Origin of the sequence: Pseudomonas sp. RAC1 (assembly GCF_030658255.1) — a bacterium.
Classification (GTDB): Bacteria; Pseudomonadota; Gammaproteobacteria; order Pseudomonadales; family Pseudomonadaceae; genus Aquipseudomonas; species Aquipseudomonas boreofloridensis.
Genome location: NZ_JAUTXS020000009.1, coordinates 1 through 54,465, shown reverse-complemented (window position 1 = coordinate 54,465; position 54,465 = coordinate 1). Strand labels below are relative to the sequence as shown.

48 protein-coding genes and 1 pseudogene are annotated in these 54,465 nt (G+C 62.5%); 24 read left to right on the top strand and 25 right to left on the bottom strand.

Annotated elements, in window-relative coordinates; genetic code table 11:
• Window positions 1-483 precede the first annotated feature (483 nt).
• From Q7C30_RS01365 to Q7C30_RS01355, 3 genes are all read left to right on the top strand, one after another.
• Window positions 484-1,794, top strand: coding sequence for a C4-dicarboxylate transporter DctA (locus Q7C30_RS01365; protein ID WP_029614702.1), 1,311 nt, complete (start codon window positions 484-486; stop codon window positions 1,792-1,794).
• Window positions 1,795-1,864: 70 nt separating this feature from the next.
• Window positions 1,865-2,572 (top strand): FCD domain-containing protein, encoded by a 708-nt coding sequence (locus Q7C30_RS01360; protein ID WP_039576530.1) that lies wholly within the window; start codon window positions 1,865-1,867, stop codon window positions 2,570-2,572.
• Between the two features lie 15 nt (window positions 2,573-2,587).
• A complete protein-coding gene (locus tag Q7C30_RS01355) occupies window positions 2,588-3,274 on the top strand; it encodes a GntR family transcriptional regulator (protein WP_295488059.1) in 687 nt (228 codons plus the stop codon).
• A 7-nt stretch (window positions 3,275-3,281) separates the two neighbouring features.
• Here Q7C30_RS01355 and Q7C30_RS01350 read toward each other — a convergent pair whose 3' ends face one another.
• Window positions 3,282-3,710 carry a PACE efflux transporter gene (locus Q7C30_RS01350; protein WP_317870367.1) on the bottom strand — a complete coding sequence of 143 codons (429 nt, stop codon included), beginning with the start codon at window positions 3,708-3,710 and terminating at the stop codon, window positions 3,282-3,284.
• Between the two features lie 101 nt (window positions 3,711-3,811).
• Between Q7C30_RS01350 and Q7C30_RS01345 the strand changes: the two genes are divergently transcribed.
• From Q7C30_RS01345 to Q7C30_RS01335, 3 genes are all read left to right on the top strand, one after another.
• Window positions 3,812-4,690 (top strand): LysR family transcriptional regulator, encoded by an 879-nt coding sequence (locus Q7C30_RS01345; RefSeq protein ID WP_039576527.1) that lies wholly within the window; start codon window positions 3,812-3,814, stop codon window positions 4,688-4,690.
• Window positions 4,691-4,827: 137 nt separating this feature from the next.
• Entirely contained in the window at window positions 4,828-6,714 is a 1,887-nt protein-coding gene (locus Q7C30_RS01340; RefSeq protein WP_317870365.1) for a methyl-accepting chemotaxis protein, read from the top strand.
• Between the two features lie 154 nt (window positions 6,715-6,868).
• The gene (locus Q7C30_RS01335) at window positions 6,869-7,654 is read left to right on the top strand and encodes a sulfite exporter TauE/SafE family protein (protein WP_317870363.1); all 786 of its coding nucleotides are present in this window, start codon (window positions 6,869-6,871) and stop codon (window positions 7,652-7,654) included.
• Window positions 7,655-7,662: 8 nt separating this feature from the next.
• Here the strand turns inward: Q7C30_RS01335 and Q7C30_RS01330 are convergent, their stop codons facing one another.
• Complete coding sequence (locus tag Q7C30_RS01330; RefSeq protein WP_317870362.1) at window positions 7,663-8,208, bottom strand: histidine phosphatase family protein; 546 nt, start codon at window positions 8,206-8,208, stop codon at window positions 7,663-7,665.
• 94 nt (window positions 8,209-8,302) lie between these two features.
• Between Q7C30_RS01330 and Q7C30_RS01325 the strand changes: the two genes are divergently transcribed.
• Window positions 8,303-8,923, top strand: a complete 621-nt coding sequence (locus Q7C30_RS01325; RefSeq protein ID WP_317870361.1) for a biliverdin-producing heme oxygenase — start codon at window positions 8,303-8,305, stop codon at window positions 8,921-8,923.
• A 70-nt stretch (window positions 8,924-8,993) separates the two neighbouring features.
• Window positions 8,994-10,073 (top strand): pyridoxal phosphate-dependent aminotransferase, encoded by a 1,080-nt coding sequence (locus tag Q7C30_RS01320; RefSeq protein WP_317870360.1) that lies wholly within the window; start codon window positions 8,994-8,996, stop codon window positions 10,071-10,073.
• A 9-nt stretch (window positions 10,074-10,082) separates the two neighbouring features.
• On the opposite strand, the gene pdxB is transcribed toward Q7C30_RS01320, so the two are convergent.
• Genes pdxB through rlmM form a run of 3 tightly spaced genes read right to left on the bottom strand, consistent with a single transcriptional unit; the run spans window position 10,083 to window position 12,634 of the window.
• Window positions 10,083-11,225 carry a 4-phosphoerythronate dehydrogenase PdxB gene (pdxB, locus tag Q7C30_RS01315; protein WP_317870359.1) on the bottom strand — a complete coding sequence of 381 codons (1,143 nt, stop codon included), beginning with the start codon at window positions 11,223-11,225 and terminating at the stop codon, window positions 10,083-10,085.
• A gap of 60 nt (window positions 11,226-11,285) precedes the next feature.
• Window positions 11,286-11,528, bottom strand: coding sequence for a sulfurtransferase TusA (gene tusA / locus Q7C30_RS01310; RefSeq protein WP_029613893.1), 243 nt, complete (start codon window positions 11,526-11,528; stop codon window positions 11,286-11,288).
• A 41-nt stretch (window positions 11,529-11,569) separates the two neighbouring features.
• The gene (gene rlmM / locus Q7C30_RS01305) at window positions 11,570-12,634 is read right to left on the bottom strand and encodes a 23S rRNA (cytidine(2498)-2'-O)-methyltransferase RlmM (protein ID WP_317870357.1); all 1,065 of its coding nucleotides are present in this window, start codon (window positions 12,632-12,634) and stop codon (window positions 11,570-11,572) included.
• Window positions 12,635-12,848: 214 nt separating this feature from the next.
• Here rlmM and acnA point away from each other — a divergent pair, with 214 nt between their 5' ends.
• Together acnA and Q7C30_RS01295 are read left to right on the top strand one after the other, a co-directional pair.
• On the top strand, window positions 12,849-15,590 hold the full coding sequence (gene acnA, locus Q7C30_RS01300; RefSeq protein WP_317870356.1) for an aconitate hydratase AcnA: 2,742 nt from the start codon (window positions 12,849-12,851) through the stop codon (window positions 15,588-15,590).
• 274 nt (window positions 15,591-15,864) lie between these two features.
• Window positions 15,865-17,430 carry a PAS domain-containing methyl-accepting chemotaxis protein gene (locus Q7C30_RS01295; RefSeq protein WP_295488080.1) on the top strand — a complete coding sequence of 522 codons (1,566 nt, stop codon included), beginning with the start codon at window positions 15,865-15,867 and terminating at the stop codon, window positions 17,428-17,430.
• Window positions 17,431-17,476: 46 nt separating this feature from the next.
• On the opposite strand, the gene Q7C30_RS01290 is transcribed toward Q7C30_RS01295, so the two are convergent.
• The 3 genes from Q7C30_RS01290 to Q7C30_RS01280 all read right to left on the bottom strand — a co-directional run bounded on the left by Q7C30_RS01290 (window position 17,477) and on the right by Q7C30_RS01280 (window position 19,077).
• Window positions 17,477-18,361 (bottom strand): pseudouridine synthase, encoded by an 885-nt coding sequence (locus Q7C30_RS01290; protein WP_317870354.1) that lies wholly within the window; start codon window positions 18,359-18,361, stop codon window positions 17,477-17,479.
• Between the two features lie 49 nt (window positions 18,362-18,410).
• Window positions 18,411-18,719: a hypothetical protein gene (locus Q7C30_RS01285; RefSeq protein WP_029613890.1), complete on the bottom strand. Its 309-nt coding sequence runs from the start codon at window positions 18,717-18,719 to the stop codon at window positions 18,411-18,413.
• Between the two features lie 121 nt (window positions 18,720-18,840).
• The gene (locus tag Q7C30_RS01280) at window positions 18,841-19,077 is read right to left on the bottom strand and encodes a glutaredoxin family protein (protein ID WP_295483922.1); all 237 of its coding nucleotides are present in this window, start codon (window positions 19,075-19,077) and stop codon (window positions 18,841-18,843) included.
• A gap of 197 nt (window positions 19,078-19,274) precedes the next feature.
• On the opposite strand from Q7C30_RS01280, the gene Q7C30_RS01275 reads away from it, so the two are divergent.
• From Q7C30_RS01275 to Q7C30_RS01250, 6 genes are all read left to right on the top strand, one after another.
• Window positions 19,275-19,589, top strand: a complete 315-nt coding sequence (locus tag Q7C30_RS01275; RefSeq protein WP_029613888.1) for a YqjD family protein — start codon at window positions 19,275-19,277, stop codon at window positions 19,587-19,589.
• A 9-nt stretch (window positions 19,590-19,598) separates the two neighbouring features.
• Window positions 19,599-19,973, top strand: a complete 375-nt coding sequence (locus tag Q7C30_RS01270; RefSeq protein ID WP_029613887.1) for a phage holin family protein — start codon at window positions 19,599-19,601, stop codon at window positions 19,971-19,973.
• Window positions 19,970-20,299, top strand: coding sequence for a hypothetical protein (locus Q7C30_RS01265; RefSeq protein ID WP_029613886.1), 330 nt, complete (start codon window positions 19,970-19,972; stop codon window positions 20,297-20,299). Before Q7C30_RS01270 ends, Q7C30_RS01265 begins: the two co-directional genes overlap by 4 nt.
• Window positions 20,300-20,373: 74 nt before the next feature.
• Entirely contained in the window at window positions 20,374-21,705 is a 1,332-nt protein-coding gene (locus Q7C30_RS01260; RefSeq protein ID WP_029613885.1) for a deoxyguanosinetriphosphate triphosphohydrolase, read from the top strand.
• A gap of 270 nt (window positions 21,706-21,975) precedes the next feature.
• The gene (locus Q7C30_RS01255) at window positions 21,976-22,596 is read left to right on the top strand and encodes a response regulator transcription factor (RefSeq protein WP_039576511.1); all 621 of its coding nucleotides are present in this window, start codon (window positions 21,976-21,978) and stop codon (window positions 22,594-22,596) included.
• A gap of 13 nt (window positions 22,597-22,609) precedes the next feature.
• Window positions 22,610-26,206 carry a transporter substrate-binding domain-containing protein gene (locus Q7C30_RS01250; protein WP_317870352.1) on the top strand — a complete coding sequence of 1,199 codons (3,597 nt, stop codon included), beginning with the start codon at window positions 22,610-22,612 and terminating at the stop codon, window positions 26,204-26,206.
• 12 nt (window positions 26,207-26,218) lie between these two features.
• Here the strand turns inward: Q7C30_RS01250 and Q7C30_RS01245 are convergent, their stop codons facing one another.
• Window positions 26,219-26,563 (bottom strand): YggL family protein, encoded by a 345-nt coding sequence (locus tag Q7C30_RS01245; protein WP_029613883.1) that lies wholly within the window; start codon window positions 26,561-26,563, stop codon window positions 26,219-26,221.
• A 180-nt stretch (window positions 26,564-26,743) separates the two neighbouring features.
• Here Q7C30_RS01245 and dacB point away from each other — a divergent pair, with 180 nt between their 5' ends.
• Complete coding sequence (dacB, locus tag Q7C30_RS01240) at window positions 26,744-28,174, top strand: D-alanyl-D-alanine carboxypeptidase/D-alanyl-D-alanine-endopeptidase (protein WP_037028091.1); 1,431 nt, start codon at window positions 26,744-26,746, stop codon at window positions 28,172-28,174.
• Between the two features lie 75 nt (window positions 28,175-28,249).
• On the opposite strand, the gene rlmKL is transcribed toward dacB, so the two are convergent.
• Window positions 28,250-30,442: a bifunctional 23S rRNA (guanine(2069)-N(7))-methyltransferase RlmK/23S rRNA (guanine(2445)-N(2))-methyltransferase RlmL gene (gene rlmKL, locus Q7C30_RS01235; RefSeq protein WP_317870351.1), complete on the bottom strand. Its 2,193-nt coding sequence runs from the start codon at window positions 30,440-30,442 to the stop codon at window positions 28,250-28,252.
• 546 nt (window positions 30,443-30,988) lie between these two features.
• Between rlmKL and Q7C30_RS01230 the strand changes: the two genes are divergently transcribed.
• Window positions 30,989-31,204 (top strand): ribosome modulation factor, encoded by a 216-nt coding sequence (locus Q7C30_RS01230; RefSeq protein ID WP_080754714.1) that lies wholly within the window; start codon window positions 30,989-30,991, stop codon window positions 31,202-31,204.
• Between the two features lie 99 nt (window positions 31,205-31,303).
• Here the strand turns inward: Q7C30_RS01230 and Q7C30_RS01225 are convergent, their stop codons facing one another.
• From Q7C30_RS01225 to ppsA, 9 genes are all read right to left on the bottom strand, one after another.
• On the bottom strand, window positions 31,304-32,326 hold the full coding sequence (locus Q7C30_RS01225) for a quinone-dependent dihydroorotate dehydrogenase (RefSeq protein WP_116887895.1): 1,023 nt from the start codon (window positions 32,324-32,326) through the stop codon (window positions 31,304-31,306).
• 148 nt (window positions 32,327-32,474) lie between these two features.
• Window positions 32,475-33,512, bottom strand: a complete 1,038-nt coding sequence (locus Q7C30_RS01220; RefSeq protein WP_039576502.1) for an OmpA family protein — start codon at window positions 33,510-33,512, stop codon at window positions 32,475-32,477.
• Window positions 33,513-33,622: 110 nt separating this feature from the next.
• Window positions 33,623-34,189 (bottom strand): RNA polymerase sigma factor SigX, encoded by a 567-nt coding sequence (gene sigX, locus Q7C30_RS01215; protein ID WP_037028127.1) that lies wholly within the window; start codon window positions 34,187-34,189, stop codon window positions 33,623-33,625.
• 112 nt (window positions 34,190-34,301) lie between these two features.
• Window positions 34,302-35,126: a mechanosensitive ion channel domain-containing protein gene (locus Q7C30_RS01210; protein WP_029613988.1), complete on the bottom strand. Its 825-nt coding sequence runs from the start codon at window positions 35,124-35,126 to the stop codon at window positions 34,302-34,304.
• Window positions 35,127-35,128: 2 nt separating this feature from the next.
• Window positions 35,129-35,383 (bottom strand): hypothetical protein, encoded by a 255-nt coding sequence (locus tag Q7C30_RS01205; protein ID WP_039576500.1) that lies wholly within the window; start codon window positions 35,381-35,383, stop codon window positions 35,129-35,131.
• A gap of 105 nt (window positions 35,384-35,488) precedes the next feature.
• Window positions 35,489-36,484, bottom strand: coding sequence for a zinc transporter ZntB (locus Q7C30_RS01200; RefSeq protein ID WP_317870350.1), 996 nt, complete (start codon window positions 36,482-36,484; stop codon window positions 35,489-35,491).
• A 27-nt stretch (window positions 36,485-36,511) separates the two neighbouring features.
• Window positions 36,512-37,003: a ribonuclease E activity regulator RraA gene (gene rraA, locus Q7C30_RS01195; RefSeq protein ID WP_317870349.1), complete on the bottom strand. Its 492-nt coding sequence runs from the start codon at window positions 37,001-37,003 to the stop codon at window positions 36,512-36,514.
• A 12-nt stretch (window positions 37,004-37,015) separates the two neighbouring features.
• Entirely contained in the window at window positions 37,016-38,056 is a 1,041-nt protein-coding gene (locus Q7C30_RS01190; protein WP_317870348.1) for an alpha/beta fold hydrolase, read from the bottom strand.
• A gap of 197 nt (window positions 38,057-38,253) precedes the next feature.
• Complete coding sequence (gene ppsA / locus Q7C30_RS01185; protein WP_039583090.1) at window positions 38,254-40,629, bottom strand: phosphoenolpyruvate synthase; 2,376 nt, start codon at window positions 40,627-40,629, stop codon at window positions 38,254-38,256.
• 181 nt (window positions 40,630-40,810) lie between these two features.
• On the opposite strand from ppsA, the gene Q7C30_RS01180 reads away from it, so the two are divergent.
• Window positions 40,811-41,629 carry a pyruvate, water dikinase regulatory protein gene (locus Q7C30_RS01180; protein WP_029613993.1) on the top strand — a complete coding sequence of 273 codons (819 nt, stop codon included), beginning with the start codon at window positions 40,811-40,813 and terminating at the stop codon, window positions 41,627-41,629.
• Between the two features lie 86 nt (window positions 41,630-41,715).
• On the opposite strand, the gene Q7C30_RS01175 is transcribed toward Q7C30_RS01180, so the two are convergent.
• Window positions 41,716-46,581 carry an NAD-glutamate dehydrogenase gene (locus Q7C30_RS01175; protein ID WP_317870347.1) on the bottom strand — a complete coding sequence of 1,622 codons (4,866 nt, stop codon included), beginning with the start codon at window positions 46,579-46,581 and terminating at the stop codon, window positions 41,716-41,718.
• 346 nt (window positions 46,582-46,927) lie between these two features.
• Here Q7C30_RS01175 and Q7C30_RS01170 point away from each other — a divergent pair, with 346 nt between their 5' ends.
• From Q7C30_RS01170 to Q7C30_RS01150, 5 genes are all read left to right on the top strand, one after another.
• A complete protein-coding gene (locus Q7C30_RS01170) occupies window positions 46,928-47,281 on the top strand; it encodes a hypothetical protein (RefSeq protein ID WP_317870345.1) in 354 nt (117 codons plus the stop codon).
• A 74-nt stretch (window positions 47,282-47,355) separates the two neighbouring features.
• Window positions 47,356-48,066 (top strand): FadR/GntR family transcriptional regulator, encoded by a 711-nt coding sequence (locus Q7C30_RS01165; RefSeq protein ID WP_029613995.1) that lies wholly within the window; start codon window positions 47,356-47,358, stop codon window positions 48,064-48,066.
• Between the two features lie 102 nt (window positions 48,067-48,168).
• Window positions 48,169-49,362 carry an L-2-hydroxyglutarate oxidase gene (lhgO, locus tag Q7C30_RS01160; RefSeq protein WP_317870343.1) on the top strand — a complete coding sequence of 398 codons (1,194 nt, stop codon included), beginning with the start codon at window positions 48,169-48,171 and terminating at the stop codon, window positions 49,360-49,362.
• A 43-nt stretch (window positions 49,363-49,405) separates the two neighbouring features.
• Window positions 49,406-50,734, top strand: coding sequence for an MFS transporter (locus Q7C30_RS01155; protein WP_039576495.1), 1,329 nt, complete (start codon window positions 49,406-49,408; stop codon window positions 50,732-50,734).
• 218 nt (window positions 50,735-50,952) lie between these two features.
• Entirely contained in the window at window positions 50,953-51,090 is a 138-nt protein-coding gene (locus tag Q7C30_RS01150; RefSeq protein WP_240326970.1) for a hypothetical protein, read from the top strand.
• Between the two features lie 156 nt (window positions 51,091-51,246).
• Here the strand turns inward: Q7C30_RS01150 and Q7C30_RS01145 are convergent.
• The 5 genes and pseudogenes from Q7C30_RS01145 to Q7C30_RS01125 form a co-directional block, all read right to left on the bottom strand.
• A pseudogene (locus tag Q7C30_RS01145) lies at window positions 51,247-52,229 on the bottom strand (IS5 family transposase).
• A gap of 231 nt (window positions 52,230-52,460) precedes the next feature.
• Window positions 52,461-52,793 carry a hypothetical protein gene (locus Q7C30_RS01140; RefSeq protein WP_317870342.1) on the bottom strand — a complete coding sequence of 111 codons (333 nt, stop codon included), beginning with the start codon at window positions 52,791-52,793 and terminating at the stop codon, window positions 52,461-52,463.
• Between the two features lie 354 nt (window positions 52,794-53,147).
• Window positions 53,148-53,702 carry a hypothetical protein gene (locus Q7C30_RS01135; protein WP_317870341.1) on the bottom strand — a complete coding sequence of 185 codons (555 nt, stop codon included), beginning with the start codon at window positions 53,700-53,702 and terminating at the stop codon, window positions 53,148-53,150.
• A 2-nt stretch (window positions 53,703-53,704) separates the two neighbouring features.
• On the bottom strand, window positions 53,705-54,337 hold the full coding sequence (locus Q7C30_RS01130; RefSeq protein WP_317870340.1) for a hypothetical protein: 633 nt from the start codon (window positions 54,335-54,337) through the stop codon (window positions 53,705-53,707).
• A 32-nt stretch (window positions 54,338-54,369) separates the two neighbouring features.
• On the bottom strand, window positions 54,370-54,465 hold a 96-nt coding region (locus tag Q7C30_RS01125), incomplete at its 5' end, for a transposase domain-containing protein (protein ID WP_317870368.1).

Genomic DNA, 54,465 nt, shown 5'->3' with positions numbered 1-54,465 from the left:
GGAGGGGGTTGACGGGCATGGATGCCCGTCAAGCGCTTGGGGCCATGGATGGCCCCTAAGCGCGGTACCCCCGGAGTGCCACCGGCGCGAGGGAACCCCGCAGCGCAGCGAAGGGGCCGGATGCGGGAGCAAGCGGTTTTGCCCCCCTTTTTCCAAGAAAAAAGGGGGTCGCCGTAAAGGCGAAAAGGTGAATCAGCCTCACCAAAAAATCCGGATATTCCCCCCAAAAGAACTAGCCCCCCCAAAAAGCCCCATCAAAAAATTCATCAGCCAACACCCCCGCACTAGAGCCCTACCCAAGAAACATCCCGCAACTGGTCAGACCGGTCAAACCAAAACCTCTTGCCACCCCCACCCACCAGCGCTTACATTCGACCCCGCACTGGACAAACCGGTAAGACCACAATAATTAAGTCCCGCGCTCTTTCGCCCGCACTCCCCTGGGGGCATCGAAGCAGGGACACCGAATCAGAGATCCCTCCCATGCTCAAATGGTGCTCGCGTTCGATCTTCCTCCAAGTTGTCCTGGGCCTGGCCCTCGGCATTGTCTGCGGTCTGAGCTTCCCTGACCTCTCCCTGCAACTCAAACCCCTCGGTGACGGCTTCATCAAGCTGATCAAGATGCTCATCGGCATCATCGTGTTCTGCGTGGTGGTGACGGGCATCTCAGGCGCAGGCGACCTGAAGAAGGTCGGCCGCATCGGCCTGAAGTCGGTGATCTATTTCGAGATCCTCACCACCATCGCCTTGGTCATCGGGCTGGTGCTGGCCTTCTCCACCGGCATCGGCCAAGGCGCCAACATCCACCTCGACCAGCTCTCCAGCGCCGATGCCGGAGCCCTCGCTGACCGCGGCGCACACCTGCATGGGGCCACAGCGTTCTTCATGGACCTGATTCCCACCTCAGTGATCGGCGCCTTCGCCGACAACAACATCCTCCAAGTCCTGCTGTTCGCCGTGCTGTTCGGCAGCGCCCTGAACCTGGTCGGTGAATCCGCCTCGGGCATTTCCCGACTGATCAACGAACTCAGCCACGTGATCTTCCGCATCATGGGCATGATCGTGCGCCTGGCGCCGATCGGCGTGTTCGGCGCCATCGCCTTCACCACCAGCAAATACGGCCTGGAATCGCTGCAGCATTTGGGCGGACTGGTCGCGCTGTTCTACATCACCTGCGCAGGCTTCGTCCTGCTGGTGCTGGGCACCGTGATGCGCGTGTCGGGCCTGAAGATGATTCCCTTCCTCAAGTACCTGCGCGAAGAGCTGACCATCGTGCTGGGAACCGCGTCCTCCGATGCCGTGCTGCCCCAGGTCATGCGCAAACTCGAGCACCTGGGTATCGGCAGCTCCACCGTCGGACTGGTGATCCCCACCGGCTACTCGTTCAACCTCGACGGCTTCTCGATCTACCTGACCCTGGCCATCGTCTTCATTGCCAACGCCACCGGTACGCCACTGGCCATGACCGACTTGCTGACCATCCTGCTGGTGTCACTGGTGACCTCCAAAGGCGCCCACGGCATTCCCGGCTCCGCGCTGGTGATCCTGGCGGCGACCCTCACCGCCGTACCGGCGATCCCAGTGGTGGGCCTGGTGCTGGTACTGGCGGTGGACTGGTTCATGGGCATCGGCCGCGCGCTGACCAACCTGGTCGGCAACTGCGTCGCCACCGTGGCCATCGCCCGCTGGGAGAAGGACATCGACATGGAGCGGGCCAACAACGTGCTGTCCGGCAAGCCGGGTTTCGCGCCGCTGCCCCGTAAACCAGGCCAGGCCCATCAGCAGGAGTTCTGAGCAGGCCAGGGCCGACGCCCGACGTCGGCCCGCAGGCAGCAAGACTCAAGCCTCAATCGGGGAAAGCACCGTGATCAGTTCATCGACCGTCGTCACCGCCGTGGTGGAAAAACTGCGCAGCGCCCTGGCCCGTGGCCAATGGCGCAGCGGTCAAATGCTGCCCGGTCAGCGCGAGCTGGCCGAGCAATTGGGTATCAGCCGCCCGAGCCTGCGTGAAGCGCTGACTGTGCTGGAAACCCTCGGGCTGGTGCGGGCCATGCCGGGCAAGGGCGTGCTGGTGCTAGACGCCGACCTTGCTCTGGTCTCGGTCAGCGACAGCGTCGGCGCCGCCAGCCTGGCCGACGTGCTGGAGCTGCGCTACACCCTCGAGCCCTTCATCGCCGGGCTGGTTGCGCAAGCGGCCGGCAGCCAGGACATCGGCCAGTTGCGTTTGACCCTGATGGACCTGCGCGAGGCCGTGGACGCCAGCGATAGCGAGGCCGGCGTAGTGGCCTACATCGCGTTGCACGAAGCGCTGTTCGCGCTGACCACCAACCCAATCTTCCAGAGCGTGGTGCAGCAGACCAGCAATGCCCTCAAGCAGAGCGCGGCGATGCTGCGCGACTCGCCCGAACACTTCGCCGCGCGGCTGGAAGAAAACGAAGCGGTGGTGCGTGCGATCCGTGCGCGCAACAGCGCCGAGGCCAGCGCCCAGATGCGCCGGCACATCCTCGCCGAAGGCCTGCGCATGGGCATCGAGCTGAACATTCCGGACGAGCATCCGGCCCCGGACCATTGACCCAGGAGAGCGACCATGACTGCCTTGGCCCATCCATCGCGCTTGCCCCAGTTGATCAAGACCGGCGAAGGCCGACTGGGTGCCGAACAGATCTATCCGCGACTGTTCGACGCCATCCTCGAACAGCGCCTGCCGCCGGGCAGCGCTTTGCCCGAACAGGCCCTGGGCAATGCGTTCGGCGTCAGTCGCACCGTCATCCGCCGCGTCCTCGGTCGCCTGGCCGACCAGCAGGTGGTGGTCCAACGGCCCAGTCACACCGCGCACCTGGCCGCGCCCGATCCGCAACAGGCGCGCCAGGTGCTCAGCGCCCGGCGCCTGGCCGAAACCACCTTGATCGGCCTGGCCACCCAGCGTGCTCGCCCCAACCAGATCCGTCAGTTGCGTCAGTTGGTGGAACGTGAACGGCTGCACCATGAACGCGGCGAGCGCTGCACGGCCATCCGTCTGGGCGGCGAATTCCACCTAAAGCTCGCGCAAATGGCCAACAACGCCCCGCTGGCGCGGTTTCTCAATGGCCTGGTACCGATGACCTCACTGATCATCGCTCGCTATGAAGCGCCCTGCTGCGAGCACTGCGCCTGGGAAGAGCACGCGGCCATCATCGACGCAGTGGAAGGTGGCGATGCCACGTCGGCGCTCCTGCTGATGCATCAGCATCTGGATCGGCTGGAAGCCAAGCTCGACCTCGATGACGCTGACTGAGCGTGGCTCACGCCGTCGCCAACGCCGAGGTCGGCAACCCGAAGATCCGATCGAACGCCCAGTTGTAGACGAAGGTGTAGCACGGCACCAACACGATGAACGCCAGGTCCACCAAGAACGCCTCCCACAGGCTCATGTCCAGCCACCAGGCGATCAGCGGGATGAGGTACACCACCAGGGTCAACTGAAAGCCCACCGCGTGCCCTACCCGCCTGGCCAAGCCGCGCCCGCGCTTGGCCTGGCGACTTTCCCAGCGCTCGAACAGGGTGTTGTAGATCAGGTTCCAGACCATGGCGATGGTGGTGATCATCACCGCCAGCGGGCCGGTGTGCGTGGCTTGGGTGTCTGACAGGTACGCCAGTCCCAGGGTCGACATGCACAACCCAATCAGTTCATAGAAGGTCACGTAGACCAGTTTGCGTTTGGCGCCTTGCACAGTCGTTGTCGCTCCATAGCCGTTGATGAGGGCGCTAAGACTGAATCAATTCTGTTGACAGAAAAAGTCAGCTCCTTTCAGATTTACTGACAGGAGGCGCGATGAACTTTTCCAGTGACAACATCCAGCTGTTTCTCGCCGTGCTCGATGGCGGTTCGTTCTCCGCGGCGGCACGACTGCTCGGCCGCGTACCCTCGGCGGTGAGCATGGCCGTGGGCAATCTTGAAGCCGAACTGGGCTACCCGCTGTTCGAGCGGGGCTCGCGCGAGGTGCGCGCCACCGATCGCGCTCGCGCCCTGGAACCCCATGCCCGGCTGATCGCCGAACAACTGGGGTTGCTGCAGGTGCATGCACTGGAGCTGTCGCGCGGCCTGGAGAGCAGTCTGTCCATCGCCGTAGTGACCGATATCGATCCAGCTGCGTTGCTGGCGGCCATCGCCCGACTGGGCGAGCGCTACCCATTGCTCGACATCGAATTGCTCAGCGCGCCCCAGGACGATGCCCTGCAGTTGCTCGACAGCGGCCGCGTCGGGCTGTGCCTAGCCTTCGCCGAACTGCAGGTGGATCCGCAGCGCAGCTTCCAGCACCTGGGCAGCGAGGCGCTGGTGGCGGTGCTGTCGCCGCATCACCCGGCCTTTCGCGAAGGACGCATTCGCGACCTCGAAGACCTGGTGAACATCCGCCAGATTCTGGTGCACAGCCGCCACCTGCCGCTGGGCGATACCCGCTCGCTGATCGGAACCGCCCATTGGCGTACCGACAGCGTCGACCTGGCCGTGCAGATGGTCGAAGCGGGTCTGGGTTGGGGCGATCTACCCTGCGCGCGTATCGCCCCGCGGGTGCAGGCTGGACGCTTGGTGCGACTGGCGTTTCGCAACACGCGCAATGAACTGCAGTTGCCGGTGCATGCGCTGTGGCGCAAAAGCCAACCGCTGGGTCAGGCGGCGCGAGCGCTGGTGGGCATGCTGACCAGCCGCTGAGCCTTCACCATCCGTCGGACGCTACAGCAACGCCCTCAACCTTTCGTCGAGCACGCCGATATCGACTCCGACAGGCACCGCCAGTCCGCCACGAGCGGGCGGCCGCCATCTCCGATTTCGGCTCAAGGTCTCGAAACATGAACCTGAAGTTTCGCCACAAGATCCTCCTCAGTGCCTGCGGTGTCGTGGTACTGGCATTCGCACTGTTCACCCTCTACAACGACTACCTGCAGCGCAAGACCATCGCCCAGAACATCGAGTCGTCTGTGCAGCAGGCGGGCGCCCTGACCGCCAGCAGCGTGCAGAACTGGATGAGCGGGCGCATCCTGGTACTGGAGAATCTGGCCCAGGACATCGCACAGCAAGGCACCGGCAATCAAGTGGCCGGTCTGGTGGATCAGCCCTCCTACACCAGCAACTTCCAGTTCACCTACTTCGGCCAGAACAATGGCGCCTTCACCCAGCGCCCTGACGCGCAGATGCCCGACGGCTATGATCCGCGCAAGCGTCCGTGGTACAGCGCCGCCGTCAGCGCCAACCAGACCCTGCTGACCCCACCTTACCAAGCCTCGGTGGGCGGTCTGGTGGTGACCATCGCCATCCCGGTCAAGGCGCGCGGCAGCGGCGAACTGCTCGGTGTGGTCGGTGGCGACCTGAGCCTGGACAGCCTGGTCGACATCATCAACGCCGTGGACTTCGGCGGCATCGGCCATGCGTTCCTGGTCGACCGTGAAGGCCAGGTGATCGTCAGCCCCGACAAGGACCAGCTGATGAAGAATCTCAAGGACCTCTACCCCAACAGCGGCCTGCGCGTCGAACCCGGCATGCAGGACGTGACCCTCGCGGGCTCCGAGCGCATCGTCTCCTTCACGCCGGTCAAAGGTCTGCCTTCGGCGCAGTGGTACATCGGCCTGTCGATTGATAAAGACAAAGCCTACGCCGCTCTGGGCCAGTTCCGCAGCTCGGCCATCATCGCCATGCTCATCGCCGTGGTCGCCATCGCCGCTGTGCTGGGTCTGTTGATTCCCGTGCTGATGCGTCCGCTGACCACCATGGGCCGCGCCATGCACGATATCGCCGAAGGTGAAGGCGACCTCACCCGCCGCCTGCAGGTGCAGAACAAGGACGAGTTCGGCGAGCTGGCAGCCGCTTTCAACCGCTTCGTCGAGCGCATCCATGCCTCGATCAGCGAAGTGGCCTCGGCCACGCGACTGGTGCATGACCTGTCCGAGCAGGTCATGAGCGCATCCAATGCCTCGATCAACGGCTCGGAGGAGCAGAGCCTGCGGACCAACAGCGTGGCGGCGGCGATCAACCAGTTGGGCGCCGCCACCCAGGAAATCGCCCGCAATGCCGCCGATGCCTCGCAGCACGCCAGCGGCGCCAGCGACCAGGCCAACGATGGGCGCCAGGTGGTCGATGATGCGATCAGCGCCATGACTGCGCTGTCGCAGAAGATCAGCGAGTCGTGCCAGCAGATCGAAACCCTCAACGCCAGCACCGACGAAATCGGCAAGATCCTCGATGTGATCAAAGGCATTTCCCAGCAGACCAACTTGCTGGCGCTCAACGCCGCCATCGAGGCCGCTCGTGCCGGCGAGGCTGGGCGCGGCTTCGCCGTGGTGGCCGACGAGGTGCGTAACCTGGCGCACCGCACCCAGGAGTCGGCCGAAGAGATTCACCGCATGATCACCGGCCTGCAGGTCGGCTCGCGCGAAGCCGTGCACACCATGAACGCCAGCCAGGTGTCCAGCGAACAGACCGTGCAGGTGGCCAACCGCGCGGGCGAACGGCTGGCCAGCGTGACGTCGCGCATCGGCGAGATCGATGGCATGAACCAGTCGGTGGCCACGGCCACCGAGGAACAGAGCGCGGTGGTCGAAAGCCTGAACCTGGACATCACCCAGATCAACGCACTCAACCAGCAAGGCGTGCAGAACCTCAACGAGACCTTGCGCCACTGCGACGCCCTGACTCAGCAGGCGGGTCGTCTGAAGCAACTGGTGGGCAGCTTCAGGATCTGAAGTTGCCCAGCACGCAGTTACCCCCGCCGACTGGCCAGCGGGGATGGCTGCGGCGCGTTATAACCTCATAACGAAGAATTCTATTTGGCTATAACGAACAATCTATATGCTGCCCAGCATCCGACCACGGGCTAGCAGGCAGATTGAGTAGCGTATGGATGTAGGTTCTTTCGGTTTCACCATTGCCGGGCTGGTAGTGGGTTTCATCGTCGGCATGACCGGCGTCGGCGGCGGTTCGCTGATGACACCCATTCTGCTCTGGTTCGGTATCAACCCTGCCACTGCCGTGGGCACCGACCTGCTCTATGCCGCCATCACCAAGGCCAGTGGTGTCTGGGTGCACGCGCGCAACAAGAACATCGACTGGAAGATCACGGGCTGGCTGAGCCTGGGCAGCGTACCGGCAGCGGCCCTGACCCTGTGGTTCCTCAGCACGCTGCACACCGACACCTCGGCGCTCAACGCCATCATCAAGCAGGGCCTGGCCGTGGTGTTGATACTCACCGCACTGGCCATCCTGTTCAAATCCCGTCTGCAGGCCTTCGCCAGCCGCCATGCGGGCTACCATTACCACCTCAGTGCCCGCAGCCTGAACCTCCTCACGGTGACCACCGGCATCGTGCTGGGGGTCATGGTCACCCTGACCTCCATCGGCGCCGGGGCACTGGGGACGGTGGCGCTGTTCCTGCTCTATCCGTTCCTGGTCACCCGACGCCTGGTCGGCACCGAGATCGCCCACGCCGTGCCGCTGACACTGGTGGCTGGCCTGGGCCATGCCGGCATGGGCAACATGGACTGGTCGCTGCTCGGCTACCTGCTGCTGGGCTCGCTGCCCGGCATCTACCTGGGCAGCCACCTCACCGGGCGCATTTCCGACCGCGTGCTGCGCCCATGCCTGGCGGGGATGCTGCTGCTGATCGGCTACAAACTGGCGTTCTGACGCTCCACTCAGCCCGGCAGCAGTCGCAGGCGCCAGCGCTCGGTACGGCTCAACTCGATCCGCGCGCACGGCAGCACATCGATCGCCTGGCACGTGCCCAGCGACGCGTCCAGGACTTCAGCCAGTGCAGCGCGTATCACCAGCGGGTGAGTGACCGCCAGCCAGTCCCCTGGCGCAGCGAAGGACTCCAGCCAAGCGGCGACCCGCCTGTGCAGCGCCGCGAACGACTCGCCGCCATGGGGCGCCGCCTGTACATCCACCCCCCACCACGCCAGCGCGTCCGTTTCCTCCCGCTGAACCTGCTTGAGGCTCAAGCCTTGCCAACGGCCCATGTGGCAATCGGCCAAGGCGGGTTCGAGCTGCACTTCGGCGCCCAACCAGGCCGCCGTCTGCCGCGCGCGCCGCTCGGGCGCGCTGATCAGATGCGTACCGGGAGGTGCGCTGGCAAGAAGCGGCGTGTGCGCCAAGACAGGCTCTTCAGGATGCGAAAAGCAGCCAGTCTGCTGGGAACGGGTCTGGGCATGGCAGATCAAGGTCAGGCGGACGGGTTTCACCGTTGGAATCTCGGGCCGGTGGAATTAGGGCATCAATGAACGCTGCGATAGGATGGCCAGTCTAACCCAGGCAATATCCATCCGAGTCGATTCAATGCCAGACACCCCGCGCCCGCCCTCCAGCCCCTTGCTGCTCGCCCTGCGTCAGGGCACCCATGCGTGTCACAAGACGCTGGAAACACGCCTGCCATTTTTCAGCGACGCCTTCGATCTGCACGCCTATCGCCGCTTGGTTGCCGCCTACCATGGCTTTCATGCGCCGCTGGAGGCGCGACTGTCGGATTACCAGGACGACGAGCGACACAAGGCGCCCACGCTGCGCCGCGATCTGCAGGCGCTCGGCCTGACAGTGGCACAGATCGACGCCCTGCCGCTGTGCCGCGACCTGCCCATCATCACTGACCACGCCCATGCGCTGGGGGTGATGTACGTACTGGAAGGCTCGACCTTGGGCGGTCAGGTACTCAAGCGCGCCATGGCTCAACGCCTGGGTATCGATGCCGACAGCGGCGGCGGTTTTCTCGATGTGTATGGCAGCGCCACCGCCAGCCGTTGGCGTAGCTTCCTGCAACGGCTGGAGCAGGCACCAACGTCGCCTGCCGCCGTTGCCGATAGCGTGGCCTGCGCCGTGGCGACATTCGAATGCTTCGCGCAATGGCTCGATACCTGCCAGGTGCTGCTACCGTCCGATGAGCGCGCGCCCATCAGCGTCTAATTGCCACCATTCATTTGCCGGCTCGCGCTTCGTCTTCCCAGGTAGCCCATCAGCACAAGGAAGTCGAAGCATGTTCGAGCTGTCACGTCGTTCCCTGGTCGGCCTCGGCCTGGCTCTACCCGCCCTGGGTGCCCTGCGCATGACGCAGGCGGCACCGGTCGATTCCGGGCAGGTGCCACTCAATTACAACGAAAGCCCCTGGGGTCCGAGCGCAGCGGCGCGCCAGGCGATGGCCGAGGGCATCGGCGCTTGTGGGCGCTATCCCTACAAGGCCCAGTATCGATTGGTCGACCTGTTCGCCTCGCAGCACGGCCTGCAAGCCGATCAGGTCCAGGTGTTCTGCGGCTCCAAGCTGGCCCTGCAACATGCGGTGATGGCCTTCACCCAGCGCGGCAGCCTGGTGCTGGCCGACCCTTCGTACGAGGCCCCCGTGGAAGCTGCCCGAGCACGCGGCACGGCGGTGCACGCAGTGGCGTTGGACGCGGACCACGCGCATGACGTCGATGCCATGCTCGCCGCCGACCCGGCGCCCGGCATGATCTACCTGTGCAACCCCAACAACCCCACGGGCACGCTCACACCGCGCCGGTCCATCGAGCGGCTGCTGGCCCGCTCGGCGGCGAACACCACCGTGGTGGTCGACGAAGCCTATATCCACTTCAGCGACGCACCGAGCTGCATCGACCTGGTGCGCGACTACCCGCAGTTGCTGGTCTTGCAGACCTTTTCCAAGCTCTACGGCATGGCCGGGGCGCGCCTGGGCCTGGCGATCGGCCAAGCGCCATTGCTGCAACGCCTGGAGGTGTACGACGGCGAGAATGTGGCCGCTGCACCGACCTTGCTGGGCGGACTCGCCAGCTTGAACGATGCGCAGTTGGTGCCCAGCCGCAAGGCCGCCAACGCGCGCCTGCGCGACACCACGCTGGCCTGGCTCGCCGAGCGCGGCTGGCGCTGCACCGCGAGCCAGACCAATTGCTTCATGATCGACCTGCGCACAGCCGCGCAGCCGGTGATAGAGCGCCTGGCCGAGCACGGGGTGCTGGTCGGGCGCGTGTGGCAAAGCTGGCCGAACTGGATGCGGGTCAGCGTGGGCAGCGAAAGCGACATGCAGCGTTTTCGCCAGGCCTTTGCCCAGGTGATGCAGGGTTGAACGCTGCCGTCAGACCAGTGCCGCCCCCAGCGCATTGACCAGTTGCGCCAGCCGCGGCGCCCCTTCCGGCACCCGCACCCGCAGCCCTTCGATCTCGCGACGCGCCGGGTAGTGCTTGCGCAGCAGGTCGAAGGCCGCGCGTTGGGCCTCTGCGTCATCGCTCAGGCTGCGTCGGAAGTCCGCATCGTCGCGGCGCGGGTCATAAACCGCCCGGCACAGGGTCGCCAAGGCCCAGGTCGGATCGGCACTGGCATCGAGCTCCACGCTCACCAGCGGCTGCGGCGGCAGCAGGCTGGCCAGACGCACCGTTTCAGGCAGGCCCTGAGCCCGGCAGAAGGCTTGATAGACCTGCGCTGTGCCGCGCTGTTTGCCGTCCAGGCTATAGCCGGCGATGTGCGGGGTGGCCAGGGTGCACAGGTCGGCCAGCGCCAGGTCGACCTGGGGCTCGCCCTCCCAGACGTCGAGCACCGCGTGCACGTCGTCACGCTCGAGCAGCAGCGCACACAGGGCGGCGTTGTCCACCACCGGGCCACGGCTGGCGTTGAGCAGCCAGGCGCCAGGGCGCAGGCGGGCAAGCGCGGAGGCGTCGAGCAGATGCCAAGTGGGGTGCTCGCCGTCGCGTTGCAGCGGCGTATGCAGGCTGATGGCATCGCAGCGCTCCAGCACGGTCTCCAGGCTGACGAACTCGCCCTCCTCGCACGCCGCGCGCAGCGGATCGCACACCAGCACCTGCCAGCCCAGCCCCCGCAGTACCCGCACCAGGCGGCCACCGACTTCGCCGGCGCCGACCACACCGTAGACCCGTTCGCCGAGCGCCACGCCGTCGAGTTCGGCCAGCGTCAACAGGCTGCCCAGCACATAGTCCACCACGCCCCGGGCATTGCAGCCTGGGGCGCTGCTCCACTGGATACCGGCCTGGGCGAAGTGCTCCAGGTCCAGGTGATCGGTGCCGATGGTGCAGGTGCCGACGAAGCGCACCCGACTGCCCTCGAGCAGTTGTCGATCGACGCGGGTCACCGAGCGCACCAGCAACACATCGGCGTCCTTGACGCAGGCCGCGTCGATGGCCCGCCCTGGGTAGCGGCGGATTTCACCGAACCCGGCGAAGAAGGCATCGAGCAGCGGGATATTTTCGTCGGCAACGATCAGCATGGGCGCTCTCCTGTGGGGGAGCGCAGTGTAGGCGCTGCACGCCGGGCGATCCAGCCTGGGTCAGTCGGCTTTCTTGCGGATCCAGTACAGGTAGGTGCCGGCCTCTTCGTGCTGCTGCACCAGTTCATGGCCGAGGAAGGTGCAGAACTTGGGGATGTCACGCCGGGTCGAGGGATCGGTGGCGATGACCTTCAGCAAGCCGCCGGCGTTCAGGTTGCGCACGTGCTGGTGCAACATCATCACCGGTTCGGGGCAGTTGAGGCCGGTGGCATCGAGGGTCGCGTCTGGGGTCAGGTCGGTCATGCTGGGCTCCGCAAATGGGGTGGATATCGCGCCGGACGGGCTCAGCGCGGCTTCAGGTCGAGCCTGCGCAGATGGCAAGTCACTTCCTCGCGGTCGTGGTAGAGCTGCTTGCAGGTGATCGACACCTTGATCTTGCGCGCCTTGAACGCCGCCTCCATACGTTCGAGCAGCTTGTGCACCTCGGCGTACCGCTGCTTCATCGGCAGCTTGAGGTTGACCACCGCTTCGCGGCACAGGCCCTCGCCCAGCCAGGTTTCGATCAGCGAGGCGGTACGCGCCGGCTTCTCGACGATGTCGCAGACCATCCAGTCCACGGTCTGCCGGGGCTTCCAGGTGAAGCCGTCGGCCATCAGGTGCTGCACCAGACCCGTGTCCATCAGGCTCTCGGCCATGGGGCCGTTGTCGATGGCGGTGACCAGCATGCCGCGCTTGACCAGCTGGTAGGTCCAGCCGCCTGGCGAAGCGCCGAGATCGACCCCGGTCATGTCGTCGTTCAGGCGCTGCTCCCACTGCTCGCGCGGGATGAACTGATGCCAGGCTTCTTCGAGCTTGAGCGTCGAGCGGCTCGGCGCCTCGCGCGGGAACTTCAGGCGCGGGATGCCCATGGGCCAAAGCGCCGAGTTGTCGGCTTCAGCCACGCCGACGAATACCCGCCGACCGCTGATGAACGTCAGCAGCAGACGCGGCGCGGTGGGATCGTCAATCAAACGGCCCGCCTTCTCCAGCGCTTTGCGCAGTGGCCCTTCGAACTTGCGGCAGAAGGTCGACAATTCTTTGCCATCGTTGCTGTCGAGCACCTCCAGCCACAGGCTGCCGCACACCGGCAGTTGTGCCAGGTGCGCCAGCAATACGCTGATGCGGTCGGTTTCCGGCAGATCGAGGTAGTCGCCACGCGCCCACTGACGCGGAAAAATCAGCCGATCGAAGCGGCGCTCACGCATCAGCCGTTCGGCGCCGCCCTCATCCAGGCAGACGAATTCGGCGCTGGCGCTGTGCGGCTTGCCCTTGGCGTAGCCGGCGACGCCCAGGTGTGCGGCATGCTCGCTGATTTCGGCGCAGACTTCGCCCTCGAAGCCGGGGCGGCAATGCATGAACAGGGTAGTCATCTCTCACTCCACATCACTGGCGCAGACAGCGCCAGGGCGGCGAATGATAAAGGAAGTTCGGAACCTGCGACACGCCCCGCAGGTCCAGAACAGGGTCAGTACCGCCAAAGCGGTCTACCCTGATCGATCAGCCAGGCCCGTGCCGTGCGGGCCGACACAGAGCGGTGACACCGGCATCGACGAGTGCCGGGCACCGGCGCAGAAGGAGTTGGCAATGCCCTCGCTCGATAGCCTGAACACCCTCAAGACCCTCCAGGTGGGCCAACGTGCCTACCACTATTTCAGCCTCCCAGAAGCCGCCCGCCAGTTGGGCGACCTCGATCAACTGCCCATGTCGCTCAAGGTGCTGCTGGAGAACCTGCTGCGCTGGGAGGACGGCAAGACCGTCAGCGGCGAGGACCTGCATGCCCTGGCCGACTGGCTCAAGGATCGCCGTTCCAACCGAGAGATCCAGTACCGCCCGGCGCGGGTGCTGATGCAGGACTTCACCGGCGTGCCCGCCGTGGTCGACCTGGCGGCCATGCGCGCCGCCATGGCCAAGGCCGGCGGCGACCCGCAGCGGATCAACCCGCTGTCGCCGGTGGATCTGGTGATCGACCATTCGGTGATGGTCGATCACTATGCCAGCCAGGCCGCCTTTGCCGAGAACGTCGACATCGAGATGCAGCGCAATGGCGAGCGCTACGCGTTCCTGCGCTGGGGCCAGAGCGCCTTCGACAATTTCCGCGTGGTGCCGCCGGGCACCGGCATCTGCCACCAGGTGAACCTGGAGTACCTGGGTCGCACCGTCTGGACCCGGGAAGAAGACGGCCGCACCTACGCCTTCCCCGACACCTTGGTCGGCACCGACTCGCACACCACCATGATCAACGGCCTGGGCGTACTCGGCTGGGGCGTCGGCGGCATCGAAGCCGAGGCCGCCATGCTCGGTCAACCGGTGTCGATGCTGATTCCAGAGGTCATCGGTTTCAAGCTGACCGGCAAGCTGCGCGAAGGCATCACCGCCACCGACCTGGTGCTGACCGTCACGCAGATGCTGCGCAAGAAAGGCGTGGTGGGCAAGTTCGTCGAGTTCTACGGCGACGGCCTGGCCGAGCTGCCTTTGGCCGACCGCGCCACCTTGGCCAACATGGCACCCGAATACGGGGCCACCTGTGGTTTCTTCCCGGTCGATGAGGTGACCCTCGACTACCTGCGCTTGTCTGGCCGTCCGGATGAGACGGTCGAACTCGTCGAGGCCTACTGCAAGGCCCAGGGCCTGTGGCGAAATCCGGGTCAAGAGCCGTTGTTCAGCGACAGCCTGGCGCTGGACATGCATGAGGTTCAAGCCAGCCTGGCGGGACCCAAGCGGCCTCAGGACCGGGTGGCGCTGTCCGATGTCAGCCAGGCGTTCGACGGCTTCGTCGAATTGCAGCCCAAGCCGCCGGCCAAAGAGGTCGGTCGGCTGGAAAGCGAGGGCGGCGGCGGCGTGGCGGTCGGCAATGCCGACCAGGCCGGCGAGATCGCCTACACGCACGACGGCCAAACCCACACGCTGCGTGACGGCGCGGTGGTGATCGCCGCCATCACCTCTTGCACCAACACGTCCAACCCCAGCGTGATGATGGCTGCCGGACTGGTGGCCAAGAAAGCCGTTGAGAAAGGCCTGGTCCGCAAACCTTGGGTCAAGAGCTCACTGGCTCCAGGGTCGAAGGTGGTGACCGACTACTTCCAGGCCGCAGGCCTGACGCAGTACTTGGACGAACTAGGATTCGACCTGGTGGGCTATGGCTGCACCACCTGCATCGGCAACTCCGGGCCACTGGACGAGGCCATCGAAAAAGCCATCACCCGCGCCGACCTCACCGTCGCCTCGGTGCTCTCGGGCAACCGCAACTTCGAGGGCCGCGTGCATCCACTGGTCAAGACCAACTGGCTGGCCTCGCCCCCATTGGTAGTGGCCTATGCCCTGGCCGGCAGCGTGCGCATCGATCTGACCCGCGATGCACTGGGCACGGGCAAGGATGGCCAACCGGTATACCTGCAGGACATCTGGCCGAGCCAACGGGAAATTGCCGACGCAGTGGCCAAGGTGGATACCGCGATGTTCCACAAGGAATACGCCGAGGTCTTCGCCGGCGATGCCCAGTGGCAGGCCATCGAAGTGCCACAGGCTGCGACCTACGTATGGCAGAACGATTCCACCTACATTCAGCATCCACCCTTCTTCGAGGACATCGCCGGACCTCTGCCGGAAATTACCGACATCCGCGGCGCTAGAATCCTGGCGTTGCTTGGCGATTCGGTGACCACCGACCACATCTCACCCGCTGGCAACATCAAGACCGACAGCCCCGCCGGTCGCTACCTGCGTAGCAAAGGTGTCGAACCACGCGACTTCAACTCCTACGGCTCTCGCCGGGGTAACCACGAAGTGATGATGCGCGGTACGTTCGCCAACATCCGTATCCGCAACGAGATGCTCGGCGGCGAAGAAGGCGGCAACACCCTGTTCGTGCCCAGCGGCGAGAAACTGTCGATCTACGATGCGGCCATGCGCTATCAGCAGGAAGGCACACCTCTGGTGGTGATCGCCGGTCAGGAGTACGGCACGGGGTCTAGCCGTGACTGGGCGGCCAAGGGCACCAATCTGCTGGGGGTCAAGGCCGTGCTGGCCGAGAGCTTCGAGCGCATCCACCGCTCCAACCTGGTAGGCATGGGCGTACTGCCGTTGCAATTCAAGGCCGGCGAGGATCGCAAGCGCCTGGGCCTGACCGGCAAGGAGCGGATTGATGTGCTGGGCCTGGAGGGTACGCAAATTCGCCCCGGCATGAGCCTGCCCCTGCGCATCACCGCGGAGGACGGCCAGCAGCGGGACATCGAAGTGCTATGCCGCATCGACACCCTCAACGAAGTGGAATACTTCAAGTCCGGCGGCATCCTGCACTACGTGCTGCGTCAACTGATCGCAGGTTGAGTCAGATCGGGTGAACGCACTGTGCAGAGGCGGCCGGTTACAAACGCCGCTTCTGCACAGATCATCCTACAAAGTCAGCCAATGACACCTGTGACCAATCCGTCACAAAACCGCCTAAAAAATGTAATCATGCCGCTAATTCCCGCCAAAATCCGCCTTCCGTAACCGATAGCGAACGCTGACTCTTTGCTCTGGATCAAGCGGGACAAATATCGGCTCAATAAATTCCCTGACGTGCCGATACTTGGGGAAAGCCACGCGGATCGAGCAACCCATGCGCAACAACCAGCCGATTACACAGAGAGAACGGACTTTCCCTGCTCAGCAGCGGTTGATTTCCACCACCAACGCCAAGGGCGTGATTACCTACTGTAACGATGCCTTCATCGAGATCAGTGGTTTTTCGCGCGAGGAATTGATGGGCGCGCCGCACAATCTGGTGCGCCACCCGGATGTGCCGGCAGCGGTCTTCGCTCATATGTGGCAGACCCTCAAGCAAGGGCAGCCCTGGATGGGGATCGTCAAGAACCGCTGCAAGTCCGGCGACCATTATTGGGTCAATGCCTACGTTACGCCGATCTTCGACAACGACCAGGTGGTCGGTTTCGAGTCGGTGCGGGTCAAGCCCAGTGCCGAACAGATCCGCAGGGCCGAGGCGCTGTATCAGCGCATCAACCAAGGCAAGACGGCAATACCGCGCCGCGACAAATGGCTGCCGGTGCTGCAGGACTGGGTGCCATTCATCCTCATCAGCCAGATCGGCTTCCTGATCGGCAACTGGTTCGGCCATTCCTGGGGCTTCGCACTGGCTGCGGCGGTTTCCGTGCCATTGGGCCTGCTCGGACTGAGCTGGCAGCAACGAGGCCTCAAGCGCCTGTTGCGCCTGGCCGAGCAGACCACCTCCGATCCGCTGATCGCCCAAATGTATACCGATAGCCGCGGCGTTCAGGCACGTTTGGAAATGGCCATGCTCAGTCAGGAATCGCGCCTGAAGACGTGCCTGACCCGCCTTCAGGACAGCGCTGAGCACCTCAGCGAGCAGGCCCGACAGTCCGATGAACTGGCGCACAAGAGCTCGTCGGGCCTGGAGCGACAGCGGGTAGAGACCGAGCAGGTCGCGGCTGCCGTCAACCAGATGGCGGCCACCACCCAGGAAGTGGCGACCCACGTGCAACGTGCGGCCGACGCCACACAGCAAGCCAACCGCCTGACCAGCGAAGGTCGGCAGATCGCCGGAGAAACCCGCGACGCCATCCAGCGCCTGTCGGTAGCCGTCGGCGAAACGGGTCAGACCGTTACCCAACTGGCCAAGGACAGTGACGAAATCGGCGGCGTGGTGGACGTGATCAAAGGTATCGCCGACCAGACCAACCTGCTGGCACTCAACGCGGCCATCGAAGCGGCGCGGGCAGGAGAAATGGGTCGCGGCTTCGCCGTGGTTGCTGACGAGGTCCGTCAGTTGGCGCAGCGTACCGCCGAATCCACCGGGCAGATCCATGGCTTGATCGCCAAGCTGCAACAAACCGCCAGCAATGCGGTGCAGACCATGGAGACCGGCCATCGCCAGGCCGAAGAAGGGGTCGAACGCGTGCTGCAGGCCGATCAGGCGCTGGTGGGCATCAGCGAGGCGGTGGCCAATATCACCGATATGGCGACCCAGATCGCGGCGGCCACGGAAGAGCAATCGGCGGTGGCCGAGGAAATCAGTCGCAACATCAGCACCATCGCCGACCTGGCCGACCAGACCGCCGAACAGGCCCAGCATTCGGCGTCGCTCAGCGAGGAATTGACCAGCACGGCAGGTACCCAGTACTCGCTGGTGGAGCGCTTCAACCGCTGAACCAGCCGTGGGCCAGGGCGAACTGGTCGCCCTGGCCCACGGCTGATCACCAGGCCAGGGTCAGGCGACTCTCGAACTCGCGCGTCTCTCCGGTCAGCGGGTCTTCGAAGCGAAGGCTGTGGGCCAGCAACTGCAAGGGTTTCTGGTAGTCGTCGGCGTCCGGCTGCAGATCGGGATAGAACGGATCGTTGCAGATCGCCGCTCCCAACGCGGCCATATGCACCCGTAGTTGGTGGGTCTTGCCGGTGACCGGCGATAAGCCATACAGCCAACGCTCTGCGTCACGCTTCAACACCTCGGCCAGGGTCTCGCTATTCGCCACACCCGGCACTTCCTGCATGCGAAAAAACGGCTGACCATGCTCGAGACGGCTGCGATGCACTAGGGGAAAGCTGCGCTGCGGCAGAGGGGCGGCGATGGCCTGATAGCGCTTCTCGATGCGGCGCTGTGGGAACAACTGCTGATACGCGGTGCGCGATTGCGGGTTGGCCGAAAACAGCACCAGCCCTGCCGTGTGTCGATCGATACGGTGCAAGGGCACCAAGTGCGGATTGTCCAGACGGCGGATCAGGCGACGCAGCAAGGTCTGTTCGACATACTCGCCGGTGGGGGTGACTGGCAGGAAATGCGGCTTGTCGGCCACCACCAGATGCTCGTCGCAATGCAGGAGGGTTTCCTGAAACGGGATGGGGCGCTCGTTAGGCACTTCACGAAAGTAATGCAGGCGCAAGCCACGGCGGTAAGGCAGATCGGCAGCGACAGGCTGACCGTTGGCATCGAGTACACGGCCACGGGCGAAGCGATCGAGCCACTGCTCGCGGGCGATCGCCTTGAAGTGATCGCAGAGACAGTCGAGCACGGTGGACCAATGCCCAGGAGGAAGGCAAACCGTGCTGGCTTGCTGACGTGCAGGGTCGAACGGGGTGGACATGGCGTGCTCGGCAGTCAGGGGGCAGGCATTATCGCCAATGGCCACATGATCAACCAGCTTCGTGGGCCAGTTCGCAACGCGACTTGAGCCAACGCAACACCTGCACGGCTTCCCAGCGCCCGGCGTCGTAGAGGGCATAAACCATGCCTTCGTAGCCCACCACATCCAACGGCCGGTGGAAACCAGCGCGCTGAAAAAGCGCCTCGATTTCGGCGAAACAGGTGTTGAAATGCACCTTGCCGAACGGCGTGCGATCGTCGGTGACCACGCCTTCCATGCGCAGTTCGAGCACGGCATCGCAGACGGTGTCGGGAGACATGCGATTGACGCTGTACTTCAGTTGCTCGACGTTATGCATGACCTTATCCCGGATACTGTATCTTTATACAGCATACGAACCCTGCACCGTCCCGTCAATTCACCCAAGGCCGCCCTCGCATTCTCCGATGGACGGCACTCGCGGGCGACCACAAAGGCGGTCAGCGTAGAAACGCGACGACCTGCTCAGCTTCGAACGGCCAGAGCAATTCGGCACCGTTGTCACAACGCCGCAACAGCGGAATGACCAGCCCGTATTGCTCGAACAGCGCTGGGTCATCGGCGATGTCCACCAACTCCACCAGCAGCCCGTGCTCGACGAACGGCATGAGCACCGCTTCGGCCACTTCGCACAGATGGCACCCCAAGGTGCCGAGCAATTGGCATTCAGGCAGCATGGTCCAGTTCCCGGGCGTGGTGAAAAGAAAGCTATTCTAGGCCCGTTGGTCGCGCGCTGCATCTGCCCAGCAGTCCTCGCCTGTGCGGGTGCCAACCCATTGGCGCTGCGCGCAAAGGGGCGCAGCGACGACAGCGGCTGAACCTTCGGCCACACTCATCACTCGAAAGACCCACAGACTTCAACAGGGAGAGGCCCATGGCCAGCAAATCGGCAAAGACTGCACAAGACATCTTGATGGCTGACTTCCAAGCGCTGGTGCGCGACACCGAGAAGCTGCTCGCCGACACCGCCAACCTGGCCGGCGATCAGGCTGACGAACTGCGCGGCCAGATTCACGAGCGCCTGCAGCAGGCCCGTGACAGCTTGCAGGAAACCCAGGAATCGGTGCGCGAGCGCGGCCAGGCCGCTCTGGGGACTGCCGAAGAATACGTGCAGGAAAATCCTTGGCAGGCCATCGGCATCGCAGCGGGTGTCGGCCTGCTGATCGGCCTGCTTGCCAGCCGCCGCTGAGGAGGACGCATGGACAACGACGCCATCGGCACCGGCGCCACCGGCAGACGCCTCGGCGCGGCCATACTGGGCCTGCTGCATAGTCATATCGAACTGTTCGGCATCGAGTTGCAGGAGCAAAAGGGTCGTACACTGCGTCTGCTGCTGTTCGCGGGCCTGGCACTGGTGTTCGCACTGCTGTTGCTGACCGCACTCTCGGGGCTGTTGCTCGTGCTGCTGTGGGACAGCTATCGGCTGGCCGGTATCATCGGCCTCTGCGTGTTCTACGGCCTTGCCGCAGTGTTCTGTGGCGTGCGTCTGAAAGCGGCAGTATTCGATGAGTCTTCACCGTTCCACAGCACCCTCGAAGAACTTGCCAAGGACCGGGAGCGCCTGTTGCCATGAGCCTGCCTGAACTGCCCACCAGCCGTAACCCGCGCGAACTGCGCAAGGCCTTGCTGCGTCTGCGCATGGAAATGCATCGCCAGGAAATTCGCCACGAATCCGGGCAACTGCTCGAACCGGTCCGACGCCTGCGTGGCATGGGCGCTTCGGTTCAGGACGGACTCGGCATCAAGCACGCGCCGCTCTGGGGCATTGGCGCCGTCGTCGCGATGGGCTTTCTGACCGGTAAAGGCGTGCGCAACGGCACGCTGGCACGCCTGCTGCGTCTGGGCGGCAGCCTGGCGCCGCTGGTGCGCCTGTACCTGAAGAACGGTCGTCGCGGCTGAAGCCCGGCGCCCGACGCTTGCGCGGGCGCCTGCTAATCGGGAAGCTATGGCCACCCCCTGACGGAGATCACGCCTTGGACTGGCACACCCTGCTCAACCGCGAACGCCTCGGCAAGGCCCTGTACAGCCCCGAGGAACTCGGGCGTAGCCCGTTTCACAAAGATCACGACCGCATCATCTTCTCCGGCGCCTTCCGCCGCCTGGGCCGCAAGACTCAGGTTCATCCGGTGTCCAGCAACGACCATATCCATACCCGCCTGACCCACTCACTGGAAGTCAGTTGCGTCGGCCGCTCGCTCGCGATGCGGGTCGGCCAGACCCTGCGCGAGGCATTGCCCGAATGGTGCGATCCCAGCGACCTGGGCATGATCGTGCAGTCGGCCTGCCTGGCCCACGACATTGGCAATCCGCCCTTCGGCCACTCCGGTGAAGATGCGATCCGCCACTGGTTCCAGCAAGCTGCCGGGCGCGGCTGGCTGGATGACATGAACGACGATCAGCGCGCCGACTTTCTCAATTTCGAAGGCAACGCCCAAGGTTTTCGCGTACTCACGCAACTGGAATACCATCAGTTCGACGGCGGCACCCGGCTTACCTATGCCACCCTAGGCACCTACCTCAAGTACCCCTGGAGCGCTCGACACGCCGATGCACTCGGGTACAAGAAACACAAGTTCGGTTGCTACCAGAGCGAACTGCCGCTCCTGCAGCAGATCACCCAGAAACTCGGCCTGCCGCAACTGGAAGAGCAGCGCTGGGCGCGTCATCCCTTGGTGTATCTGATGGAGGCGGCGGACGACATCTGCTATGCCCTGATCGATCTGGAAGACGGCGTGGAGATGGAGCTGCTGCAATACGCGGAAGTCGAGGCGCTGCTGCTGGACCTGGTGGGTGACGACCTACCGGACACTTATCGCCAGTTGGGACCCGACGATTCACGACGGCGCAAGCTGGCTATCCTGCGCGGCAAGGCCATCGAACATCTGACCAATGCCGCAGCCCAGGCATTCGTCGAACAGCAACCGGCCCTGCTCGCCGGCGTGCTCAGTGGCGATCTGGTCGAGCACATGCATGGTCCGGCCAAACACTGCGTGCTCCAGGCCAAGGAAATCGCCCGCAAGAAAATTTTCCAGGACAAGCGCAAGACCCTTCACGAGATCGGTGCCTACACCACGCTGGAAATCCTGCTGAACGCCTTCTGCGGCGCCGCACTGGAACAACACGGCGGTCGTACGCCATCGTTCAAGAGCCGACGCGTACTGGACCTGATCGGTAATCACGCACCGGATCCGCACGGCTCGCTGCACAATGCGTTCTTGCGGATGATCGACTTCATCGCCGGCATGACCGACAGCTACGCCAGTGAAATGGCTGGCGAAATGACCGGACGGTCCATCCCCCACTGATCTCGATAGGCGCGAGGTGAAGGCCTCGCGCCTGTTGAAGGCAAGTTCCTACACAAGCATCTTCCGTCTAAACGACTACAAACAAATAGTGACGGATGGAGGCTGCCTACCGATTTTCTACCCGTGAGTTGTAAATATTCGAAACAACTGTAGTACATCGCTGTAGGTTTTTTCCCATAGTTACACTGTGCTGCACGCTCATACGCCCGATGTCTGTCAACTGCGATAAGGTCTCGCTCGCCTTTGCCACTCATCGCCCGGGAAGTTGATATGAGCACGATCTTCATCGTTGATGACCACCCTGTCATTCGTCTGGCCGTACGCCTGTTGCTGGAAAACCAGGATTACACGGTCATCGGCGAATCCGACAATGGCGTCGATGCCATGCAGATGATCCGTGAAACCCTGCCGGACCTGGTTATCCTGGACATCAGCATCCCCCGTCTCGACGGTTTGGAGGTACTGTCGCGTTTCCAGGCCATCGGACTTCCACCTAAAGTGCTAGTGCTCACCGCACAATCGCCAGCCTTGTTCGCCATCCGTTGCATGCATTCAGGCGCCGCTGGCTTCGTGTGCAAACAGGAAGATCTGAGCGAGCTGCTCAGTGCCGTCAAGGCCGTGCTCTGCGGATACAACTACTTCCCCAGTCAGGCAATAAAAAACGGAACTGAGTCATCCGCTCAGGAATTGGAAATGTTCCGACAGATCAACGACAGAGAGTTGATGGTCCTTCAGCTGTTTGCCATGGGGCGTAGCAACAAGGACATCGCCAAAGGCATGTTTCTCAGCAACAAAACGGTCAGCACCTACAAGAAACGTCTGATGCAGAAACTGCAGGTTTCAACACTGGTCGAGTTGATAGAAGCGGCCAAGCGCAACGCGTTGGTGTGAGGTGAGGCACGTCATGCCAAGGTACTTCACCTGTCTACTGCTGATCCTGATGGGCCTGGGGGTTCAAGCCCATGCGCAGCCAAGCGCCCCCAAGCCTTTGAACCTGCTCGCGCGTTCGAGCGCCGAAGCCGTCAAACCGCCGTTTTCCCCGGCGCAGCGCCAATGGCTGCGGGGCCGCAAGCATTTGCTTCTGGGAACCTCTGCGCCGGACAACCCGCCCTTCGACGTGGCCAGCAACAGCGAATATCAGGGCATTACCGCCGAGTATGCTTCCCTGATCGGACGCGCTCTGGGCGTATCGGTGCAGGTGCTGCGCTTTACCAGCCGCCAGGAGGCCGTACAGGCCTTGAAGTCCGGGCGAATCGACATGCTCGGCAGCGCCAATGGCTATGAGGCCGCAGTCGCCGACATCGCGCTGTCACGCCCCTACGCAGTCGACCAACCCGTGCTGGTGACCCGAGAAGACGACACGCGCCCGCTGGACACGGGGCTGGCGGGCCTGCGGCTGAGCATGCTTTACCACTATCTACCTTTGAAGGAAGTGCGCGCACTCTACCCACAGGCCAGGCTGCAGACGTTCGCCTCCACCACCGAAGCGCTCAACGCCGTAGCGTTCGGTCAAGCTGACGTGTTTCTCGGCGACACCATCTCGACCCACTTCCAGCTCAACCGCGGCCATCTGCCGAGTCTGCGCATGGCGAATTTCGGCAAGCATGAAGCCACCGGCTTCAGCTTCGCCCTGCGGCGCGAAGACAACGTGCTGATGAGTCTGATCAACGTCACCCTGGACACCCAACCTGCTAGCGTAACCAGTTCGATTTTCAAGCGCTGGAGCGCAGGCAGCGACCTGCTGCTGACCGACCGACGACTGCAACTGACCCCGCGTGAAGAACACTGGCTGGCAGAGCACCCCAGCATGAGAGTCGTGGTGACCGATACCTCTGCGCCACTGTCGTTCTTCGACAGCAACGGTCATTTTCGCGGTATCACCGCCGATCTACTTGAGCTGATTCGTCTGCGCACGGGGCTGAAGTTCAAGATCCAGCGCGCCAGCGGCATTGGTGAAATGATCGAACAGGTCCAGGCAGGCAACGCCGACCTGATCGCCGCCATCACCCTCGGCGGCGCCGACGGCACGGGGCTCAAGCCCAGCCGCGCTTACTTGGAAAGTCCGTACGTCATCGTCACTCGCAGCGGTAGGCCCTTCGCCTCGCTCGAGCAGTTGAAGGGCCGCCGTGTGGCAGTGACTCGCCATACCCCGGCGGCTGCCATTCTGGCCGCGCGTCACGCGCAGATACGCCGCATCGAAACCGAGAGTACCTTCTACTCACTGGCCCTGCTGAGCAGCGGGGCGGTGGATGCGACCATTACCACCCTGCTCGATGCCAACCATGCCATTGCCGCCAACAGCAATCTGGTGATCCGTGCCAGCTTCGGTAGCGAACCGGCTTCATTTTCCATGGCCAGCGCCAAGGAGCAGGCCGTTCTGGCCTCTATTCTGGACAAGGCGCTGCTGAGCATCACTCCGGAAGAGCTCGGCGTCATCAACAGCCGCTGGCGCGGCTACGCCCTGCACGACGGCGGCCAGTGGCGCGAGTATCAACGACTGGTGATCCAAGTGGTGCTCGGCATCGGCATCCTGCTACTCATGGCACTGGCATGGAATGCCTACCTGAGACACCAGATCGGACAACGCCGCCAGGCCGAACGGGCCTTGAACGATCAGCTCGAATTCATGCGCGCACTACTCAACGGCACGCCCCACCCGATGTATGTACGCGACCGCGAAGGACGTCTGCAAAGCTGCAACGACAGCTACCTGGAAGCGGTGGATGCCAGCGCCGAAGAGGTCATGGGCAAGCGCCTGCAGGAAAGCCTGTTCAGCAACTGCGACTACACCCGACAGATTCACGCCGATTACCTGCAGGTGATGGCGGCAGGCACGCCGCTGATCATCGACCGTCCCCTGCGCCTGAAGGATCGCGAGCTGACCATCTATCACTGGATCCTGCCCTATCGCGACTCGCTCGGTGAGGTCCAAGGCATCATTGGCGGCTGGATCGACATCAGCGAGCGCCGCGAACTGATCCAGGACCTGCGCCTGGCCAAGCAGCAGGCCGACGATGCCAACCGAGCCAAGAGCACGTTCCTGGCCACCATCAGCCACGAAATACGCACGCCGATGAACGCTGTGATTGGCATGTTGGAACTGGCGGTCAAACGCGCCGATCATGGCCAACTGGACAAATCCTCGATCGAAGTCGCCTACCACTCAGCCAAGGATCTGCTTGGTTTGATCGGCGACATCCTCGATATCGTCCGTATAGAGTCCGGCCATGTGTCCCTCGCGCCGGAACCCGTGGAGCTGGCAGCGCTGATCGAGTCGGTCAGGCGCGTGTTCGAAGGACAGGCGCGGGAAAAAGGTTTGATGCTGGAAGTGTGCATCGAACCGTCCGCTCGCTGCCACGCCTTGCTCGACCCGCTGCGTTTCAAGCAGATCCTGTCCAATCTGGTGAGCAACGCCATCAAATTCACCCATGAAGGCCATGTACGGATCAAAGCCTCGGTGCAAAGTGGTGAACGCCCCCGGCTCGAACTCGAGGTGCGCGACAGTGGCATCGGCATCCATGACGATGACCTACGACGGCTGTTCAACCCCTTCGTCCAGATCAACCCGCAAAGCGAAAACGCCCGTACCGGTACTGGCCTGGGCCTGGCGATCTGCCGAACGCTGTGCGACATGATGGGAGGGCATCTGGCGATCAAGAGCTTGCAGGGCGTCGGCACACAGGTACGACTGATGATGCCCTTGCAGTGTATCGAGCCGTTTCCGGTCAGCATCGAGCAGGAGCCGCGCCTCTATAACCCGAACCTGGACCTACGCGTGCTGGTGATCGACGACCACCCCGCCAACCTGCTGCTCATGGCCCAACAGTTGGCCTTCCTGGGACTTCAACCTGAAAGCGCCCGCGACGGCCGGGAAGGTCTGGAGAAGTGGCGCACGGGTCACTTCGACGTGCTGATACTCGACTGCAACATGCCACGCATGAATGGCTACCAACTGGCCGAGGCCGTTCGCAGCGAAGAACACCGCCAGGGCCTGTCGCCCTGCACCATCCTGGGCTACACCGCCAATGCCCAGCCTGAGGTGCGCCAGCGTTGTCTGGATGCTGGCATGGATGACTGCCTACTCAAGCCTATCAGCCTGCATACACTGAGCAGGCATCTTTGCACCGTGCAGCCCATGCGCGAACGTCCTGCCCGGACGCCATTCGACCTGATCGGACTCGACAAGCTGATTGGCCATCGCAGCGAAGATCGCGTGCGAATGCTCACCACCCTGCAGATGAGCCTGGCAGACGACCTGACACTGCTGATGTCCCTGGATGCGGAACACGAACAGCAGGCCATCATCGATCAGGCGCACAAGATACTGGGCGTCGCACGCATGCTGGACGCGAGGGCGTTGATGAACAGTTGCGAGGCGCTGGAGGAGAAAGGCGTGTCGCTGTCCCAGCTGAAACTGCGTCGCCAGGCGTTGGCGCGCCACCTGCGACGGGTGCAGAGAGCCCTGTCCGGCCAGCGTGAGCGGCCGATCAGGACTCCTTGAAGGGACGCGGGATCAGGACGCCGAGTTGATCGGCTTGTCAGGATACCAAGCGTCCAGCAGCGGGCTGACTTCGATTTTGGTCAGTTCGCTGCGACCTTTGAGCCAGGATTCGACGGTGGCGCGCTGCTCTTCGCTGACCGAGCCACGCTTGGCCAGGCAGACCAGACCGAAATCATCGCCGCCGACATAGTCCAGACCATTGGCATCCATGGCCTCTGCCAGGAAGGCGTCGAGGAAAGCGTCGATGGCTTCGTCGGACAGGTCTTCCTTGAAATCCAGGTTCAGTTCGAAACCCAGCTCCTGGAATTCATCCACGCACAGCTTCTTGCGCAGACGACGGGAACGGTTGGTAGCCATTGAAACAATCCTCTTGAGTAATTACGCGCGGCACTTTACCAGTTTCCGTCACGCAAAGGCGCTTTTGTCTTGAACATGCCCACAAACTGTACGCTTGGGGCATAATGCCGTCTTGATTTCGTCAAGGGGCCATCATCTTTTACAGCCCCGTTTTCTTTTCCCTCGTCCGCAGGGTCACCTATGATCAAGACGCTTCGCCCACTGTTTCTGGCCGGCCTGCTGCTCCCCATCGCCCTTCCCGTCTCGGCCGCCGCTGTCAACACCACCCTGCCGCCCAAGGTGCAGCAGGCCCTCAAGGCCAACAAGCTGCAGGACAACGCCTTGTCGCTGGTGATGCTCCCCCTCGACGGCCCCGGTAACCCGACCATCTTCAATGCCGACGTTTCGGTGAATCCGGCCTCGACCATGAAGCTGGTGACCACCTACGCAGCCCTGGAATTGCTCGGCCCCACCTTCCAGTGGAAGACCGAGTTCTATACCGATGGCACGTTGAGCAACGGCGTGCTCAACGGCAACCTGTACCTGAAAGGTGGCGGCGATCCCAAGCTGAACATGGAAAAACTCTGGCTGCTGATGCGCGACCTGCGTGCCAATGGCGTGCGCACCGTCACCGGCGACCTGGTACTCGACCGCAGCCACTTCGTCCAGCCCAACCTGCCACATTTCGACGATGACGGCGGCGATGTGAACAAGCCGTTCCTGGTCAAACCCGACTCGCTGCTGGTCAACCTCAAGGCCCTGCGCTTCGTGGCACGCAACGACGGTGGCAAGGTCGTGGTGTCGGTCGAGCCACCGATCGCCAGCATCCGCATCGACAATCAGGTCAAGCCGGTGGCGTCCAAGCAGTGCACCGGCGATGTGCGCTACAACCCCGTGGTGCAGCCAGACGGCGTCAGTGTCACGGTCAGCGGCCAACTCGGCGACGGCTGCAACTCGCAGACTTACCTCGCCCTGCTCGACCACCCCGCCTACGCCGCCGGTGCGGTGCGCGCCATCTGGAACGAGCTGGGCGGCAGCATCCAGGGCCGCGATCGCATAGAAAATGTCCCCAAGAGTGCTCGTCTGCTGGCCAGAGCCTTCTCGCCAGACTTGGTCGAAGTGATCCGTGACATCAACAAGTACAGCAACAACACCATGGCCCAGCAGTTGTTCCTCAGCCTCGGCGCACAGTTCCGCACCGATGCCGACGGTGACGACGCCCGCGCCGCGCAGCGCGTGGTGCGCCAATGGCTGGCCAAGAAAGGCATCACGGCGCCGCATTTGGTGATGGAAAATGGCTCCGGCTTGTCGCGCGCCGAGCGGGTCAGCACCCGCGAGATGGCGGCGATGCTGCAAGCAGCCTGGAAAAGCCCCTACGCCGCCGAATTCATCAGCTCCATGCCGCTGGTGGGTATGGATGGCACCATGCGTAAACGCCTGAAACGCACCGCCATGACCGGGGAAGGCCACATCAAGACCGGTACGCTGAATACGGTTCGTGCCATCGCCGGTTTCAGCCGCGACAGCAATGGCCATACCTGGGCCGTCTCGGCCATCCTCAACGACCCTAAACCGTGGGGCGCCTCGCAGGTACTGGACCAGGTGCTGCTGGATCTGTACCGCCAGCCCTAGGGAAGGGTCGACGTCAGGCAAGAAACGCAGACGGGGCGGTGCGCCGAACAGGTCGGCACCCCGCCCCGTGGCGCTTCAGCGCAACTGCAGACGCCAGGCCCGGTGGATGCGGTTGTTGCGAGCGAAGTCCGGATCCAGGGTCTGGGTGCTGATTTCCTCCACCGCATAACGCTCCAGCAGGTGCTCGTCGAGCTGGAACTTGCGGAAGTTGTTGGAGAAGTACAGCACACCGCCCGGCGCCAGCCGTGCCATTGCCAGGTCGAGCAGGCGCACATGGTCGCGCTGCACGTCGAACACCCCTTCCATACGCTTGGAGTTGGAGAAAGTCGGTGGGTCGATGAAGATCAGGTCGTAGCTGTCCTGCGCACTTTCCAGCCAGGCCATGACATCGCTCTGCTCCAGACGGTTGCGCTCGGAAAAGCCATTGAGCGAAAGGTTGCGCCGCGCCCAATCCAGATAGGTCTTCGACAAGTCGACGCTGGTGGTGCTGCGCGCGCCGCCCTTGGCCGCATGCACGGTCGCGGTCGCGGTGTAGCAAAACAGGTTGAGGAAGCGCTTGCCGGCTGCCTCACGCTGAATGCGCAGACGAATGGGCCGGTGATCGAGAAACAGGCCTGTATCGAGGTAGTCGGTGAGGTTGACCAGCAACTTCACGCCGCCCTCATTAACCTCCTGGAAGCGCCCCTCCGTCGCCTGGCGCTCGTACTGACGGGTCCCGCCCTGGCGCTCGCGGCGCTTGAGTACGACCCGCTGCGGATCGATGCCCAACGCCTGGGGAATCGCTGCCAACGCGTCGAGCAGACGGCCCTGGGCTTTTTCCGGATCGACCGAACGTGGCGCCGCATATTCCTGCACATGCACCCAGTCTTGATACAGGTCGACCGCCAGCGCGTACTCAGGCATGTCGGCATCGTACAGACGGTAGCAGTCGACTTGTTCGCGCCGGGCCCACTTGCCCAGTTGCCTGAGATTCTTCTGCAGGCGATTGGCGAACATCTGCGCGCCTTCGGACAGACGCGCCGTTTCGGAGCTCAGCGCTGGCGAGGTGCGCGCGGCGTCGCCCGATTGTTCGGCCGGGCGGCGCTCGGAGGTGACGAACTGGTCGGGCTGGACCCTGAACAGCAGCAGCTTGCACGGCAGCGCGCCGTTCCAGAACGCGTATTGCTTGTGGCTGCGAATACCCATGCGCTTGCCCAGCTCAGGCGCGCCGGTGAATACGGCAGCCTCCCAGCCCAGGCAGGCCTGGCGCAGGCGCTCACCCAGATTCTGATAGAGATACAGCAGGCTCGCTTCGTCGCCCAGGCGCTCGCCATACGGCGGGTTACTGATCACCAGGCCTTTCTGGTTCTGATCCGGCCGAGGCTCGAAGCTGGCCACCTCACCCTGATAGATCTTTACCCAGTCGCCCAGACCGGCTCGCTCGACGTTGTTGCGCCCAGGCTGAATAAGCCGCGGATCGGCTTCATAGCCGCGAATCCACAGCGGTGGCTTGCCGAGCCCGGCCTCGGCGCGGGCCTGGGCCTCGTCATGCACTTTGCGCCACAGTGCCGGTACATGGCCCTGCCAGGCGCTGAAACCCCAGCGCTCACGCTTGAGGTTCGGCGCGATGTCGGCGGCGATCATCGCCGCCTCGACCAGGAAGGTACCGACACCGCACATGGGGTCAGCCAGCGCACCACCCTCAGCGGCAATACGTGGCCAGCCGGCGCGGATCAGCACGGCCGCCGCCAGGTTCTCCTTGAGCGGCGCTGCGCCTTGCTGCAAGCGATAGCCACGCTGGTGCAGGCTGTGGCCGGAAAGGTCGATCGAAAGGATGGCCTCGCCGCGATCCAGGCGCAGGTGTACCCGCAGATCCGGGTCGATCTTGTCCACCGACGGACGCTGCCCGTCGCGGTTGCGCAGTTTGTCGACGATGGCGTCCTTGACCTTGAGCGCGCCGAAGTGGGTGTTGTCGATGCCGGAGCCGTGGCCGCTGAACTCGACGGCCAGTGTGCCGTCGGCGGCCAGATGCTCCTGCCAGTCAACGGCATTGACACCATCGTACAGGTCGTCAGCGTTCTTCATGGCGAAGCGCTTGACCACCAAGAGCACCCGGTTGGCCAGGCGCGACCAAAGACAGAGACGATAAGCAGTTTCCATATCGGCCGCGCCCCGGATCGCCGAGGTGTGCTCCCGCACCTCGGCCAGGCCCAGCCCGCGGGCTTCTTCGGCTAGCAGGCCTTCCAGGCCTTTGGGACAGGTGAGATAGAGTTCGATTGAGTCCGACATGTGCAGTGCAGTGCCTCTGGCTGTGTGCTGGCAAGACGACGCATCGTCATTGCCTCTGTTTGCCCGAATACCTTTTCATCAGATATCCAGGTGGCGCCTCGATAACGAGACGCCGGGCCGCCCGTTCGTTCCCATCCGCCAAAACGCGAGAAGAAATTTGATCGTCGGGCAGTATGAAAAATTTCGTATGACTCGGGCCAAGCGTGACCCTTCGTCGCATTGCTGAATATTACGTCAGATCGCTGGCGCCAATGGCCAAATGATTTCAACCCCTGGCAAACCCCAACCAATGCGGGTGTTTTCTGAAACAAGGTTGAGTCGCATTTACTTACTTATCCTTTCATCGGCTGAAAGGTTACGTCCTTATGACAAATCGATCATTCACAGTGTGACTCGCATTGGTTAGAACTGACCTCAGGTCGCCTTGCAACGGGGTGACACTTCCAGCTCGCCACGCCGGCAGCGAGCGCAAACCGGCAGAAAGACTCTGCCCGGCCTCAGAGAGGCCGACGGGACATTACAGTCAACAAGTGAGGGCAACACCCTATGAGAAGACTTAAGCGTGATCCGTTGGAAAGAGCATATTCACGTGGCTACCAGTATGGTGTCACCGGAAAATCCCGCGAACTTTGCCCCTTCAGCCTGCCTTCGGTTCGCCAGGCCTGGATCAACGGCTGGCGTGAGGGTCGCGGCGACAACTGGGACGGCATGACCGGCACTGCTGGTATCCACAGACTCAACGAAAATCACGCCGTTGGCTGAACGAGGTTACTGATTTCGATTCACCATGAACGTCCCACTCGGACGACGGGCTAGTGCCCAAGGGCCCCTTCACGGGGCCCATCTTTCATGGAAAGGCGCTTAGCGGGGCATTGCCGCAATGGCATCGACCGCCTCGCGAATCAGCGCAGGGCCTTTATAGATGAAGCCCGAATAGATCTGCACCAAGCTGGCTCCAGCGGCTATTTTCTGCGCTGCATGACGGCCCTCGGTGATGCCACCCGCAGCAATGATTGGCAACTTGCCGCCCAATTCGCCAGCCAGCACCTTGACGATATGTGTGCTCTTTTCCAGCACGGGTGCACCGGACAACCCTCCGGCCTCCCCCCCGAACGGCAACCCCTCCACCCCTTCCCGGCTGAGCGTGGTGTTGGTGGCAATCACCGCATCCATGCCCGACTCGATCAGCGCAGCGGCCACCAGTGCGGTTTCTTCATCGCTCATGTCTGGTGCAATCTTGATCGCCAACGGCACACGCTTGCCCTGCTCGGCCGCCAGTCGCTCACGACGCTCAGCCAATGCATCGAGCAGTTGCTTGAGTGAGTCGCCGAACTGCAGGGTGCGCAGGCCTGGGGTGTTGGGTGAGCTGACGTTGACGGTGATGTAGCTGGCGTGTGAGTAGACCTTCTCCAGGCAGATCAGGTAGTCGTCCTGGGCGCGCTCGACTGGCGTGTCGAAGTTCTTGCCTATGTTGATACCCAAAACACCCTCATAGCGCGCTGCGCGCACCCGCGATAGCAGATGATCTACCCCCAGGTTGTTGAAACCCATGCGGTTGATGATGGCCGTGGCTTCGGGCAGACGGAACAAACGCGGCTTTGGGTTACCTGGCTGAGGACGCGGGGTTACGGTACCGATTTCGACGAAGCCGAAGCCCAACTGCGCAAAACCATCGATAGCCGTGCCGTTCTTGTCCAGCCCTGCTGCCAACCCCACCGGGTTGGCGAAGTTCAAGCCCATGACGGTCACTGGCAGCGATGCCGGACGCTTGCACAGCACACCGTTGAGGCCAAGACGCCCCCCTGCACCGATCAGGTCCAGAGACAGGTCATGGGAGGATTCCGGGGAGAGCTTGAACAGCAACTGGCGGGCCAGGGTATACATGGGCGGGCAAAACTCGGGGATGAGTGAGTCGGCAATTATAGCTACCGGGTCGCCTGCGCAACAGGCCTTTGCAACGCCGCGCGGATCAAGAATCGCAGGCAAAGAAAAACCCGGCCGAAGCCGGGTTTTTCAGGAAGCGTCAGACCAATTACTTGGCTTGGGCTTCTACTTGAGCTTCAACGCGACGGTTGATAGCGCGACCAGCTTCGGTGGCGTTGTCGGCAACCGGACGGGTCTCACCGTAGCCAACCGAGTCAACACGGTTGGATTCGATGCCGTACTGCTGGGTCAGAACTTGCTTGACAGCATTGGCGCGACGCTCGGACAGCTTCTGGTTGTAAGCGTCTGGACCTACGGAGTCAGTGTGACCTTCAACCACGGTGGTGGTTTGTGGGTACTGCTTCATGAAGTCGGCCAGGTTCTTGATGTCGCCGTAGCTGTTAGGCTTGACGACCGACTTGTCGAAGTCGAACTTCACGTCCAGCTCAACGCGGACGTTTTCAGCGGCAGCCGGGCAGCCGTCGGCGTCAACGGTGACGTTGGCCGGGGTGTCTGGGCACTTGTCGACGTTGTCGCAGACGCCGTCGTTGTCGCTGTCGGTGCAGACTTCAGCAACCGGAGCAGGTGCAGGCGCTGCGGTCTGCTTCGGGCTACCGCCGAAGTTCAGGCCAACACCAACGCTTGGTGCCCACTCGGTGTCACCTTTGTCGATGTTGTACTGGGCTTCAACGCCGGCACGGGCGTAGAACATGTCGGTGATGTACCACTTGGCGCCAGCGCCGATGTTGGCGAAGGTGGAGTGGTCACGACCGCCACGGAAGCTCTGGCCGATCGACTGGTGGGAGAAACCAGCCGATACGTACGGACGGATGGCGTCGTACGGGTTGTTGAAGTGGTAAACGGCGTCAAGAGCGGTGTTCGAGCCCTTGATGTTCTTGCCGTCGTCGCCACGAGCGTTGTGAACTTCGTCGTAGCCCAGACGCAGTTCAACGTCGTCGGTCAGGAAGTAACCGATCGAACCGCCGAACAGGTTGCCGTCGTTTTTGTAGTCGCGCTGGCTGTCGAAGAACTCCTTCTTATAGAAGATCTCGGTTTCGACGGCGCCTTGGCCTTGTGCCATAGCGCCAATCGAGGTGGCGGCTACGAGCGAACCAATGGCCAAGCCCAAGGTGTTTTTCAATTTCATCCGTTAAATCCCCATCTAGTGATAGTTAAGCCGTCCCACCAATAGCCGCGGGACAACTCGACGGCAAGTCTAGCAGACCTTGCCGATTCGTTTGAGCCATTTGCGTAGGACTAAGTTTCAGTTGAGTCAGCAAATTTCTCACGAAGCTTGTCGAGCGCACGCTTATAGCGCATTTTCGTGGCGCTCAGGCCCATGTGCATGATGTCTGCGATCTCCTGGAACTCCAGCTCAGCCACGAAGCGCAGCACCAGAATCTCCCGATCGATCGGGTTCACATGCACCAGCCACTTATCCAAACCACCCTTTTCTTCCGCTTTCGGTGCCTTGTCCTCGGACGCCTCTTCAATGGGGTCCAGGCTCAAGGCATCCATCAATCGGCGCTTGCGTCGCTCCTTGCGGTACTGGGTGATGCATTCGTTGTACGTGATGCTGTACAACCAAGTCTTGAACTTGGACTTGCCCTCGAAATTCTTCAGGCCGTACAGCACCTTCAGCATGACCTCCTGACAGACATCGTCGGCATCGCGGTCGTTCCCCAGATAACGCGAACAGACGTTGAACAGGGTCCGCTGGTAGCGCCGCATGAGTTCCTCATAGGCGCGGGTAACGTGAAACAATTCTTCATGCGAACGCGCTACCAGTTCCTCGTCGGTGAGGTCGCGGGGGTCGTAACGCATGGGCGGCGTGTGCACTGTATTCAAAACGGATCTGGCCGACAGTCAGGTCAATGTCGCCGCAAGGCCCGGAGGCGGATTTCAGCGGCGGCATACATTAACAGCTTTTGTGCCGTTAGCGGCTACTGACGCGCTGCTCGAGCAGTTCTCGGTTCGACAGCGACACCCATTCACCCTCATCGGTCATCAGTGTGGTCTTGACTGTTCCAATGGCCTCGATGTGGCCTTCGACCTCGCCAACACGCACGTGCTGGCCCACTTGGTAGAGTTCGCGTACATAAATGCCGGCCAGAATCTGCCCGGCGATTTCGCGGCTACCCAGGCCCATTGCCAGTGCAACGGCCAGACCAACGGTAATCAAGCCGATCACGATCACGTGGTTGAGCAGATCGGTCTTGACCTCCAACTGGCTGATAGCCACGGAAATCGAGATGATGATGACCAGTCCCTGGGCAATGCGTCCGACGCCCGCCGCATACTCCAGCCCGATGCCTTCGGCCGCGCCGCGGACCAGGCCATTGACCAGTTGCGCCAGCAGCACCCCGGCCAGTAGCACTAGCGCCGCGCCGAAGACCTTCGGCAGGTAGAGGGCGAGCATGTCGAGGGTGGCCGACACCCGCTCGAGGCCGAGCGATTCGGCGGCCGACACCAGGAAAATCAGCAGGATGAACCAATAGACGATCTTGCCGATGAGGGTCGAGATCGGCACCTGAATGCCGACTCGGCTGAGCATCTTGGTCAGGCCAGTGCCGCTCATCAGGCGGTCCAGACCGAACTTGGCGAGCAGTTTGGACAGCAAGGTGTCGAGCAGCTTGGCTACCACGAAGCCCAGCAGCACCACCACCAGCGCACCGAACAAGTTGGGGATGAAGTTCGCCACCTTGGTCCATAGTGCAGTCATGGCGGTAACCAGGCTCTGGGTCCAGAGATCGAGTTCCATATTCATTCGGCCTTATCAGCTTGCGGTCTGCCAGCGGCAGAGGTACGGCGCACCGGCGCCACATGCGCCGAGCCATTGTTGACAGCGATCAGCAGCGCCTGGCTCCAACGGCCCAGCAAGCTGAACAGATCGCCCGCGCCCACCTGGCGGTTGGCGGTCTTGAGCACCCGACCCAGGCAGGCATCGTCGTCGCGATCCTGGCCGGACGGCGACGCCTTGAGCAGGTCGCGCAGGGATTCTTCAAACGGATCGTGCATGGGCACCTCGCGTGATGTCAGTCAAAGACGAGGGCTCTGCTGCGCAGGTCACACCGAAAGGTGGCACGACTGTTTCAAAATAAGAGAGCAGTAGCATGGATCGCCTCACACCCAGCGCAAGCGCCTGAACAACCACCACTGCCCCACGGCCAGCGCCAGCACCACCAGGCAGGCCACCAGGAATCCATAGGGGTTGCTTGCCCCCGGGATGCCGCCGACGTTGATACCGAGCAGGCCGGTGATAAAGCTCATGGGCAGGAAGATGCAGGTGATGATGCCGAAGCGGTACATGGTCCGGTTCATCAGTTCGCTGCGCCGCCGGTCCTCGCCCTCGAGCACCAGCGCCGCGCGCTCGCGGGCCAGTTCCAGTTCCTCCAGGTACCGAATCAGGCTGTTGTTGAGCTCGTTCCAATAGTCGGAATCGACTTCGGCGAACCAACTCCACTTATGCCGCGACAGCTGGGCATAGATGTCTCGCTGGGGCGCGAGAAAACGCCGCAGGCCAGCGGCACGGCGGCGGATCTGCTGGAGACTGCCTTGGGCTGGGCTATACCGCTCGTCGGATTCCACCTTCTCTTCTTCGAGATCGACTGCTTCCGACAAGTCGCTGACCAGCGCCTGGACCTTTTCCGTCAGCAACTCGCCCATCAGCAGCAGCAGCTCCGACGCCGACTTCGGGCCCCGGCCCTCGCCCAGTTGCTGCAGGATCTCGTCGCTGGCCCGTAGCGGCCGCAGGCGCAGCGAAATGATGCGCCGGGCTTCGGCAAAGATACGCACCGACACCATGTCTTCCGGCTCGGCCCCCGGATTGAGATTGACCCCGCGCAGAAACAGCAACATCTGCTCATTGGCCAGCGGCAACAGGCGCGGACGGGTGTTTTCCTCCAGCAGCAGCTCGCAGGCAAACTCGCTCAGACCGCTGTCGTGCAGCAGCCAGGTGCGGGTCTGCGGGTGACTGCGATCCCAGTGCAACCAAAGGCTTTCATGGTCCTGCAACTGCAGGCTGTTCAACTCGGTACGGGCGATCGCACGGGCGCCACCCTTGCCGTCGAGCACCAGGGCATGCACCAGGCCCCACTGCGCATTGTCTTCCTCGAACATCGATGCTCCATCAGCGCCCGCGGCGCGTCACTGCGGTTGGCTCAGCGGGCTGGGCGAGACGATCACGCCATTATTGTCGGCGTAGACGTATTCGCCGGGACGGAAGGTGACACCGGCGAAGGTGACCGGGACGTTCAGGTCGCCGAGACCGCGCTTGTCGGTCTTCATCGGATGACTGGCCAGGGCCTGCACGCCGACGTTGGTCTGCGCCAAAACATCGACGTCACGCACGCATCCGTAGATCACCAGCCCTTCCCAACCGTGCTTGGCGGCTTTTTCGGCGAGCATGTCGCCGAGCAAGGCGCGGCGCAGCGAACCACCGCCGTCGACCACCAGCACTTTGCCGGTGCCGTCGAGCTCGACCTGCTCGCGGACCAGGGAATTGTCCTCGAAGCACTTGATGGTGACGATCTGCCCACCGAACGAGTCGCGGCCACCGAAGTTGCTGAACATCGGCTCGAGCACTTGGACCCGGTCTGCATAGGCATCGCACAGGTCGGGGGTTACGTAATGCTGCATGGGAAACTCCTGTCAGTCACAACGAAGGCGGGTGTCGGGCAAGGCTACACCCTCCGAGGCCGTGCAGTCATCCGGGACTGGGTAGTCAGTCGCCGCGGCGTGTGGCGTGCTCTGCGCCTGCGCCAGCCAGCGCTCGACCTGCGGCCACACCTGATCCTGAGCGGCTTTGCTCACCAGCATGTCCACATGCCCGAACGCCTCGAAGCCATCCTCGCGCCCCAGACGCAGAAATCGCTTGCGCGCATCGCCCCACTGTTCGAACAGCGCGCGGCAGGCCCACAGCGGATCCTGGGTATCGGCCACCGCTGCCACGGCCAATAGCGGTACTCGCACCTCGGCCAGCCCTGCCCACCAGTCACGGTCCTTGACCCCGAAGCGGCCGAACAACCCCTGCCAGCGCAACCACTCCAAGGCCAGGCCGATCGGCTCGTCCTCCGGGCCACGCTTGAGCCTGGGCCCGGACAGCTGGGCAAAGCGCTTGAGAAGCAGGCGTGCGCCCCACACCACCGGCGGCAACTTCAGAGGCCAGTAGCGGCGAGTGACCTGGGTCCCGAACAGCGCCACGCTGGCGACGCTATTCGGGTCCAGGTAGCCACCGCCCAGGGCGGCAACCAGCGTGGTGCCGCCCAGGGAATGCCCGACCCAGTGCGGCGCCTGCCCCGTCATCTCCTGTACGAACGTGCCGATCACCGGCAGATCGAAACGCGCGTAGTCGGCCACGCAGTTGGCGCGCCATTGACGATTGCGCGGCGACAGGCCATGGCCGCGCATCTCCGGAATCCATACGTCGAAGCCCGCACGCGCCAGGAACGCCCCCAGGCCAATGCCTTTTGGGGAATACCAGAAACGGCGGTTGGAAAAGCTGCCATGCAGGAGGATCACCGGCACCGCTCGCTCAGCGGGCTGATCGGCCAGACCCAGACGGGTCACGGCCAGCTCCACGCTGGGGTCCGGGCTGTTGCCGGCTTTTATTCGGTAGACGTCTTCGCTGAGGTCGCCACGGCGCTCGGCACTGAGCAGGGCCACGGGAAAAAGAGTACTGCTGCTTTGCATGAATTCACGGCAATGAGAAAGGAATACGGAATGGGCGGGCGCTGGCCACGCTGAACGTCGGCTCCAGCGTATTCGCGGGTAAATCGCTGCGGCGAACGGCCGCTCTCACTCGAAGAAGCGGCGGCTCGCCGCAGCGATTTACCCGCGAAGAAAACACGAACGCGGGACGCATCGACGTGCGCCCCGCATTGAACGCATCAGGCGGCGCCCTGGCCCTCGGCCAGGAAGAACCAGGTTTCGAGCACCGAGTCCGGGTTCAGCGACACGCTTTCGATGCCTTGCTGCATCAGCCACTTGGCCAGATCCGGGTGGTCCGAAGGGCCCTGGCCGCAGATGCCGATGTACTTGCCGGCCTTGTTGCAGGCGGCAATGGCATTGGCCAGCAGCTTCTTGACCGCCGGATTACGCTCGTCGAACAGGTGAGCGATGATGCCGGAGTCGCGGTCCAGGCCCAAGGTGAGCTGGGTCAGGTCGTTGGAGCCGATCGAGAAGCCGTCGAAGTATTCGAGGAACTCCTCGGCGAGAATAGCGTTGGACGGCAGCTCGCACATCATGATCACGCGCAGGCCATTGTCGCCACGGGCCAGGCCATTCTCGGCCAGCAGGTCGACCACTTGGCTGGCTTCGCCCAAGGTACGCACGAACGGCACCATGATCTCGACGTTGGTCAGGCCCATCTCGTTGCGCACGCGTTTGAGCGCACGGCACTCGAGCTCGAAGCAGTCACGGAACGACTCGCTGATATAGCGCGACGCCCCGCGGAAGCCCAGCATCGGGTTCTCTTCTTCCGGCTCGTACAGCTTGCCGCCGATCAGGTTGGCGTATTCGTTGGACTTGAAGTCCGACAGACGCACGATGACCTTTTTCGGCGAGAAGGCTGCCGCCAGGGTGCTGATGCCTTCGACCAGCTTCTCGACATAGAACTCGACCGGGTCGTTGTAGCCGGCGATGCGCTTGTCGACGCTGTCCTTGAGCTCCGGCGGCAAGCCGGCATAGTTCAGCAGCGCCTTGGGGTGCACGCCGATCATGCGGTTGATGATGAACTCCAGGCGCGCCAGGCCGACACCGGCGTTGGGCAACTGGGCGAAGTCGAAGGCACGGTCAGGGTTGCCGACGTTCATCATGATCTTGAACGGCAGTTCCGGCATGGCGTCCACAGAGTTCTGCTTGACGTCGAAGCCCAGTTCGCCTTCGAAAATGAAGCCGGTGTCGCCCTCGGCGCAGGACACGGTCACGCCCTGACCGTCCTTGAGCAGTTGCGTCGCATTGCCGCAACCGACCACGGCCGGAATGCCCAGCTCACGGGCGATGATCGCGGCGTGGCAGGTACGACCGCCACGGTTGGTGACGATGGCGCTGGCGCGCTTCATCACCGGCTCCCAATCCGGGTCGGTCATGTCCGAAACCAGCACGTCACCGGGCTGAACCTTGTCCATCTCCGACACATCACGGATCACGCGCACCTTGCCGGCGCCGATGCGCTGGCCGATGGCGCGGCCTTCGACCAATACCGTGCCCTTTTCCTTGAGCAGGTAGCGTTCCATGACATTGGCGCTGGCGCGGCTCTTCACCGTTTCCGGGCGGGCCTGGACGATGTACAGCTTGCCGTCGTCACCGTCCTTGGCCCACTCGATGTCCATCGGGCGCTGGTAGTGCTGCTCGATGATCATGGCCTGCTTGGCCAGCTCGTTGACTTCGTCGTCGCTCAGGCAGAAGCGCGCACGCTCGGCGCGATCGACCTCGACCGTCTTGACCGAGCGACCGGCCTTGGCTTCGTCGCCATAGACCATCTTGATCGCCTTGCTGCCCAGGTTGCGGCGCAGAATGGCCGGGCGGCCAGCCTGCAAGGTGTTCTTGTGCACGTAGAATTCGTCAGGGTTGACCGCGCCCTGCACCACGGTTTCGCCCAGGCCATAGGCGCCGGTGATGAACACCACGTCGCGGAAGCCCGATTCGGTGTCCAGGGTGAACATCACGCCAGCGGTGCCGGTTTCCGAACGCACCATGCGCTGCACGCCGGCCGACAGGGCCACCAGCTTGTGGTCGAAGCCCTGGTGTACGCGATAGGCGATGGCGCGATCGTTGAACAGCGAGGCGAACACTTCCTTGGCCGCGCGGATCACGTTGTCGACACCACGAATGTTGAGGAAGGTTTCCTGCTGACCGGCGAAGGAGGCGTCCGGGAGGTCTTCGGCGGTGGCCGAGGACCGCACGGCGACAGCCATGTTGTCGTTGCCGGCAGCCATTTCGGCGAAGGCCGTACGAATTTCGGCATCCAGGCGCGCCGGGAACTGCGCGTCCATCACCCACTGACGGATCTGCGCACCGGTCTTGGCCAGGGCGTTGACGTCGTCCACGTCCAAGGCATCGAGCGCGGCATGGATGCGCTCGTTCAGGCCACTTTGCTCGAGAAAATCACGGTACGCCTGAGCCGTAGTGGCAAAGCCGCCCGGCACCGAAACGCCGGCACCTGCAAGATTACTGATCATCTCGCCCAGGGATGCGTTCTTGCCCCCCACATGCTCCACATCATGGACGCCGAGCTTATCGAGGGAAACTACGTACTCTACCAAGGTGATCTCTCCACTGACTGTGTTGGAAAAGCTCAAGGGCGCCCGCCTGTCGGTGTTGCGGCTGGGCCGGGACGCTTGTGGCCTGGACCTGGAAAATAAGTGAGAATGCCGAACGTCCGCGTTCGGCAAACCGAACCTATCATATCCAGAAACATTCGGCAGCTTAAGGCCCTTGGCGCAAATGAAACGATCCGCGTTCTTCATCTCCGACGGTACCGGCATCACGGCCGAAACACTGGGCCAAAGTCTGCTGGCGCAGTTCGATACCATCCCCTTCGCCAAATTCACCCGTCCCTACATCGATACGCTCGACAAGGCCCACGCCATGGTCCAGCAGATCAATGCAGCGGCCGAGCGCGACGGCGTCCGTCCGATCATCTTCGACACCATCGTCAATCAGGACATCCGCGAAGTCATGGCCACCTCCAATGGCTTCATGATCGACATCTTCTCCACCTTCCTGTCGCCGCTGGAACAGGAGTTGACCGCCCACTCGTCTTATTCGGTGGGCAAGTCGCATTCCATTGGCGGCAACTCCAACTACATGGAGCGGATCGAGGCGGTGAACTTCGCCCTGGACAACGACGACGGCGCGCGCACCCATTATTACGACAAAGCCGACCTGATATTGGTGGGCGTGTCGCGATGTGGCAAAACGCCGACGTGTTTGTACATGGCCATGCAGTTCGGCATTCGCGCCGCCAACTACCCGTTGACCGAAGACGACATGGAACGCCTGCAACTGCCGCCGGTGCTGAAAAAGCACCATAACAAGCTGTTCGGCCTGACCATCGACGCCGACCGCCTCACCGCCATCCGCCACGAGCGCAAACCCAACAGCCGTTATTCGAGCTTTGCCCAGTGCGAGTTCGAGGTGCGCGAAGTGGAGAACCTGTTCCGCCGCGAGAACATCCCCCACATCAATTCCACGCATTTCTCGGTGGAAGAGATTTCGGCGAAGATTCTGGTGGAGAAAGGGGTGGAAAGACGGTTCAAGTAACACCGTAGCGGCCCACCACCAGGCCGTCGAAGACAGACAAAAAAGCCCCGGCATCGCTGCCGGGGCTTTTCATTTCAGCGCAAGACTCAGGACGGAATCACCACCGCCTGCCCGCTCAGCGCCAGGTCGACCAGCTCGCGGTTGGCCACCGCGTACATCGCATAGTCGGTGCCGCTGGCATTGCGCAGGTCGTCGAGCATGGCGCGCCAGCGCTCGACCATCACCCGGTGCTGCTCGGCCCACAGGGCCACGCGGGCATCCATGTCGTCCGGGGCATCGGCCATCTGCAGCACGGAAATGGTGATCGCGCGCTGCTGCAGGTCGATGTCGTCGCGGAACGCCTCGCGGGCCAGGGCCTGCCAGTTGTTCTCCACCGGCAGGTTGCTGATCTCCTGCAAGTACCAGGTCAGGTCCAGCGCGCTGCCCACGGCGAAGAACGCCTTGGCCACCTGGGCCGGATCGTGGCCGGTGACGTCCGAGGCCTCGATGATCGGCAGCAGGGTGTACAGGTGCGTGGTGCCGGCCACCATGCGCGCCAGCAACTCCGGCACGCCCGCTTCGACGAAGCTCTGGTAGCGCGTCTGCCAGCGCTCGCGGGTCGGACCTTCCAGCAGTTCGTCGAGCTTGAGTCCCAACTGCGCGATCTTCGGCCCGAAGTGCGCCGTGTCGCGGCCAGCGTCTTGTTCGTTGCGGCGGCTGCGCAGGAACCAGCGGGTGGCGCGACGGCCCAGACGCATCAGCTCATCCATCAGGGTCAGCTGGATGTCGGCCGGGACCTGGTAATCCAGTGCCTCGATCTGACGGAACCAGTGCGGCAGGTGGAAGATGTCGCGCACGATCACGTAGGCACCGGCGACATTGGCCGGGCTCATGCCAGTGGACTCTTTCAGGCGCTGCACGAAGGTGATGCCCATGTTGTTGACCAGGTCGTTGGCGATCTGGTTGCTGACGATCTCGCGCTTGAGGCGGTGACGGCGCATGGCCTCGGCGAATTTGCTGACCAGCGACGGCGGGAACGCGGTTTCCATGTCGCGGGTCAGGTACTCGTCGTCCGGTACCTCGGACTTGAGCAGTTGCTCCTTGAGGTCGATCTTGCTGTAGGAGATCAGCACCGACAGCTCGGCACGGGTCAGGCCGTGGCCGGCGGCCAGACGCTCGGCCAGCTGGTCTTCGCTGGGCAGGAACTCGATGGCGCGATCGAGCTTGCCACGCGATTCCAGATCGGCCATCAGGCGTTTGTACTCGGCGATCCGCTCGCGGGCGCGACGGGCGGCGAGCGACAGCGCCTGGGTCTGCTTGTAGTTGTTGCCCAGCACCAGGGCCGAGACTTCCTCGGTCATGCTGCCCAGCAGCTGGTTGCGCTGCTTCTCGGTCATGTCGCCGGCCTGCACCACTTCGTTGAGCAGGATCTTGATGTTGACCTCGTGGTCGGAGCAGTCCACACCACCGGCGTTGTCGATGAAGTCGGTGTTGGTGGCGCCGCCGTGCAGGCCGAATTCGACGCGGCCGAGCTGGGTCATGCCCAGGTTGCCGCCCTCGCCCACCACCTTGCAGCGCAGCTCGTTGCCGTTCACCCGCAGGGCATCGTTGGCCTTGTCGCCGACGTCGGCGTGGCTTTCGCTGCTGGCCTTGACGTAGGTGCCGATACCCCCGCTCCACAGCAGATCGACCGGGGCCTGCAGCAGCGCGTGCAGCAGTTCGGTCGGGGTCAGGCGGTCGGCTTCGATGGCGAAGCGCGCCTTCATCTGTGGGCTGATGGCGATGCTCTTGGCACTACGCGGGAAGATACCGCCGCCTTCGGACATCAGCGTGGTGTCGTAGTCAGTCCAGGCCGAACGCGGCAGTTCGAACAGGCGCTTGCGCTCGACGAAGCTGCTGGCCGGATCCGGATTCGGATCGACGAAGATGTGCAGGTGGTTGAACGCGGCCACCAGTTGCAGCTTGTCCGACATCAGCAGGCCGTTACCGAACACGTCGCCGGCCATGTCGCCGATGCCGACCACGGTGATCGGGTCTTCCTGCACATTGATACCGCGCTCGCGGAAGTGGCGCTGCACGCCGACCCAGGCGCCACGTGCGGTGATGCCCATGCCTTTGTGGTCGTAGCCGGCCGAGCCTCCGGAGGCGAAGGCATCGCCGAGCCAGAAACCATAGTCGTTGGCGATGCCGTTGGCGATGTCGGAGAAGGTCGCGGTGCCTTTGTCCGCCGCCACCACCAGGTAGGGGTCGTCCTCATCGTGACGCACCACGTTGACCGGCGGCACCACGCCGCCGTCCTTGAGGTTGTCAGTGATGTCGAGCAGGCCGCTGATGAAGATGCGGTAGCAGGCGATGCCCTCGGCGGCGATCTCGTCGCGCCCGCCGCCCAAGGGCAGGCGACGCGGCAGGAAGCCGCCCTTGGCGCCGACCGGCACGATCACCGAGTTCTTCACCTGCTGGGCCTTGACCAGGCCGAGCACTTCGGTGCGGTAGTCTTCCTCGCGGTCCGACCAGCGCAGGCCACCGCGGGCGACGTTGCCGAAGCGCAGGTGCACGCCTTCGACCCGAGGCGAGTACACGAATATCTCGAACTTGGGCACGGGCTTGGGCAGCTCGGGGATCAGCCGTGGGTTGAACTTGAAGCTGAAGTAGCCCTTGCTCTGACCGCTGCTGTCGGTCTGGTAGAAGTTGGTGCGCAAGGTGGCCTTGATCAGGTCCAGGTAGCGACGCAGGATGCGGTCTTCGTTGAGCACCTGAACGTCGTCCAGCGCGCTGAGAATCGCCTGTTCCAGACGCTGCTGCTTGTCGTCCAGGTCATCCTGGCCGAGCTTGCGCGCCAGGTAGAAGCGGGTCTTGAACAGCCGGGTGAGCTCGCGGGCGATGTCGGTGTGGTTGTTCAGGGTGCTGGCGATGTAGCCCAGGTCGAAGCCCAGACGGATCTGCTTCATGTAGCGGGCATACGCGCGCAGCAGCGCCACGTCGCGCCACGGCAGGCCAGCGGTGAGCACCAGGCGGTTGAACGCGTCGTTCTCGGCTTCGCCCTGGACAATATGGATGAAGGCGTCCTGCAGGGTGTCGTTGAGCTGCTGCAGGTCCAGGCTCAGCCCTTCGCTGTAGGTGAAGGCGAAGTCGTGAATCCAGAACTCGCGGCCATTGGCATGACGCAGCCGGTACGGGAACTCGCCGAGCACGCGCAGGCCCAGGTTCTCCAGGATCGGCAGCACATCGGACAGCGCCAGCGGCGTGTCGGCATGGTACAGCTTGCAGTGCAACTGACGCTCGCCGATCTGGGTGAGCGGCTGGTAGAAGCTCATGGCCAGGGGCTTGGCCTCGGACAACGCCAGCACATGCTGCATGTCGACCACCGCCGAGTGCGCGGCGAAACGCTCGCGGTAACCGGCCGGGAAGCCTTTGGGGAAATCGGCCAGGATGTTGGTGCCCTGGGCTTCGCCGAAGTTGTCGACCACCAGCGCCGAATAGTCGTCCTGCCACGAGCGGCAGGCCTGGATCACTTCGTTTTCCAGTTGCTGCGGATCGATGTCGATGCGGTTCTTCGGATCGACCCGCAGAATCAGTTGCACCCGCGCCAGCACCGATTCGGAGAAGAAGGTCCAGAACTCGCAGTCCGAGGCCTTCAGGCGCTCCATCAGCACCTGCTGGATCTTCTGGCGCACTTCGGTGGAATAGACCTCACGCGGCACGTAGGCCAGGCAGTAGCAGAAGCGGCCGTAGGGGTCTTTGCGCAGGAACACGCGGATCTTGTTGCGCTCCTGGATCTGCACGATCGACATCGCGGTGCTGAACAGCTCGTCGATCGGGGTCTGGAACAGGTCGTCGCGCGGCAGCACCTCCAGGACCTGGGTCAGTTCCTTGCCCAGGTGCGCCTTGGGGTCGAAGTGCGAGCGACGCTCCACTTCGGCGACCTTTTCGCGAATGTACGGAATGGTATAGACGCTCTCGCCGTACACCGTGGAGGTGTACAAGCCCATGAAGCGGCATTCCTTGAGGACCTTGCCGTCGGCATCGATCTGACGGATCGACACGTAGTCCGGGTAGGCCGGGCGGTGTACGCGGCTCGGCTGCGAGGCCTTGGCGAACGACAGCAGGCGCGGCTCGCGCAGGTAGCTGACGGCGTAGTCCTCGATGCGCAGGTCGTCGCTGCTCAGGCCAGTGCGCAGCACGCGCGGCAGGCCGAGGAACGAGGATTCGTCATACGCCAGGCTGCCGCCGGCGGCGTCGGTCTCGACCACGAATTCCTCATAGCCGAGGAAGGTGAAGTGGTTGTCCAGCAGCCAGGTGAGGAAGCTCTGCACCTCGGCCTTGTCATGCTGCGCCGGCCCGAAGGCGTTCTCGCCCACCAGCGCCAGCAGGTCGCGGACCTTGGCCTTCATCGGCTCGAAGTCGGCCACCACCACGCGCACATCGGCCAATACCAGCTCCAGCTCGCGGGTCAGGCTGGTCAGCTCGGCAGCGTTGGCGCAGCGGTCGATCTCCAGGTACATCAGCGATTCGTGATTGACGCCTTCACCCTGGGTGCCCTTGGGCAGCAGTTCGAGCAGTTCGCCCTTGGCCCCACGCCGGGTGCTGAGCACGGTGGTCTGCAGGGTGTGGATGCTGTAGCCGCGGCGGTTGAGCTCGGTACGCACCGAGTCGACCAGAAATGGCAGGTCGTCATGCAGGACTTCGACCACAGTGTGCGTGGACTGCCAGCCATGGCGCTCGTAGTCCGGGTTGTAGACCCGCACCAGCGGGGTGGCCGAGTCGAAGCGCTCGATGGTGCGCCAGGCAGAAAGGGTGCAGCCGGCCAGGTCGGACAGCCGACGCTGGGTGAGTTCGTCCAGAGAGATGATGCCGAAGAACTGCTCAGCGAACAGCGCCACTTGTGGCAGGGACTGTTCGCTGATGTGCTGCGCCAGGGCCGCTTGCAGTTGATGCTGGAAGTCGGCCTTGCTGGCTGCGGTGAAAAACGCCATCTGTGGTACTCCGCTTGGGCTTTTTTTTGGTGAAGCGTCGTGTACGTGTACGTCCGCCGTTCAGGATCAACCATAGCCAACCCATGGCGACAGAACGATGGAATCAAGGCGTCGGACAGGTCCCGCGCGTCGACGTTCCGGGCTACCCGCCAAGGATGAGCACCTGCAAAGACGACTGCCGGGGCGGTGGCCTTACGGCTGCCCATCGACTGGGCAGCTTAACGACTGAGCGGTCACCGCGGCTTGCAGCGCTGCGACATATTCGGTCAAGCGGCGGTAACTGTGCATTTATGCGCGGTGCCAAGGCTGGCACAATCGCGTTTCACTTCCTTGAACCGAGCCGCCCATGCAACTGAAAACCGCCCTGCTCTTCGCCACCCCGTGCGACGACGAAGAAGACGACATGGCGACCCTGTGCTGCCACAGCGACAAGGGCCAGATGTTCCTGCTCACCCGCTACCCCGACGAAGACACCGTCGACCTGACCCTGGACGACGAGCCTTCGACGCTGGATGGGCTGACCGTGACGTTGAGTGCCGAGCGCCTGCTGATCGAGGTGGCCCCCGGTGATCGCGATGCCCTCAAGGGCGACGCGCAACTGGAAATCCTCCTGACCTCGGCCGGTAGCGACCTGGACGAGGTGGCGCTGACCTTGCGCAACATTCTCGACGGCACCGGCACCTTCGTCTCCGAGCTGTGACGGCCGCGGGCACGATTGACAGATCGCCAGTCCCTAGGCATTGTCTGACAACCTGACCACTAGGCAACCTCACCATGCTTGAGCTCCAGCGCCCCGACACCCTCGTCGACCGAGTGGTCAGCGCCATCCGCGCCGAGATCGACGCCGGCCGACTGGCCGCCGAATCGCGCCTGCCCACCGAACAGCAACTGGCCGAGCAGCTCAACGTCAGCCGCTCCGTGGTGCGCGAGGCGGTGGCGCAGCTCAAGGCCGATGGCGTGCTTATAGCCCGACGCGGACTGGGCTCCTACATTTCCCAGACCCCCGGCGGCACCGTGTTCCGCTTCCCCGGCAGCAGCGGACGCGCGCCTGACCTGGTGCAGATGTTCGAAATGCGCCTGTGGATCGAGACCCAGGCCGCCGCCATCGCTGCGCGCAGGCGTGATGCCGCCGACCTGACGCGCATGGCCGATGCCCTGCAGATCATGCTCGACCCCGGCAGCGACCTGACTCGCGCCGCAGCCGCCGACGTGGCCTTTCACCGCGCCATCGCCGAAGCCAGCAAGAACGATTACTTCGTCGCCTTCCACGATTTCCTCGGCGGCCAACTGGCCAGCGCCCGCCGTACCGCCTGGGAAAACTCCGCCCGCCCAGCGATCGGCGGCTCGGCCGACGCCAGCCGCGAGCACCAGGCGCTGTACCAAGCCATTGCCGACGGCGACCGCCATGCCGCCGCCGGGTGCGCTGAAGCGCACCTGCGCGCCTCGGCCAAACGCCTGAAGATCGACCTGCCCGCACTCGACTGAAGCCCATGACGCTCCGGGGCAGAGGCCCCCGGATTTTTAACGCACCACTTTGTCTGACAACCTGACAATCAGATTCAAAGACATGCACTCAAGGTAATCCGCATGACCCACGACTATTGCATCATCGGCGGCGGCATCGTCGGCCTTGCCACCGCGATGGCCCTGCTGGAACAGCGCCCCGGCGCCTCGCTGTTGCTCCTGGACAAGGAAGACCAACTAGGTCGCCACCAGACCGGCCACAACAGCGGCGTGATCCACGCCGGCATCTACTACGCACCCGGCAGCCTCAAGGCCGAACTATGCAAACGCGGCGCCCAGGCGACCAAGGACTTCTGCCACGAGCACGGCATCGCCTTCGAGGTGTGCGGCAAGCTGCTGGTGGCCTCCAACGACCTGGAGATGCAGCGCATGCAGGCGCTGTATCAGCGCTCGCAGCAGAACGGCCTCAAGGTCGAGCGACTGGACGCGGACGCCCTGCACCATCGCGAGCCGAACATCGTCGGCCAGGGCGCGCTGTTCCTCGATGCCACCGGCATCGTCGACTACAAGGAAGTGTGCAAGGCCATGGCCCGGGTGATCGAGCGCGCCGGCGGCGAGGTGCGCCTGTGTACCACGGTGCGCGCGATCCAGGAGCACACCGACCACGTCACCATCACCAGCGACGCCAACACCTGGCGTGCACGGCAACTGGTGGCCTGCGCCGGCCTGCAATCCGACCGCCTGGCGCGCTTGGCCGGGATCAGCATCGATCACCAGATCATCCCTTTCCGCGGCGAGTACTACCGCCTGCCGCCGAGCAAGAACGGCATCGTCAGCCACCTGATCTACCCCATCCCCGACCCCGACCTGCCCTTTCTCGGCGTGCACCTGACGCGAATGATCGACGGCAGCGTGACCGTCGGCCCGAATGCCGTGCTCGGCCTGGGCCGCGAAAACTACCGCAAAGGTTCGGTGAACTGGCGCGACGTAGCCGAGTACGCCCGCTTTCCCGGGTTCTGGAAAACCCTCTGGAACAACCTGGGTTCCGGCACCACGGAAATGAAGAACTCGCTGTTCAAGCGCGGCTACCTGGAGCAGTGCCGCAAGTACTGCCCGTCGCTGGAAATCGACGACCTGCTGCCGCATGAAGCTGGCATCCGCGCCCAGGCGGTGATGCGTGACGGCACCCTGGTGCATGACTTCCTGTTCGCCGAGACGCCGCGCATGGTGCATGTCTGCAACGCCCCCTCGCCGGCCGCCACCTCGGCCATTCCCATCGGCCAGATGATCGCCCAGCGCATCCTCAAGGCCCGCTGATTTCTGCTGCACCTTCCACTACAAAGACAATAAGGAATAACCCATGTCGGCACATGAAACGGCCCCGTCCGCGACGGAAACCCCCGACCAGCAACGCAAGCGCCTGCGCAAGGTCGCGGCGGCGACCATCTTCGGTTCGATGCTGGAGTGGTATGACTTCTACCTCTACGCGACCATGGCCGCGATCGTTTTCTCGAAGATCTTCTTCGACGCCAGCAACCCGGCGGTGGCCTCCCTGCTGGCCTTCTCCACCTTCGCCATCGGCTTCATCGCCCGCCCGTTCGGCGGCATCCTGTTCGGCTACCTGGGCGACCGCTTCGGCCGCAAGCACGTGCTGGTGATCACCTTCTGCCTGATGGGCGTATGCACCACGCTGATCGGCCTGATCCCCGGCTACGCCACCCTCGGCATCTGGGCGCCGATCCTGCTGGTGGTGATCCGCATCATCCAAGGCCTGGGCGCCGGCGCCGAACTGTCCGGCGCAGCGGTCACCTCCTACGAGCACGCCAGCGAAGGCAAGCGCGGCAGTCAAGGCGCCTGGCCAGCGCTGGGCCTGAACCTGGGCCTGCTGCTGTCGTCGCTGACCGTGTACCTGCTGACCATGAACGGCAACGACTTCCTGCTGGCCGGTGGCTGGCGCATCCCCTTCATCGCCAGCATCGCACTGGTGGCGGTGGGCCTGTGGGTGCGCAAGAGCATCCCGGAAACCCCGGACTTCAAAGCCCTGGACACGGCCGAGGACACCCCCAAGGTCTCGCCACTCAAGTTGCTGCTGCGCAATGACCGCAAAGGCCTGGCCGTGGTGTTCTTCGTGGCGGTCGGCTACAACGCCCTGAGCTACATCTTCAAGACCTTCTCCCTGGCCTACCTGACCCAGTTCAAAGGCGTCGAGGCCCACGTCACCTCCCTGTCGGTGACCATCGCCAGCCTGGTGGCGATCTTCGCCGTGCCCTTCTTCGGCTGGCTGTGCGACCGCTGGAGCAGCAAGACCGTACTGATGCTCGGTGGCCTGCTGTCGGTGCTGTTCGCCTACCCCTTCCTGCGCCTGCTGAGCACCGGCGAGCCGACGCTGATCTATGTGGCGATCGCCCTCGGCACCGGCATCCTGGCGCCCATGATGTTCGCCCCACAGGGCTCGTTCCTGAGCCGACAGTTCCCCACCCAGACCCGTGCGTCGGGCTTCGGCACCGGCCGCGAAATCGGCACGGCGGTGGCAGGCGGCCTGGCACCGCTGGGCGGGCTGGCATTGGTGGCAGGCTCGGCGACGCACTCCACCGATGGCGTCGCGCTCATCCTGGCGGTGGCTGGGGTGTTGGTGGTGGTGTTCGCCCTGCTCGACCAAGGACGCAAGTATTCCAGCGCCAAGAACTGAGGCGGCGGGGATTTGCGACGTTACGCCACACTGGCGCGTTCGACGGGGCTGATCTTTACTGCTCCGGGTCCGGCCCTCGCTGGCCTGTCTGGCGATGTGCCGCGACCGGGCGAACGGACCTTCCGGGCGAGTGTGGTGAGCCCGCCAGTGTCCGGGATGACCGACCGTACCCTCACTATGGATAGAACGCGTGGGTTTACCCACTCAGGAGCTTGCGAATGAAGAACGTACTGTTGGCGGTGTTTCTGCTCTGTGGTTTCTCCCTGACTGCCCAAGCGGCGTGCCCGGTGTTCGGCCCGTCGAAGGACCCTTGCAGCGGGCCGGTGTTTGGGCCTTCGACTTGTCAGTGTCCTTGAGGTAGGAGCGGTGTGGCGGGCTCGGGGGATTGGGCCCGCTATGGGGAACTCCGAACAAGTTGTCATCAGCTCGAAATGGACGGCTCGGGCACGCCGAATAGCCAGATTTTCAGCCGCTGGCTGGTGGATAACCCAAACGCAGCTTTGGTTTCTGCCTCACGGACGCACCTCTCCTGCGGCCGGCAATAATCGCCGGCGCACCATCCACAGATTCGACAGGGCAAACAGCGTGTCAGTTACGCCGTGTTCTTGGCCAAGCCACGGAAGCGGGTTTTCACATAGCCGAATTGGCGCTTGATCACACGGAATGCGTGTTCGACCTTCGCTCGCACCTGCGCTTTGACCTTCTCGATCTTGCGTCTGGCCTTGTAGAGCACGCTGCGTTTGCTCAAGTGCTTGTAGGTACTGCGGCGGGCTGCGACCTGCCAGATCACCGGCCGCCCTTCATGCTCCGGTCGCTTCTCCACGCCGGTATAACCCGCATCGGCACAGATAACATTTTCGTCGCCATGCAATAGGTGAGTGACCTCCGTTACATCGGCCACATTCGCCGCTGTACCGTGGACGTGGTACACCAGGCCCGACTCAGCATCGGCACCGATATGCGCCTTCATGCCGAAGAATTACTGATTACCTTTCTTCGTCTGATGCATTTCAGGATCGCGCTTGCCGTCCTTGTTCTTGGTCGACGTGGGTGCGTGGATGATGGTGGCGTCGACAATGGTGCCTTGGCGCGACGACAGGTCTTTGTCTCGCAGGTGATTGTTGATGGTTTCCAGAATGCCCGCCGCCAACTGATGCTTCTCCAGAAGGTGTCGGAAATTCATGATCGTCGTGTCTTCGGGGATCGGAGCGCTGAGCGTCAGACGAGCAAACTGGCGCATCGAAGTCATCTCGTACAGCGCCTCTTCCATAGCTGGATCACTCAACGAGAACCAGTTCTGCAGTAGGTGAATGCGCAGCATGGTTTCCAATGGATACGGCTTGCGGCCGCCGCCAGCCTTTGGGTAGTGAGGCTCGATCAACGCCACCAACCCACTCCACGGAACCACCTGTTCCATCTCGACCAGGAAACGCTCGCGACGGGTTTGCTTGCGCTTACCGGCGTACTCGAAATCGGAAAAGCTCATCTGACTCATGGGATGGCGGGCTTGTAGAAGGCAGTTGGACGGAAGACTATTTCAGCACAGGTCAGATGGCCTGTGCTGACTTGATCGGAGAATCCCTAAATAAAAGTCGAAAAATCAAAAGTCAGAAAAAAACACTGGCGCGAGGCCGGTGCTGGGTAGGATAGTGTGCTCGGACATGTCAGATCAGCTCGATACGAGATTTTTACAAATCAACATCAGCGTGACAATACCAATTTGACACTACCTCAAAAACATATCGATATCGTCTAGAGCATCCGCAATTTGCCCCGAGATGATATTGTCATCTAGATGTTCACGAAGAACAATCATTACTTTTTCTTTATCAAGCTGGCGGTGAATCCTTGCTATGTGCCCAAGACAAGTTGCTGCAAGCCCTCTAATATCAGGGCTTTCGTCGCTGAGAAATTCTAAGCATTTATTCTGCACCCATCTCCAATCAGAATCATTTAAAGCAACGAAAACAAGTGCCTCACAAATACTCTTAACATCCCTCGAAGCAAAAGCTTTTTCTAAATTTAGCTTGTTATAAGATTTGGAGTCTTGATAGTTCATTATCGCTTCCCACCAGTAAGAATATTACCTTTACGATCAGCCATACCGGCCTGTTGCAGGGCTTTTTGCATGTCTGGATGCAAGTCGCTCCAAGAGCGGACATGGCCGTGACAAGTTGTATCTAACGTCTTGTCAAAAACAAAAAAATCTTTAGAATCGTAGTCAATTCCGACTCAGCGAGAGGAGGGGACGTCGTTTTAACTTGAAGCGAAAAATCTAGCGCTTCTTGACCATTAACCGAAGCACGACTCTTAACTGCATTATCGACTTTCCTGTGGTAGAGAGCAGCTTCATAATCCAAATGGCGCATGACGCCTGCACTTTTACCGGCAGCTCCTGTCGTTTTTGTACCGATTAGCTAGAATAGGAAGAGATCAGAGCCTTTGCGATTCTACCTTCTGCAGTGAAACCGGATGCCAGCTCAGTCAACTCATCCATCGAGATCAAATTTGAGTTTAAGTACTCGTAAAAACTCTCTTGAAGCTCTGATTTTTTCACAGCAACAACGCCAAATTCCTCATATACGCTTTCGAGGGCAACCCATTTGCACCCGCTATCGCATAAAACTATTGGGTAACCAACCGCTCCATCAAAAAAACTTTCAAACCTTTTACTCAACCAACGTACATCTTCCCCTAAATCGTCTCCATCGAGGGAAAAACAAGAGTTATCTAATCGCTCACCGCCTGAAAACTTTATAAACACATCTGACTTAAAGCTGGAAACGCTATTCGATACTAATCCCGAAAAAATCTCAGTAAAGCAGAGCAGTGGCCTCTCAAAAAACCAAAACAGAAACCCACCACCAACAAAAACATTAGCCGGCAAGTCTTTATTAAAAATCATTACACCTGACAGCCTATCAAGAAAAGTATTCAAATCTTTATCTTCAATTTTCAAAACAGTCACGACTACTCTCCTGAGAACCTAATTTTCGCAGTTGGCTTTTTCATCCCTTCTATAGTCAACGACGCGGACGGTTGCCCTGTAGACGTTGAGGATGGATAAAATCGATAGGTCTTCTCTCCATTAGTTAACACAGTAACTGAGCCATCCTGAGAAATAGTCTTTTTATAACCGTTAGACTCAAGGCTTTTTATGGCGCGACCCTGAGTAATGTTCGCCTCTATCTGTCCTGCACTATTCCGCGTAGCTTTCGGCAAAAACTCAATCGATGTTGCTTTTGGACCTGTTAAATAATCAACGGCCTTCTGAACATTTGCAAGCTCCGCACGTTCAGGTACCCCAACTGGCCTCAAGCCAGCCTGCCTTCCAGCCGCCGCTCCGCCTATGAGACCAAAACGGTCAAGCGACGGCGCCCACTCGTTCAGGACCTTGCTGACGTGCGCATAGCTTTCAACAGCGCGGTCTAAAAGGGTAGTTTTGTATGCTTGGCATGTGGCAGTCGAGCATTCTATGGCCATCAATTGCTCTATACCATAAGCAATTTGAAGCTGTTTTCCATGTGCCCTTTGAGGACCATATGTATCTAGCGCTTCGCCTAGATTCTCCAAACTGAACTCGTTGTACTGTACGCGATCCATAAACCCCACCTGCCCAACAGTGGGGTAACGAGTTACCGTGGCATCTCTGGCGAGCAGTTCCACGGTAGCAGCGCTTCGTAGTCTGCTACCGACGAGGCGTGCGGTAGCCGCTCTAGTACGTGGCGCAG

Coding starts and splice junctions, on each gene's coding strand:
- Q7C30_RS01365 (WP_029614702.1), top strand. CDS start 484: ATGCTCAAATGGTGCTCGCGTTCGATCTTCCTCCAAGTTGTCCTGGGC.
- Q7C30_RS01355 (WP_295488059.1), top strand. CDS start 2,588: ATGACTGCCTTGGCCCATCCATCGCGCTTGCCCCAGTTGATCAAGACC.
- Q7C30_RS01345 (WP_039576527.1), top strand. CDS start 3,812: ATGAACTTTTCCAGTGACAACATCCAGCTGTTTCTCGCCGTGCTCGAT.
- Q7C30_RS01340 (WP_317870365.1), top strand. CDS start 4,828: ATGAACCTGAAGTTTCGCCACAAGATCCTCCTCAGTGCCTGCGGTGTC.
- Q7C30_RS01335 (WP_317870363.1), top strand. CDS start 6,869: ATGGATGTAGGTTCTTTCGGTTTCACCATTGCCGGGCTGGTAGTGGGT.
- Q7C30_RS01325 (WP_317870361.1), top strand. CDS start 8,303: ATGCCAGACACCCCGCGCCCGCCCTCCAGCCCCTTGCTGCTCGCCCTG.
- Q7C30_RS01320 (WP_317870360.1), top strand. CDS start 8,994: ATGTTCGAGCTGTCACGTCGTTCCCTGGTCGGCCTCGGCCTGGCTCTA.
- pdxB (WP_317870359.1), bottom strand. CDS start 11,225: ATGCTGATCGTTGCCGACGAAAATATCCCGCTGCTCGATGCCTTCTTC.
- tusA (WP_029613893.1), bottom strand. CDS start 11,528: ATGACCGACCTGACCCCAGACGCGACCCTCGATGCCACCGGCCTCAAC.
- rlmM (WP_317870357.1), bottom strand. CDS start 12,634: ATGACTACCCTGTTCATGCATTGCCGCCCCGGCTTCGAGGGCGAAGTC.
- acnA (WP_317870356.1), top strand. CDS start 12,849: ATGCCCTCGCTCGATAGCCTGAACACCCTCAAGACCCTCCAGGTGGGC.
- Q7C30_RS01295 (WP_295488080.1), top strand. CDS start 15,865: ATGCGCAACAACCAGCCGATTACACAGAGAGAACGGACTTTCCCTGCT.
- Q7C30_RS01290 (WP_317870354.1), bottom strand. CDS start 18,361: ATGTCCACCCCGTTCGACCCTGCACGTCAGCAAGCCAGCACGGTTTGC.
- Q7C30_RS01285 (WP_029613890.1), bottom strand. CDS start 18,719: ATGCATAACGTCGAGCAACTGAAGTACAGCGTCAATCGCATGTCTCCC.
- Q7C30_RS01280 (WP_295483922.1), bottom strand. CDS start 19,077: ATGCTGCCTGAATGCCAATTGCTCGGCACCTTGGGGTGCCATCTGTGC.
- Q7C30_RS01275 (WP_029613888.1), top strand. CDS start 19,275: ATGGCCAGCAAATCGGCAAAGACTGCACAAGACATCTTGATGGCTGAC.
- Q7C30_RS01270 (WP_029613887.1), top strand. CDS start 19,599: ATGGACAACGACGCCATCGGCACCGGCGCCACCGGCAGACGCCTCGGC.
- Q7C30_RS01265 (WP_029613886.1), top strand. CDS start 19,970: ATGAGCCTGCCTGAACTGCCCACCAGCCGTAACCCGCGCGAACTGCGC.
- Q7C30_RS01255 (WP_039576511.1), top strand. CDS start 21,976: ATGAGCACGATCTTCATCGTTGATGACCACCCTGTCATTCGTCTGGCC.
- Q7C30_RS01250 (WP_317870352.1), top strand. CDS start 22,610: ATGCCAAGGTACTTCACCTGTCTACTGCTGATCCTGATGGGCCTGGGG.
- Q7C30_RS01245 (WP_029613883.1), bottom strand. CDS start 26,563: ATGGCTACCAACCGTTCCCGTCGTCTGCGCAAGAAGCTGTGCGTGGAT.
- dacB (WP_037028091.1), top strand. CDS start 26,744: ATGATCAAGACGCTTCGCCCACTGTTTCTGGCCGGCCTGCTGCTCCCC.
- rlmKL (WP_317870351.1), bottom strand. CDS start 30,442: ATGTCGGACTCAATCGAACTCTATCTCACCTGTCCCAAAGGCCTGGAA.
- Q7C30_RS01230 (WP_080754714.1), top strand. CDS start 30,989: ATGAGAAGACTTAAGCGTGATCCGTTGGAAAGAGCATATTCACGTGGC.
- Q7C30_RS01225 (WP_116887895.1), bottom strand. CDS start 32,326: ATGTATACCCTGGCCCGCCAGTTGCTGTTCAAGCTCTCCCCGGAATCC.
- Q7C30_RS01220 (WP_039576502.1), bottom strand. CDS start 33,512: ATGAAATTGAAAAACACCTTGGGCTTGGCCATTGGTTCGCTCGTAGCC.
- sigX (WP_037028127.1), bottom strand. CDS start 34,189: ATGCGTTACGACCCCCGCGACCTCACCGACGAGGAACTGGTAGCGCGT.
- Q7C30_RS01210 (WP_029613988.1), bottom strand. CDS start 35,126: ATGGAACTCGATCTCTGGACCCAGAGCCTGGTTACCGCCATGACTGCA.
- Q7C30_RS01205 (WP_039576500.1), bottom strand. CDS start 35,383: ATGCACGATCCGTTTGAAGAATCCCTGCGCGACCTGCTCAAGGCGTCG.
- Q7C30_RS01200 (WP_317870350.1), bottom strand. CDS start 36,484: ATGTTCGAGGAAGACAATGCGCAGTGGGGCCTGGTGCATGCCCTGGTG.
- rraA (WP_317870349.1), bottom strand. CDS start 37,003: ATGCAGCATTACGTAACCCCCGACCTGTGCGATGCCTATGCAGACCGG.
- Q7C30_RS01190 (WP_317870348.1), bottom strand. CDS start 38,056: ATGCAAAGCAGCAGTACTCTTTTTCCCGTGGCCCTGCTCAGTGCCGAG.
- Q7C30_RS01180 (WP_029613993.1), top strand. CDS start 40,811: ATGAAACGATCCGCGTTCTTCATCTCCGACGGTACCGGCATCACGGCC.
- Q7C30_RS01175 (WP_317870347.1), bottom strand. CDS start 46,581: ATGGCGTTTTTCACCGCAGCCAGCAAGGCCGACTTCCAGCATCAACTG.
- Q7C30_RS01170 (WP_317870345.1), top strand. CDS start 46,928: ATGCAACTGAAAACCGCCCTGCTCTTCGCCACCCCGTGCGACGACGAA.
- Q7C30_RS01165 (WP_029613995.1), top strand. CDS start 47,356: ATGCTTGAGCTCCAGCGCCCCGACACCCTCGTCGACCGAGTGGTCAGC.
- lhgO (WP_317870343.1), top strand. CDS start 48,169: ATGACCCACGACTATTGCATCATCGGCGGCGGCATCGTCGGCCTTGCC.
- Q7C30_RS01155 (WP_039576495.1), top strand. CDS start 49,406: ATGTCGGCACATGAAACGGCCCCGTCCGCGACGGAAACCCCCGACCAG.
- Q7C30_RS01150 (WP_240326970.1), top strand. CDS start 50,953: ATGAAGAACGTACTGTTGGCGGTGTTTCTGCTCTGTGGTTTCTCCCTG.
- Q7C30_RS01140 (WP_317870342.1), bottom strand. CDS start 52,793: ATGAACTATCAAGACTCCAAATCTTATAACAAGCTAAATTTAGAAAAA.
- Q7C30_RS01130 (WP_317870340.1), bottom strand. CDS start 54,337: ATGGATCGCGTACAGTACAACGAGTTCAGTTTGGAGAATCTAGGCGAA.